Raw genomic sequence first — 56,564 nt, 5'->3', positions numbered from 1 at the left:
GGGCAGATCAGCTTGACCCAGGAACCCTTAGTCAATCGGCGCACACGTTTCTCACGTGTGAATCGCTACTCATGCCTGCATTCTCACTCGTCAACCGTCCACAACTCGCTTACGCGGCTGCTTCACCCGGCAGACGACGCTCCCCTACCCATCACGATCCCCGTTGGGGGTACATATCGCAATGACACGACTTCGGCGGTACGCTTGAGCCCCGCTACATTGTCGGCGCGGAATCACTAGACCAGTGAGCTATTACGCACTCTTTCAAGGGTGGCTGCTTCTAAGCCAACCTCCTGGTTGTCTGTGCGACTCCACATCCTTTCCCACTTAGCGTACGCTTAGGGGCCTTAGTCGATGCTCTGGGCTGTTTCCCTCTCGACCATGGAGCTTATCCCCCACAGTCTCACTGCCGCGCTCTCACTTACCGGCATTCGGAGTTTGGCTAAGGTCAGTAACCCGGTAGGGCCCATCGCCTATCCAGTGCTCTACCTCCGGCAAGAAACACACGACGCTGCACCTAAATGCATTTCGGGGAGAACCAGCTATCACGGAGTTTGATTGGCCTTTCACCCCTAACCACAGGTCATCCCCCAGGTTTTCAACCCTGGTGGGTTCGGTCCTCCACGAAGTCTTACCTCCGCTTCAACCTGCCCATGGCTAGATCACTCCGCTTCGGGTCTTGAGCGTGCTACTGAAACGCCCTGTTCGGACTCGCTTTCGCTACGGCTTCCCCACCCGGGTTAACCTCGCAACACACCGCAAACTCGCAGGCTCATTCTTCAAAAGGCACGCAGTCACGACGCAAGGACAAGTCCTTGCGCGACGCTCCCACGGCTTGTAGGCACACGGTTTCAGGTACTATTTCACTCCGCTCCCGCGGTACTTTTCACCATTCCCTCACGGTACTATCCGCTATCGGTCACCAGGGAATATTTAGGCTTAGCGGGTGGTCCCGCCAGATTCACACGGGATTTCTCGGGCCCCGTGCTACTTGGGTGTCTCTCAAACGAGCCGCTGACGTTTCGACTACGGGGGTCTTACCCTCTACGCCGGACCTTTCGCATGTCCTTCGCCTACATCAACGGTTTCTGACTCGTCTCATGGCCGGCAGACCATGAAAGAGAGATCCCACAACCCCGAATGCGCAACCCCTGCCGGGTCTCACACGCATACGGTTTGGCCTCATCCGGTTTCGCTCGCCACTACTCCCGGAATCACGGTTGTTTTCTCTTCCTGCGGGTACTGAGATGTTTCACTTCCCCGCGTTCCCTCCACTTGCCCTATGTGTTCAGGCAAGGGTGACAGCCCATGACGACTGCCGGGTTTCCCCATTCGGACACCCCCGGATCAAAGCCTGGTTGACGACTCCCCGGGGCCTATCGTGGCCTCCCACGTCCTTCATCGGTTCCTGGTGCCAAGGCATCCACCGTGCGCCCTTAAAAACTTGGCCACAGATGCTCGCGTCCACTGTGCAGTTCTCAAACAACGACCAACCACCCATCACCCCCGGAACAAACCCGGAGTGCACTGGGGCCGGCACTGAAGGCGACCACACGGCCGTACCCTCAGACACCCAACAGCGTGCCCGACACAGCCAGTTGCCCAGATCAGCGTTCCACGCCCCGAAGGGGCAGTACTAGCGCCTGGTCCATCCTGGACCGTGCCGAGTAGTCAACGTTCCACCCATGAGCAACCAGTGCGAGACGTTCGCTCGCATGCTGGCCTCTGGACTGCCGAGGCAGCCTAGAAGTGCTCCTTAGAAAGGAGGTGATCCAGCCGCACCTTCCGGTACGGCTACCTTGTTACGACTTCGTCCCAATCGCCAGTCCCACCTTCGACAGCTCCCTCCCACAAGGGGTTGGGCCACCGGCTTCGGGTGTTACCGACTTTCGTGACGTGACGGGCGGTGTGTACAAGGCCCGGGAACGTATTCACCGCAGCAATGCTGATCTGCGATTACTAGCGACTCCGACTTCATGGGGTCGAGTTGCAGACCCCAATCCGAACTGAGACCGGCTTTTTGAGATTCGCTCCACCTCGCGGTATCGCAGCTCATTGTACCGGCCATTGTAGCACGTGTGCAGCCCAAGACATAAGGGGCATGATGACTTGACGTCGTCCCCACCTTCCTCCGAGTTGACCCCGGCGGTCTCCCGTGAGTCCCCAGCACCACAAGGGCCTGCTGGCAACACGGGACAAGGGTTGCGCTCGTTGCGGGACTTAACCCAACATCTCACGACACGAGCTGACGACAGCCATGCACCACCTGTACACCGACCACAAGGGGGGCACCATCTCTGATGCTTTCCGGTGTATGTCAAGCCTTGGTAAGGTTCTTCGCGTTGCGTCGAATTAAGCCACATGCTCCGCCGCTTGTGCGGGCCCCCGTCAATTCCTTTGAGTTTTAGCCTTGCGGCCGTACTCCCCAGGCGGGGCACTTAATGCGTTAGCTGCGGCACGGACGACGTGGAATGTCGCCCACACCTAGTGCCCACCGTTTACGGCGTGGACTACCAGGGTATCTAATCCTGTTCGCTCCCCACGCTTTCGCTCCTCAGCGTCAGTATCGGCCCAGAGATCCGCCTTCGCCACCGGTGTTCCTCCTGATATCTGCGCATTTCACCGCTACACCAGGAATTCCGATCTCCCCTACCGAACTCTAGCCTGCCCGTATCGACTGCAGACCCGGGGTTAAGCCCCGGGCTTTCACAACCGACGTGACAAGCCGCCTACGAGCTCTTTACGCCCAATAATTCCGGACAACGCTCGCGCCCTACGTATTACCGCGGCTGCTGGCACGTAGTTAGCCGGCGCTTCTTCTGCAGGTACCGTCACTTTCGCTTCTTCCCTGCTGAAAGAGGTTTACAACCCGAAGGCCGTCATCCCTCACGCGGCGTCGCTGCATCAGGCTTTCGCCCATTGTGCAATATTCCCCACTGCTGCCTCCCGTAGGAGTCTGGGCCGTGTCTCAGTCCCAGTGTGGCCGGTCGCCCTCTCAGGCCGGCTACCCGTCGTCGCCTTGGTGAGCCATTACCTCACCAACAAGCTGATAGGCCGCGGGCTCATCCTGCACCGCCGGAGCTTTCGAACCGCTTGGATGCCCAAGCGGGTCAGTATCCGGTATTAGACCCCGTTTCCAGGGCTTGTCCCAGAGTGCAGGGCAGATTGCCCACGTGTTACTCACCCGTTCGCCACTAATCCCCTCCCGAAGGAGGTTCATCGTTCGACTTGCATGTGTTAAGCACGCCGCCAGCGTTCGTCCTGAGCCAGGATCAAACTCTCCGTGAATGTTTACCCGTGATCGGGTGCACACATCACGAGAGCGGAACATCGGGAGGAATAGTCCCGACGTTCACAGCGTCCTCGCTGTGTTTTTTCAAAGGAACCTCGACCATCCGAAACCGGATGGACGGGGTATCAACATATCTGGCGTTGACTTTTGGCACGCTGTTGAGTTCTCAAGGAACGGACGCTTCCTTTGTACTCACCCTCTCGGGCTTTCCTCCGGGCGCTTCCCTTCGGTCTTGCGTTTCCGACTCTATCAGATCGTTTTCTCGACCTGACCCCCAGTCAGCGGGGTCTGTCTTTCCGGCCGTTGCGGGCCGTTCCGACGAGTGAGACTTTAGCGGATTCCTGGCTCCCGACCTAATCGGGGTCCTGCTCCCTTTCGGGTGCGGATTCCTCATTCCGCGAATACGCACGACAATGAAGCGCCGGCAGACAGACTGCTGACGTCGATCAGTAGTGGTACTTGCGGAGTGGCTGTCCGGGGCCGACCGGAGTCGGTGCTCACGTCGGACAACTCGGAGAACAGTACGGATCCCCCAGGTGCGTGTCAACTCGCTGCGGCCCCCACCCCCGGGGGCGTAGTCTCGTGGGCATGACGACGCGTACGCACAGCCAGTTCTGGTGGGCCGCCTGACGGCGGTCGTCCTGCGTATGCACCCAACGGCCGCCGCCTCGGCGGCCGTTTTGCTTTCTCCCTCCGGAGCTCGAGGGGCGGCCGCCCGGGCGGCGGTCCCGACGCTCGACAGGAGTAGGGAGAAGAGATGACTCGGGTCTTCAGCGGTATCAAGCCGACCGGACATCTGACGCTGGGGAACTACCTCGGAGCCATGCGGCGGTGGGCCACGGTCGACCAGTACCGGGCGGACGCGCTGTTCTGCATCGTCGACCTGCACGCCCTGACCGTGGACCACGAGCCGGCGCGGGTGCGCCGGCTGAGCAGGCAGGCGGCCACGCTGCTGCTGGCGTCCGGGCTGGATCCGGAGCGGTGCACGGTGTTCGTGCAGAGCCATGTGGACGAGCATGCCCGGCTGTCGTACCTGCTGGAGTGCGTGGCCACGGACGGCGAGATGCGCCGGATGATCCAGTACAAGGAGAAGGCGGCGCGTGAACAGCGGCGGGGCGGAAGCGTGCGGCTGTCGCTGCTGACGTATCCGGTGCTGATGGCGGCCGACATCCTGGCGTACGGGACGGACGAGGTGCCGGTCGGGAACGACCAGACGCAGCACGTGGAACTGGCGCGGGATCTCGCGGTGCGGTTCAACCAGCGGTACGGGCACACGTTCGTCGTGCCGCGGGCCACCAGTCCGGCGGTGGCGGCGCGCGTGATGAACCTCCAGGACCCCGCCTCGAAGATGGGCAAGAGCGACGACACCGGGCCGGGGATCGTCTATCTCCTGGACGAGCCGGACGTGGTGCGGAAGAAGGTCATGCGCGCCGTGACCGACAGCGGCAGCGAGGTCGTCTACGACCGGGAGTCGCGGCCGGGGCTCGCGAATCTGCTGGAGATCCTGGCGGCCTGCACCGGTGGGGAGCCCGCGGAGCTGGCGGGGTCCTACTACGGCTACGGGGCGCTGAAGAGAGACACCGCGGACGCGGTGATCGAGGTGCTTCGGCCGTTGCGGAAGCGGCACCAGGAGCTGTGCGCCGACCCCGCCCATCTGGAGGACGTGCTGCGGGAGGGGGCCGAGCGGGCGCGCGGGATGGCGCGGCCGACGGTGGACGCCGCGTACCGGGCGATCGGGCTGCTGCCGGCCTCCGAGGTGGTGCCGTTGAACGCGGCCCGGTAGGCGCGGGGGCCGGCGGCGAGGCGCGATGCGAAGTGCCTGCGCATCGTGACCTCGCTGCCGAAACCTGAGCGGCGGGCGACCTCGGGCATGGCGAGATCGGTGCGTTCGAGGAGGCGCCGGCCGGTGGCGATGCGCCGGCCGAGGAGCCGGCGCAGTGGGGTGGCGCCGGTCGCGGCCTGCCCCGTGATCAGCCGTTGTTGCCGGAGGCGAGCTCGCGGCTGCGGTCGCGGGCGGCCTCCAGGGCGGCGATGAGGGCCGCGCGGACGCCGTGGTTCTCCAGCTCGCGGATGGCGTTGATGGTGGTGCCGGCGGGGGAGGTGACGTTCTCCCGCAGCTTCACGGGGTGCTCGCCGCTGTCGCGGAGCATCGTCGCGGCGCCGATCGCGGACTGCACGATCAGGTCGTGCGCCTTGTCGCGGGGGAGACCGAGCAGGATGCCGGCGTCCGTCATCGCCTCGACCAGGTAGAAGAAGTAGGCCGGGCCGGAGCCGGAGAGCGCCGTGCAGGCGTCCTGCTGGGACTCGGGGACACGGAGGGTCTTGCCGACGGCGCCGAAGATCTCCTCGGCGTGGGCGAGGTGGTCCGCGGTGGCGTGGCGGCCGGCGGAGATGACCGACATGGCCTCGTCCACGAGGGCGGGGGTGTTGGTCATGACGCGGACGACCGGGGTGCCTGCTGCGAAGCGCTCCTCGAAGTACGCCGTGGGGATGCCCGCCGCACCGCTGATGACCAGGCGGTCGGCGGGGACGTGCGGAGCGAGCTCGTCGAGGAGGGTGCCCATGTCCTGCGGCTTGACCGTGAGGATCAGGGTGTCGGCGGTCTTGGCGGCTTCCTGGTTGGTGACCGGGGTGACGCCGTGACGCGCGCGGAGGTCGTCGGCGCGCTCCTGTCGGCGGGCGGTGACCAGGAGATCGGCGGGGGACCAGCCGGCGCGGATCATTCCGCTGAGCAGGGCTTCGCCGATCTTGCCGGTGCCGAGGACTGCGACTTTCTGGGTCATGGCTGGGGGTGCCCTCCGGGGGTGGGTCGTCCTGGGGGTGATTGTCCCATCCGGAGGGTGGTGGGAGCTGGGTTGTCCGGTGGGCGGACGGGTCGGTGGGGGTGCGGGGGGGGTGGTTCTTCCCCGCCGCCCCTTCCCTTCCCGCCCCCGCGGCTGCGCCCCGGACCCCCTTCGGCCCTTCGGGCCTCGTCCTCGAGCGCCGGACGGGCTGGGTCATGCGCTCCGGCGCTTCAAGGTGGCCGCGCCCAGGGTGAGGACCAGGAGGGCGACGGCCGCGACGATCGTGATGTCGCGGAGGAACGCGGCAGTGAGGTCGGCGTGGTGGAGGACCTCGTTCATGCCGTCGACGGCGTAGGACATGGGGAGGACGTCGGAGACCGCCTCCAGAACCGGGTGCATGGCGTCGCGCGGGGTGAAGAGGCCGCACAGCAGCAGCTGCGGGAAGATCACCGCCGGCATGAACTGCACCGCCTGGAACTCGGAGGCCGCGAACGCCGACACGAACAGGCCAAGGGCGGTGCCGAGGAGAGCGTCGAGCAGCGCGACGAGGAGCAGCAGCCAGGGGCTGCCGACGACGTCGAGGTCCAGGAACCACACCGCGAGTCCGGTGGCGAGGGCGGACTGGACGACCGCGACGGCGCCGAAGGCGAGGGCGTAGCCGGCGATGAGGTCGCCCTTGCCGAGGGGCATGGCGAGCAGGCGTTCCAGGGTGCCTGAGGTGCGTTCGCGCAGGGTGGCGATCGACGTGACCAGGAACATCGTGATCAGCGGGAAGATGCCGAGCAGCGAGGCGCCGATGGTGTCGAAGGTGCGGGCGCTGCCGTCGAAGACGTAGCGGAGCAGGAAGAGCATCACGCACGGGACGAGGATCATCAGCGCGATGGTGCGCGGGTCGTGGCGGAGCTGGCGCAGGACCCGGGCGGCGGTGGCGGTGGTGCGCGGCAGGCTGAGGGCGCTCGTGGCGGTCATCGGGTGGACTCCTTGGTGCGGGCGGCCGCGGCGGCCTCGTCGACCAGGCGGAGGAACGCGGTCTCGACGGTGTCGGCGCCTGTGCGGGTACGCAGGGCCTCGGGGGTGCCGTCGGCGAGGACCTCGCCCGCGCGCATGAGGAGCAGCTGGTGGCAGCGCTCGGCCTCGTCCATCACATGGGAGGAGACGAGGAGGGTGGCGCCGCGCTCGGCGGCGAGGTCGTGGAAGAGCTGCCAGAGGTCGCGGCGGAGTACGGGGTCCAGGCCGACGGTGGGTTCGTCGAGGACCAGCAGCTCGGGCGCGCCGAGGAGGGCGACGGCGAGGGAGACGCGGCTGCGCTGGCCGCCGGAGAGGGTGCCGGCGAGGGCGTCGGCGTGGCCGGTGAGGTCGACGTCGGCGATGGCCCGGGTGACGTTGTCGTGGCGGCGGTCGGCGGCGGCCCGGCCCGGGTCGAGGATCGCGGCGAAGTAGTCGAGGTTCTGGCGGACGGTCAGGTCGTCGTAGACGGACGGGGCCTGGGTGACGTAGCCGATGCGGGTGCGCAGGGAGGGGTGGCCGGCGGGGCGGCCGAGGACGTCGAGGGTGCCGGTGACCTTGGCCTGGGTGCCGACGACGGCCCGCATGAGCGTGGACTTGCCGCAGCCGGAGGGGCCGAGGAGGCCGGTGATGCGGCCGCGGGGGACGGTGAAGCCGAGGCCGCGCAGCACGGTGCGGGAACCTCGGACGACGGTGAGGTCCTGGGCGTGGACGGCCGGCTCCTCCGGGGGCCGGGAGGAGTAATTCATCATGTGATGAATACTCCTCCCGGCGGCACGGACGCGTCAAGCCGCCGGCGGCCGGGAGGCCAGCAGGAGGACGACGTCGTACGTCTCCTCGACGATCCCGTCCGGGAAGACTTCGAGGACGTGGCGGCGCTCCTCGGCGAGGAAGGCGGCGGTGCTGTCGGGGCTCTGGACGAGGAAGAAGGAGTGGCTGCCGATGTTCGCCAGGTGGGCGTCGACGGGAATGCGGCGGCTCCAGCGGACGGTGCGGCGCGTGAAGTCCAGCCGGCCGGAGGGGTCGGCTGCCGCGGCACCGATGTCGTTCTTCTCGCGGGAGAAGTCCCGCCCGAGGTGCCGGCCGGCCCGGACGGACGCCTCGGCGATCCACGGGACGTCGTGGGCGCTGGTGTTCCACCACAGCGCGAGGGCGCCGCCCGGGCGCAGTACGCGCAGGGCCTCAGGGACGGAGCGGACGGGGTCGGTCCAGTGCCAGGACTGGGCGTAGGCGATCAGGTCGGCGCTGTGGGCCGCGAGAGGGAGGGCGTTGCCGTCGCCGCGGACGAGCGGTGTGCCGGGGAGGCGGCGGCGGAACTCTGCCGCCATGCCCTCGCCGGGCTCGACGGCGACGACGTGCGCGCCGCGCTCGAGCAGGCGGGCGGTGGCCGTCCCGGTGCCGGCGCCGACGTCCGCGACCCGGGATCCCGCGAGCGGGCGGCCGGTGAGCTCCTCGATCGCGTCGAACAGGGCGGGCGGATAGGTGGGGCGGTGGTCCGCGTACTGCGCGGCGACCGCGTTGAAGGAGTGGGCTCGGGCGGTGTGGGTGACCTGGTCGGCCCTCGATGTCGTCATACGGCCATGGTCGCCGCGGGGCGGGGTGGGAGGGCGCGGGTTTTGGCGGAGTCGGGCCGGCGGCCCGGTCAGGCGTCGCGGCGGCGCTTGCGTGCGGGGTTGCCGGAACGGCGGGTGACGCGGCGGTCGTACTCCTCGCGGGCCTGCTCGTACTCGGCGCGGTGCAGCTTCTCGCCGGGGGCCTCGGTGAGGGAGCGGAAGAAGTAGGCGAGGAGCGAGCCGACGAAGCCGATGGCCATCAGTCCGCGCAGGGACGACTGGCGGTCGGGGTCGGGGCGGGTGGAGAAGGAGGACCAGGTGTGGCCGAAGGCGAGGGCGCTGCAGACCGCGAACATCACGACGACGAGCAACGAGACGAAGCCGCCGACGGCGGCGATCTGGAGCCCCTGGTAGGCGAACCGCAGCACGAAGCAGGCGGCGGCCGCGGCGGCCAGCGACCCCACGGCGACACCGAGCCGGCGGGCGGCGTACCCACGGGAGTGGTCGACCCAGGCCGTCCCGAAGAAACGGAGAGGTTCGGGCCGGGGGCCGGCGGGGGTGGCCGGGACGCCGTTCGTGCGGTTCTCTTCTGCGCTCACGGGTCGATTGTGACTCCTCCCCCGTGCGACCGCGGAACCTCCCCCGCCACCACCCCGTCGAGTGGCGGCGGAGGCGTCCCGCACGCCGCGCCTCACGGCCGGCCTGATCCAGACGAAAGGCCCTAGCAGCGGCGGGCGACGTACCCGTCACTGCCGGTGCGGACGTAGGCGTCGGAGACGTACTGGCCGTTGCCGATGTTGTCCCAGATGTTCGAGGTGCCGTAGGGACCCGTCACCCAGGTGCCCGGCGTCTGGCAGTTGATCCGGACACGGGCGCCCTCGGCCAGGACATCGACGACCGCGTAGCCGGTGCCGGGACCACTGCGGACGTTCAGCCGGTAGCCGGGGGCCACCGGATACGACGTCGCGAGCGCGGACGCCGTGGCCGTCGCCGCCACCGCGTCCTCGGCGTCCGTGACGGCTCTGCTCTGCTCGACAGACATGGAAAAACCTCCCCCGTTGCGCCCCACGACTGTCATGGGGCCACGTTGATTCCCCTGATGTCGCCCATGAAACACCACCTCAGTATTCGCACAGGCGGACGGGCACGCCGCAGCCGTCCCGCACACACCATCGACTAGGCTCCGAGCGGTCGCGCGCGCGAACGAGAAGCACGGGGGTGGTTCCATGACGCCGCAGCGGAACAGCGGGACGGATGCGGAAGCGGAACTTCCTGAATACGCCGGGCACTTCCGTCTGGAGTCCTGTCTGGGTTCCGGCGGCATGGGCGTCGTGCATCTGGCCCGCAGCCCCTCCGGCATGCGCGTCGCGGTGAAGGTCGTCCACGCCCGTTACGCCATGGACCCCGAGTTCAGAGGGCGCTTCCGACAGGAGGTGGCCGCCGCGCGACGCGTGAGCGGAGCCTTCACGGCGCCCGTCGTCGACGCCGACCCCGACGCCGGGCGCCCGTGGATGGCCACCCTCTACATCCCTGGTCCGACGCTGTCCGAACAGGTGAACCGGAACGGGCCCATGGATCCGGACCAGTCGCGTCGCCTGATGGCGGGCCTCGCCGAGGCGCTGCGGGACATCCACCGGGTCGGCGTCGTGCACCGGGACCTCAAGCCGAGCAACGTGCTGCTCGCCGACGACGGCCCCAAGGTCATCGACTTCGGCATCTCCCGGCCCCGGGACAGCGAACTGCGCACCGAGACGGGCAAGTTGATCGGCACACCGCCGTTCATGGCGCCCGAACAGTTCCGCAGCCCCCGTGACGTGGGCCCCGCCGCCGACATGTTCGCGCTCGGGTCGCTGGTGGTGCACGCGACGACGGGGCGCGGTCCCTTCGACTCCGACAGCCCCTACGTCGTCGCCTACCAGGTCGTCCACGACGAGCCGGACCTGACGGGCGTTCCGGCGTCCCTCGCGCCGCTGGTGCGGCGGTGTCTGGCCAAGGAGCCCGCCGACCGGCCCACGCCCGACGAACTCATGAGGGAACTGCGCTCGGTATCGGCGAAGTACGACACGCAGGTCTTCCTGCCGGCGCAGCGGACGCCGGACGCCAAGGAGTCGTCCGAGGCGCGGAAGGCGTCCGTCGGATCCCGGACGTCCGGCGCACGGGACGAAGCCGTCGGCGAAGTCCCGCCGGACGCACCCGCGAAGCGGTTCCCACGGCGCCCGGGCCGACGGACGGCCTTGGTCGCCGGAGTGCTGTGCGTCGCCGTGCTCGGCGGGCTCGCCGCGCTCCAGGCGTTCGACGACGCGCAACCGCCGCGTCGGACCGCCGCGGCGCAGGGCACGCCGGCCGGCCCGGCCGTGTGGGAGACGGTGCCCGCCTCGGAGGACAGTGGCGTGCCTCAGTGCACGCACGGGGCCGGGAAGCTGCTGTGCGCGGTGCCCGGTCTGGTGTTCGCCCTGGATCCGGCCGACGGCCGCACCCTGTGGCGGCACGATGTCGCCCCCGGGCCGACGCGCGGCGAACCGCCCGTCCTGTCCGCCGGCCTGCTCCACCCCTCCCTGGACCGGATCGGCGACCTGGAGGCACTCGACCCCGCGACCGGCGAGCCGGTGTGGCAGCAGGACGACACGCCCGCCTACGAGGGAATTCGGGCGGTGGGCGACACGCTGCTGCTGACCGGCTCCGACGGCATGGTCACGGGGGTGGACAGCGCCTCGGGCGAGACCAGGTGGTCCCGCCGGATCCCCGGCCAGGCCGTGCCCTACTTCACCTCGTTCGACGGTGAGAAGAACCCCGCGGCGTATGCGGCGACCACCTCCGACGACGGGAGCACGACCCGCGTCACAGCGGTGGACCCGGCGACGGGGGACGTGCGGTGGGACGCCGAGTTCGAGGGGACGCTGACGCCGGCGGGAATCGCCGACGGTCAGATGTTCCTCCTCGCCGACGGAGGCATTCACGGGGACACCGCAGCCGTGGTCCGGTACAGGCCCGACACCGGTGGGAATCAGCGGGTCACGCTGCCCGTCCCGGTAGCGGACGCGGAGGCCGGTGTGCGGGGCGACACCGTGTACCTCATGGGAGCGGGCGGCTCGCTCGTCGCCGTCGACATGGCCGCCGGCGTACAGCGGTGGCGGCTGGAGACGGGGATCAGCTGGGGCTCGGTGCCCGCCTCGGACGGACGGCACGTGTTTGTCTCCGCGCCCGACGGACGGCTGCTCGGCGTCGACGCCCGCACGGGCAAGCTCCTGGGGCAGACCCGGCCGCGGCTCGGGCCCGCGTCCGACCGGATCCCCGGGACACTGGCCGCGCCCGTCCTCGCAGGGGACCGCGTAGTCGCGGGCGCCCCCGACGGCACCGTCTTCGCCGTCGACGCGAACGACCCCGCCGCCTGGTGACGGGGGGCGGGGCCGTACGCGGGCCTCAGCCCAGCTTCGTCACGTCCCGCACCGCGCCCTTGTCCGCGCTCGTCGCCATCGCCGCGTAGGCCCGCAGTGCCGCGGAGACCTTGCGGTCGCGGTTCCTCGGGGCGTAGCGGCCGGCGAGGGCCTCCTCGCGGCGGGACAGTTCCGCGTCGTCGACCAGCAGCTCGACGGAGCGGTTCGGGATGTCGATGCGGATGCGGTCGCCGTCCTCGACCAGGGCGATCGTGCCGCCGGAGGCCGCCTCCGGGGAGGCGTGGCCGATGGACAGTCCTGAGGTGCCGCCGGAGAAGCGGCCGTCGGTGATGAGGGCGCAGGCCTTACCGAGGCCGCGGCTCTTCAGGTACGACGTCGGGTAGAGCATCTCCTGCATGCCGGGGCCGCCCTTGGGACCCTCGTAGCGGATGACGACGACGTCACCCTCCTTCACCTGCTGGGTGAGGATCTTCTGCACGGCCTCCTCCTGCGACTCGCAGACGACCGCCGGGCCCTCGAAGGTCCAGATGGACTCGTCGACGCCGGCCGTCTTGACCACGCAGCCGTCGACGGCGAGGTTGCCGCGGAGCACCGCGAGGCCGCCGTCCTTGGAGTAGGCGTGCTCGGCGGAGCGGATGCAGCCGCCCTCGGCGTCCTCGTCGAGGGCGTCCCAGCGCTCGGACTGGGAGAACGCCTCGGCGGAGCGCTTGCAGCCGGGGGCCGCGTGCCACATCTCGACCGCCTCCGGGGAGGGGGAGCCGGCGCGGATGTCCCACGTCTTCAGCCAGTCCGCGAGGGACGGGCTGTGGACGGCGTGGACGTCCTCGTTGAGCAGGCCCGCGCGGTGCAGTTCGCCGAGCAGGGCGGGGATGCCACCCGCGCGGTGGACGTCCTCCATGTAGTACGTGCGGTCCTTGGCGACGTTCGGGGCGACCTTCGCCAGGCACGGCACGCGGCGGGAGAGGGCGTCGATCTCGGTGAGGCCGAACGGCACCTCCGCCTCCTGGGCGGCGGCCAGCAGGTGCAGGATCGTGTTCGTGGAGCCGCCCATGGCGATGTCCAGCGCCATCGCGTTCTCGAACGCCTGGAACGTGGCGATGTTGCGCGGCAGAACCGTCTCGTCGTCCTGCTCGTAGTACCGGCGGGTGAGGTCCATGACCGTCTCGGCCGCGCGGACGTACAGGTCCTTGCGGGCGGTGTGGGTGGCGAGGACCGAGCCGTTGCCGGGGAGGGAGAGGCCGATCGCCTCGGTGAGGCAGTTCATCGAGTTGGCGGTGAACATGCCGGAACAGGAACCGCAGGTGGGGCAGGCGTTCTCCTCGATGCGGAGCACGTCCGCGTCGGACACCTTGTCGTTGGCGGCCTCGACCATCGCGTCGATCAGGTCCAGCGTGCGGACCGTGCCGTCGACCAGGGTGGCCCGGCCGGCCTCCATCGGGCCGCCGGAGACGAACACCGTCGGGATGTTCAGCCGCAGCGCGGCGTTCAGCATGCCCGGGGTGATCTTGTCGCAGTTGGAGATGCAGATCAGGGCGTCCGCGCAGTGCGCCTCGACCATGTACTCCACGCTGTCCGCGATCAGGTCGCGGGAGGGCAGCGAGTAGAGCATGCCGCCGTGGCCCATCGCGATGCCGTCGTCGACGGCGATGGTGTTGAACTCGCGCGGGATGCCGCCGGCCGCGACGACCGCCTCGCTGACGATCCGGCCGACCGGCGCGAGGTGCGTGTGACCGGGGACGAACTCGGTGAAGCTGTTGGCGACGGCGACGATCGGCTTCCGGCCGATGTCCGCACCGGGTACACCGGAGGCGCGCATAAGGGCGCGGGCGCCCGCCATGTTGCGGCCGTGGGTGACTGTGCGGGACCTCAGCTCGGGCATCGTCGCTCGCTCCTTCAGACCTTCGGGGAGTCTCCGCCAGAGAGTTCTGACTGCGTCGAGCGTACGCCGGTCATCCAGAGGGCGGGACAAGGTGTCCGAAATACGGGACGCGTGTCTCAGAGGTCCGGCGCTCAGGGCCCGGTGAGGTGGCCCTGCACGACGGGGGCGACCCTCCGGACGATGTCCTCCGGGTCGGCCGAGGCGAGCGGTTCGATCCGGATCACGTACCGGATCATCGCGATGCCGACGAGCTGGGCGGCGGCCAGCTCGGCCCGCAGTTCCGCGTCGGGGCGGCCGAGCTGTCCGGCGATCCGGCGCAGCAGCTGGCTGGCGACGAGGCGGCGGAAGACGGCGGCCGCGGTGTCGTTGTTGACGGCGGAGCGGACGATCGCGAGGAGCGGGGTGCGGGTGACCGGGTTCTCCCACAAGCCGATGATCACGCGGGTCATCCGCTCGCCCACCTCGTCGAGCGGCCCTTCGAGCAACGCGTCCCGCTCGGCGAGGGCCGGCCCGAAGGCGACCTCGACGGCCGCCTCGAAGACCCGCTCCTTGGTGCCGAAGTAGTGGTGCACGAGGGCGGAGTCGACCCCGGCGGCCTTGGCGATGCCCCGCACGGACGTCTTCTCGTACCCGCGTGCGGAGAACTCCTCGCGGGCCGCGTCGAGGATGCGGTCACGGGTGCCGGCCGACTCGGCGGCCGGGGGCCGCCCGCGGCGCCGGGGGGTGCCGGTCCCGTCCGGGGAGGCGGCGGGGCCGTCGCTCGCGGTGACGCCGTTCATCGCCGCGGGACCCGGAGGGAGGAGGGGGTGGACAGGGAGGACGCCGAGGCGAGGTGGAGGCGGGTGAAGGCGAGGGCCTCCGCCAGGTCGGCCTCTCGTTCGGCGCTGGACATGGCGCGCCGGGTGTTGACCTCGATCACGACATGCCCGTCGAAGCCGCTGCGCGCCAGGCCCTCCAGGACCTCGGCGCACGGCTGGTCGCCGCGGCCGGGCACCAGGTGCTCGTCCTTGGCGGAGCCACGGCCGTCGGCCAGGTGCACGTGCCCCAGCCGGTCGCCCATGCGCTCGACCATGTGCAGGGTGTCCGTGCGGGAGGTGGAGGCGTGGCTCAGGTCGATCGTGAAGTGGCGGTAGTCCTCCTTGGTCACGTCCCAGTCGGGGGCGTAGGCCAGCATCTCGCGGTCCCGGTAGCGCCAGGGGTACATGTTCTCCACGGCGAAGCGCACGTCGGTCTCGTTCGCCATGCGCCAGATGCCGTCGACGAAGTCGCGGGCGTACTGCCGCTGCCAGCGGAAGGGCGGGTGGACGACGACCGTCGACGCGCCGAGCTTCTCGGCGGCGGCCCGGGCCCGCTGGAGCTTGGTCCAGGGGTCGGTGGACCACACGCGCTGCGTGATCAGCAGACAGGGCGCGTGGACGGCGAGGACGGGGATGCGGTGGTAGTCGCTGAGCCTGCGGAGGGCCTCGATGTCCTGGCTGACGGGGTCCGTCCAGACCATCACCTCGACGCCGTCGTACCCGAGGCGCGCGGCGATCTCGAAGGCCGTCGCCGTCGACTCCGGGTAGACGGAGGCCGTCGACAGCGCGACCTTCGCATCCGGGATGCGGACTACGTCCCTTGCTTCTGCCACGAGCCTCAGGTTACGGGGTGGGGTGGGGGCGGTGCGGGGTACCGCTTGGCCGTTGTGGTGTTTGCCATAGCGGGCGGAGGCGCCTTCGGGGTGGGACCCCTCGGGGGTCAGGCTGGGCCCATGTGGTCGAGGCGGCGCAGTATGACGCCCTCCCGCAGCGCCCAGGGACAGATCTCCAGGCGCTCCACGCCGAAGAGGTCCATCGCGCCCTCGGCGACCATCGCGCCGGCGAGCAGCTGGCCCGCGCGGGCCTCGGACACGCCCGGCAGTTCGGCGCGCTCGGCGGCGGTCATCCCGGCCAGCCGCGGCACCCACGCCTCCAGCGACTCGCGCTTCAGCTCCCGCTGGACGTACAGGCCCTCGGCGGAGCCGGGAGCGCCGGCGAGCCGGGCGAGCTGCTTGAAGGTCTTGGAGGTGGCCACCACGTGGTCCGGGGCTCCGAACCGGCTGAAGTCGCCGACCGAGCGCGCTATCTCCGTGCGCACGTGGCGGCGCAGCGTGCGGACGTCCTCGGCCTCGGGCGGGTCGCCGGGCAGCCAGCCGGCGGTGAGGCGGCCCGCGCCGAGCGGCAGCGACACCGCCGCGTCCGGCTCCTCGTCCATGCCGTAGGCGATCTCCAGGGAGCCGCCGCCGATGTCGATGACGAGCAGCTTTCCCGAGGACCATCCGAACCAGCGGCGGGCGGCGAGGAAGGTGAGCTTCGCCTCCTCCGCGCCGCTGAGCACCTGCAGTTCGACGCTGGTCTCGGCGCGGACGCGGCCGAGGACGTCGTCGGCGTTGCGGGCGTCGCGGACCGCGGAGGTCGCGAACGGCAGCAGCTCCTCCACGCCCTTGTCCTCGGCGGCCTGGAGCGCCTCGTGCACGACCGACACCAGCCGGTCGATGCCGTCGGGGCCGATCGACCCGTCGTCGCCGAGGAGCTGGGCGAGGCGCAGTTCGACCTTGTGCGAGTGCGCGGGCAGCGGCCGCGCGCCGGGGTGGGCGTCGACCACCAGCAGGTGCACCGTGTTCGAACCCACGTCGAGGACACCGAGTCTCATGTACGAAACGCTACTGCCCGCAGCGCGCCGTGATGCCCGCTTCTCGACGGCCGGACCGGTGCCGGGGCGGGCGCGCGGCGGCTTACCCTGGACAGGTGCCAAAGACGAAAAAGGCGAAGGACCAGAAGACGGACAAAACGGCCAGGAAGGAAAAGCGGACCGGGCCGGCCGTTGATCCTTCGCGGGTGCCGACCCCGCCGCAGGCGCCGCATCCGGCGCCTCCCGGCGACGAGCAGGGCCTCGACTTCGCCCGCGCCTGGGTGGAATTTCCTGATCCGGCGGACGACGAGCAGGTCTTCCGCTGCGATCTGACATGGCTCACCTCGCGGTGGAACTGCATCTTCGGCAGCGGCTGCCAGGGCATCCAGGCGGGCCGCGCGGACGACGGGTGCTGCACCTTGGGTGCCCACTTCTCCGACGAGGACGACGAGAAGCGCGTCGCCGCGCATGTGGCGCGTCTCACACCGGACATCTGGCAGCACCACGCGGAAGGCACCCGCAACGGGTGGATCTCCGAGGACGAGGACGGCGAGCGGCAGACTCGCCCCTTCCAGGGCTCGTGCATCTTCCAGAACCGCCCCGGGTTCGAGGGCGGCATGGGCTGCTCGCTGCACATCCTCGCCCTCAAGGAGGGCCGCGAGCCGCTGGAGACCAAGCCGGACGTCTGCTGGCAGCTCCCGGTCCGCCGCACGTACGACTGGATCGACCGGCCCGACGACACGCGCGTGCTGCAGGTGTCGATCGGCGAGTACGACCGGCGCGGCTGGGGTCCCGGCGGCCACGACCTGCACTGGTGGTGCACGTCGGCGACCTCGGCGCACGGCGCGGGCGAGCCGGTGTACGTCTCCTACCGCGCGGAGCTGATCGAGCTGATGGGCAAGGCGGGGTACGACCGCCTGGCCGAGCTGTGCGAGGAGCGGCTGGCGTCGCAGCTGCCGCTGCTGGCGCCGCATCCGGCGGACCCGTCCTGACGGGCCGCTCCCGGCGTCACCGGCGCCCGTCCCCCGCGTGAGGGGGCGGGCGCCTTTTCACGGCCCCCGCTGCTACGACATGCCCGGGTCCGGGGTGCCCGGGTCGGCGGGCGTGGAGACGCTCGGCTCCGGGGGCTCGGGATCCCGGGCCGCTCCCGGCGTCACCGGCGCCCGTCCCCCGCGTGAGGGGAGCGGGCGCCTTTTCACGGCTCCGGCTGCTACGACATGCCCGGGTCCGGGGTGCCCGGGTCGGCGGGCGTGGAGACGCTCGGCTCCGGGGGCTCGGGATCCGAGGGCGACGGCCCGGTGGGGGGCGGATCGGTCGGGGCGGGGTCGTCCGTCGAGGGCTCCGGGTCCGGGTCCGAGGAGGACGGCGGGCCGGTGGGCGCGGGGTCCGAAGGTGACGGCGTCGTGGGGTCCGGGTGTGAGGGCGACGGGGGCGGGCCGCTCGGGGCGCCCGGGGCCGACGGGGAGCCGGTGACCGGGCCGGCCGGGGCGGGGCCGTACCCCTCGATGGACACCACCGAGCCCGCCGGGGAGATCGCCACCGTGGCCCGCCAGTGACCGGACGGCTCGCGCAGCTGGTCGACGAAGACCCGGATCGTGACCGACTCGCCCGGGGCGAGCGTGCCCGACGAACGGTTCAGGTAGAGCCAGGAGGCGCCGGTGGACGCGGACCAGCGGACCGGTCCTTCGCCGCGCGCGGTCAGGGTGATCAGCGTGGTGTCGCCGCTGTGGGCGGCCGTCACGCCGAGCACGGCGGCGCCCTTGTGCCCCGCGCCGGCGACCTCGACGACCTCCACGGACACGTCCGGCGCGCCGGTGGCGCCGAAGCGGGTGGTGGGGCGGGGCTCGGCGTTGCCGGCGTTCTCGTAGCCGGCGCCGCCCTCGCCGTCGAACTCCACGGTGCCGTCCTCGCGCGCCGAGGACGGGCCGCCGCCCACGCCCTCGCCCACCGGGGTGCCCCGGTAGGCGGCCCACAACGCCAGCACGGGCGCGGCGACGACCGTGGCGACGACGGTCGTCGTGACGGCACGCGAGCGCAGCCGGTCCCGGCGGGCGACCCGGTCCTTGGGATCCATGGGGAAGCCGCGCCGGTCGAAGCGGGGCGCGGCGCCACGCGCGCGGGGGTGGTGCGCGAGGGCGGTGTGCAGGGCGGCGGTCGGCGCCGGCACGAGCGGCAGGGTGTCCGGGGTGACGCTGGTGCCGGGCCACCGGCCCGGGACGGCCCGCTCGGCGGTACGGCGGCAGCGCGGGCAGTCGTCGACATGGCGGACGAGTTCGCGGCGCAGCGTGGTGCCGAGCACCATCCCCTGGTCGCCGGTGAGGTGCGCCACGCCCGGGCAGGCGCCGGAATCCACGACGGCGAGGGCCGCACGGGTGCGCTCCACCTCGCAGGCCGCGGTGGCGAGCAGTTCGCGGGCCGCCGCCGGGGCCATGCCGAGCACGGAGGCGACCTCGTGGGCGGCGAGACGGTGCCGGACGGCGAGTTCGAGCGCCTCGCGCTGCTCCGGGCTGGTCCCGGCGGCCTCCGGCCAGGCCAGCGCGGCCAGTTCACGGCGGCGCCGCTCCTGCTCCTCGGGGGTCACGGCGGAGGCGTCCTGGTGTCCCGCGGAGGCGCGCTTCCTGCCGGAGCGGCCGCCGGCGTGGGAGGTCTGGCGTCGCTGCCTGGCCTCGGACAGCTTGCGCAGACACGCCCAGCGGGCGAGGGCGTACAGCCAGGCGCGGAGGCTGCCGAGTTCGTCCGGGACATGCCGGTCGCGGCGCTCCGCGAGGTGGAGCGCGTCGGCCAGGGCGGCGGTCGCCGCGTCGTGGTCGCACAGGACGGACAGGCAGTAGGTGAACAGGCCGTCCAGATGCGGCTCGTAGCGGGCGGCCGGCCGCCGGGCCGGCGTGCGCGCGGCCGCTCGGTCGCGCGTTTCCCGGTGCGTCCGGTGGGTTCCGTTCGTACGGGTGGACGTACGGGTCGAGGTGTCCGGGCCGCTGCTCGTCATTCGGCGACCGTAGGGGCCGGGGGACGACGTCTTCCGGTGCCGTGCGCACTTTTAATCCGTACGGGTGAAACGATCCCTCAATCCGGGGACAGGAACCTTTCCCCGCCGTGTGAGCGGCCACGACGCGTGACGCGCTCCGCTTGCAGGACGCGGCGCCTCCCGCGCCCTGGGCCCATGCCCCGCGCCCGGTCGGCGGCGCGCCGCTCCCTGCCCGCGCAGCCCCGGACGGACAGCGGCCACGTGGCCGACGGGGCCTTTCGGCGGCCACGGCGCCCCCGGCCCACAACCGGGTCGGCCGCCTGCCGGCCGCCGCACCGCCGGCCGTGGCGCGCCGGACGCCCACACCGCGCCGCCTGGTCTCAGGGCGCCGGCCGGGCGCCGGGTGCCCGGCCCCGTGGGTGACGGACGGGGCGATTCCGTTCCGCGCCGTGCGGCACCGGAAGCGCCGGCCGCGCCGGGTGCGCGCACCTCCGCGTGCGGGACGGCGCAGGCCCCCGAAGGGGTGGGGGCGGGCCCGGTGTCAGAGGGGGCCGTTACCTTTTGGGCATGGCTGCCCGTACCAAGACCTCCAAGGACCGTCCGTCCTACCGCTGCACCGAGTGCGGATGGCAGACGGCCAAGTGGCTCGGGCGGTGTCCCGAGTGCCAGGCCTGGGGGACGGTCGAGGAGTACGGTGCGGCGCCCGCCGTGCGGACCACCGCGCCGGGCCGGGTCACCACGTCCGCGCTGCCCATCGGGCAGGTCGACGGGAAGCAGGCCACCGCCCGCTCCACCGGCGTGCCCGAGCTGGACCGGGTGCTCGGCGGCGGGCTGGTGCCCGGCGCCGTGGTGCTGGTCGCGGGCGAGCCGGGGGTCGGCAAGTCCACGCTGCTGCTGGACGTCGCCGCCAAGTCCGCGAGCGACGAGCACCGCACGCTGTACGTCACCGGTGAGGAGTCGGCGAGCCAGGTCCGCCTGCGCGCCGACCGCATCCACGCCATCGACGACCACCTCTATCTCGCCGCCGAGACGGATCTGTCCGCCGTGCTCGGCCACTTGGACGCGGTGAAGCCGTCGCTGCTGATCCTGGACTCGGTGCAGACGGTGGCCTCCCCCGAGATCGACGGCGCGCCGGGCGGCATGGCCCAGGTGCGCGAGGTGGCGGGCGCGCTGATCCGCGCCTCCAAGGAGCGCGGGATGTCCACGCTCCTCGTGGGACACGTCACCAAGGACGGCGCCATCGCGGGCCCCCGCCTCCTGGAGCACCTCGTGGACGTGGTGCTGCACTTCGAGGGCGACCGGCACGCCCGCCTGCGTCTGGTCCGCGGCGTCAAGAACCGCTACGGCACGACCGACGAGGTCGGCTGCTTCGAACTGCACGACGAGGGCATCACGGGCCTCGCGGACCCGAGCGGACTTTTCCTGACCCGTCGTGACGAACCGGTCCCCGGCACCTGTCTGACCGTCACCCTGGAGGGCCGCCGCCCGCTGGTCGCCGAGGTGCAGGCGCTCACCGTGGACTCGCAGATCCCCTCCCCCCGCCGCACCACCTCCGGCCTGGAGACCTCCCGCGTCTCGATGATGCTGGCCGTGCTGGAACAGCGCGGCCGGATCAGCGCCTTGGGCAAAAGGGACATCTACTCCGCGACGGTCGGCGGTGTGAAGCTCTCCGAGCCGGCCGCGGACCTGGCCGTCGCGCTCGCCCTGGCGTCGGCCGCGAGCGACACCCCGCTGCCGAAGAACCTCGTCGCGATCGGCGAGGTGGGCCTCGCGGGCGAGGTGAGACGCGTCACGGGCGTGCAGCGCAGGCTCGCCGAGGCGCACCGCCTCGGCTTCACGCACGCCCTGGTGCCGGGCGATCCGGGCAAGGTCCCTGCGGGCATGAAGGTACGGGAAGTGGCGGACATAGGGGACGCGCTGCGGGTCCTTCCCCGCTCCCGTCGGCGAGAGGCCCCACAGGAGCCGGAGGACCGCCGGTAGACTTTGCCCAGGTCTCGCCCGTCCGTACGAAGCGTGAGGGCGCCCAGAACCTGCGACCGGAGGAGTGCAGTGGCAGCCAACGACCGGGCAGCAGCTCCCGGAAAGTCCGGTGGGAGTGCCGGTTCCGATGGCCTGATGCGCGCCTCGCTGAGCGCCGTGGCACCCGGTACCGCCCTGCGTGACGGCCTGGAGCGCGTGCTCCGCGGCAACACGGGCGGGCTCATCGTGCTCGGCTCGGACAAGACCGTCGAGGCGCTGTGCAGCGGCGGCTTCGTGCTGGACGTGGAGTTCACCGCCACCCGGCTGCGCGAGCTGTGCAAGCTGGACGGCGGCATCGTGCTGTCCTCGGACCTCTCGAAGATCCTGCGGGCCGGTGTGCAGCTGGTCCCGGACCCGACGATCCCCACGGAGGAGACCGGCACCCGGCACCGCACCGCCGACCGCGTCTCCAAGCAGGTCGGTTTCCCTGTGGTCTCCGTCTCCCAGTCGATGCGGCTGATCGCCCTGTACGTCGACGGGCAGCGCCGCGTCCTGGAGGACTCGGCGGCGATCCTGTCCCGTGCCAACCAGGCGCTGGCCACCCTGGAGCGGTACAAGCTCCGCCTCGACGAGGTCGCGGGCACGCTGTCCGCGCTGGAGATCGAGGACCTGGTGACGGTCCGGGACGTCTCCGCGGTCGCGCAGCGCCTGGAGATGGTGCGCCGCATCGCCACCGAAATCGCCGAATACGTGGTCGAACTGGGCACCGACGGTCGTCTTCTCGCCCTCCAGCTCGACGAGTTGATCGCGGGCGTGGAGCCCGAGCGCGAACTGGTCGTTCGGGACTACGTCCCCGAGCCGACCGCGAAGCGCTCCCGCACGGTCGACGAGGCGCTGCACGAGCTGGACGCCCTGACGCACGCGGAGCTGCTGGAGCTGCCGACGGTGGCGCGGGCGCTGGGGTACACCGGCTCCCCGGAGACCCTGGACTCGGCGGTGTCGCCGCGCGGATTCCGCCTGCTGGCGAAGGTGCCGCGCCTGCCCGGCGCGATCATCGACCGCCTGGTGGAGCACTTCGGCGGCCTGCAGAAGCTGCTCGCCGCGAGCGTGGACGACCTCCAGACGGTGGACGGCGTGGGCGAGGCCCGAGCCCGCAGCGTCCGCGAGGGCCTCTCCCGCCTGGCGGAAAGCAGCATCCTCGAACGCTACGTGTAGCAAAGCGCCCCGAAGAGGCACGGGGAGCTGCGCGACCAGCCCCCACCGGCCCGCCCGAAAAGGGGCGCGGGGAACTGCGCGAACAACCCCCACCGGCCCGCCCAAAAAGGGGCGCGGGGAACTGCGCGAACAACCCCCACCGGCCCGCAGATGAACGCGAATCGCGGACCGCAGGTCCTAGTCGGCCTTCAGCACGAACGAAGTCCGCACCTTCTCGAACCCAGACGCCTTCGCCTCGACCAGATACGTCCCCGGCGTCGCCGCCCCCGCCTTCGGCGTCGCACACGACGCCGCACTCGGCTTGCGGTCCCACTTCACGGTGTACGTGATGCTGTCCCCCGCCGGCACCCGGAAGGCCAAACTCCGCGCCCCCTTCGGGCAGTCGTCCGACGCCCAGAACGTGTCGTCGTCCGTCGCCTGCGACACCGTCAGAACCGTCCGCTCAGGACCAAGGTCGATCTTGCAGTCCGCCCCCGACGTGTTCCGCGCCGTGAGCAGGAACGTCGGCGTCTCCCCCGGCCCGTACGTGTTCCGCTCGCTCCGCAGATAGAAACGGACCGCGTTCGCCGAGCAGTTGGGCAGTCCGGACCCGGTTCCGGCCGGCAGCGCGTCCCCCGCTGAGACCCCCGCCGACGTGCCGCCCTCGGAACCGCCGCCGGCGCTGCCGCCCGCACCGCCGCCCGATCCGTCCGCGCCCCCGGCACCCGCGGAGTCCGCGGGGTCGGAGTCGCCGCCCTCGTCGTCGGAGCCGGACGAACCGCCCGAGTCGCCGGAGCCGTCGCCGGATCCCTCCGTCCCGCCGTCGCCCGTCTCGTCGCGTCCGCCCGGCGCCTGACTGATCGCGGGGCCCGAACCGGACGGTCCCGGGGTGATGGAGGGCGCGGGATTCTTGCCGTTGGCCCCGTTGTCCGAGCCGTTGCCGTTCCCGCCCGCGGAGACCACGACCCAGGTGATCAACAGCGCCAACAGGGCGAGCACGGACAGCAGTACGGCCCTCCGACGCCAGTAGATGGAGGAGGGAAGCGGCCCGACCGGATTGCGCAGAGATCCCACGGCGCAAACTGTACGAGAGATCCGAGCGTTCGCTTGTCCCACCCGCCGCTCAGCGCGCAACTTTTCCGGATCATCATCCCGGTAACCGGCCGCCCACCCCTGTCTTTCGTCAGGTGCGGCACCCGACGATCGCTCGATGTGACCGTTTCGGTCGTTCCCTTACGGTCGGTGACCATGGACTTCGTCGACAGCGGGCTCTACCGCGACATCACCGACCACGCGCACGACGCCCCGGCGTGGCTGCGGCACACGGCCGAGATCGGGACGGAAGCCGGACTCCTCGTGTTCGTCGCGCTGTTCGCCCTCGGCTGGTGGCGCGCACGGCGCTCCGGCACCCGCGCGTTCGCGATCGCGGTCCTTGCACCCCTGGCCACGGCTGTGGCGTACGTCTGCAGCGAGCTCCTCAAGTCCGTGGTGACTCAGGAGCGTCCGTGCCGTGCGGTGGCCGGCGCCGCCCCCTCGCTGGCGGAGTGCCCGCCGTACGGCGACTGGTCCTTCCCGAGCAACCACGCCACCATCGCCGGCGCCTCCGCCGCCACCCTCGTCCTGGTGCGCCGCACCCTTGTCCGGCTGACCGTCCCGCTGGCTCTTCTCGCCGCGTTCTCACGGGTGTTCGTGGGTGTGCACTATCCGCACGACGTGGCCGCGGGCCTGCTTCTGGGCGCCGCCGTCGCGCTGACCGTCGTCGCCCTCGCCACACGACCCGCGACCCGGGTCGCGGGAGCCGTACGCGGCTCGACCGCTCCCCTCGCGCGGTGGCTCACCGGCCCGGGCCCGCGGCCCACCGCCGACCGCCCCCACGCGTCGCAGCTCCGGAACTGACCGTCCGTCACCGGTCCACCAGCCCCGCCTCGTACGCGACGATCGCCGCCTGTACGCGATTGCGCACGCCGAGCCGGTCCAGGACCGCGCTCACGTACGCCTTCACCGTGCCCTCGACGAGGTGCAGCCGGGCGGCGATCTCCGGGTTGGACAGACCGGCTCCGACCAGACCGAGCACCTCCCGTTCGCGCGGGCTGAGCGCCTCGGCGCGGGCTCGCGCCTCCGCCTCACGGGCGAGCCGCCCGCCTCCGTCGGCCCCGCCGAGCCCTTCGATCACGTACCGGGCGACCTTGGGCGACAGGAAGGCGGCACCACCCGCCACCGCCCTCACGCCCGCGAGGAGTTCGTACGGATCGCCGGACTTCAGCAGGAAGCCGGTGGCGCCGCCGGCCAAGGCCCGTGCCACATAGGTGCGTTCGGAGAACGTGGTGAGGACGGCGACGGCCGTGCCGGGGACGGTGCGGACGATCTCCTCGGCCGCCGCGAGGCCGTCGAGGCGGGGCATGCGGACGTCGAGCAGGGCCACGTCGGGCCGGTGCGCGCGGGCCAGTTCGACGGCCTCGTGCCCGTCCCCCGCCTCGGCGACGACCTCCGCCTCGCCTCCACTGTCCAGGATGGCGCGCACCCCGGCCCGCACCATCGCCTCGTCGTCGGCCAGCAGGACCCGGATCATCGCGTGAACTCCTCGTGGGTGGCGCTCCGTCGGCCGCCCGCGCGCGGGACGACGTCCTTGGCGACCAGGCGGCCCTCGTCGTCGAAGCAGAGCCGGTAGTGGTCGACGGAGACGAACAGTTCGCCGCTCGCGCGGTAGTAGCGGCAGTCGGCACCCTCGGGCGGGGCGGGGGCGCGGTCGGACGGCGGGTCCTGGATCTGCCGGTCGGGCAGGGCGAGGGAGGTGAGCGGAGCGCCGGTGCGGAGGGCGGCGTAAGCGGCGGGTTCGAGGACCGCGTGCGTCTCGGTGTACGCGTACCAGCCGGCCGCCGCCGCGACCAGGGCCACGCCCGCGCCCGCGGCGGCCCCCAGCGCGGCCGCCACCCTGCGGCGGGCGCGGGTGAAGGGCGCGGAGGGCGCACGGGACGGCGCCGACGGCCTGCCCGCCCGCTCGGGGACGTGGGCCCACACCCGGTACCCGCCCCCGTGCGGGCCCGCCTCGAAGGTTCCGCCGACGGCCGTGACGGCCGCGCGCAGCCCGAGCAGCCCCGTGCCGCCGCCGGAGTGCGCGGAACCCGGCTCCGTGGCGGGTCCGTTGGTGACGGTGACGGTCGCTCCGGGGCCGCCGGTCAGCTCCACGACGACGGGAGCGCCCGGTGCGTGCCGAGCCGCGTTGGTCAGCGCCTCCCGGGTCACGCGGTGCAGCAGCCGCTCGGCCACCCCGCCCGGCTCCGGCGGCCGTCCGCCGGCCGAGCAGCGCACCGGCAGCCCGGAGCCGGCGGCGCGGGCGACGAGCTGTCCGACGGTCTCCCCGGCGGGGGCGAGCGGAAGCGGCTCGTCGTCGTCCTCGCGCAGCACGCCGATGATGCGGTGCAGCCGGTCCGTGGCGTCCGCGGCCGCCGCGCGCAGGCCGGCCACCGCCACTCGGTGGCGTTCGGGCAGGTCGGGCGCGACCTGAAGGCCCCCGGCCCGCAGCGCGAGCAGGCTCAGCTCGTGGCCGAGGGAGTCGTGCATGTCCTGCGCGATCCGCGCCCGCTCACGCAGTCGCGCCCGCTCCTCTGCGAGCCGCTGCTCCTCCTCCAGCCGGGCCGCCCGCAGCCAGCCCGCGGCGGTCAGCTCACGGCTCTGCCGCCAGTAGCGGCCGCCCAGCCAGGGCAGCACGCACCCGAAGACAAGGGTGCCGGTCATCACCAGCCACGGCGGGACCGGGTCGCCCCCGCCGAGCGCGATCCGCACGGTGCCGGCGGAGGCCACGGCGGCGAAGCCCAGGGCGGCGGGGCCGGTGCGCTCCGCCCGCAGCCCGAGCAGCAGGGCGAACACGGCGAGCGCGGGGCCGTAGGAGAGGCCGAACAGCGCGGGCGCGTCGGCCAGGCACAGCGCGGCCGTCAGGGCGAACGCGGCGAGGGGACGGCGGCGGGCGAGAGCGGTGGCTGCGGCGAGCACACCCGCCCCGGCCGCCTGCTGCCACACGGGGCGCGGCTCGCTCAGCCCGAGCCGGACGGCGCACAGCCCCGGGACGACGAGCCCCGCCCAGAGCAGGCAGCGCCCGGCGAGCGCGGCGGTACGGGCACGGTCCATGCGCCCGACGCTACAAGCGGCCGTCGGCCCGCCGCCCCTGCCGATCGTCAGGTCCCCCGTCACCCTCCGGGAGGGAACGGCACGCGTTCCCTCCCGCCGGGACGCTCGCGCCCTCCTCCCCCGTGCGGCCGCACGCACCTGGCCCCGCTCGGGGAACGAGGGGCCTCACCCCGTGGCGCTCGGCCGTCCACGCGGCCCGGCGTGGCAGGATCGACACGTCATGACTGCTCCCACGAAGCCCCCGTACGGCACCGCCGCCGATTCCGTGTCCGAGCGCGCTCCCGGTGAGCCGCTGCACTCCCCCGTCATCGACTGGTTCGACGAGCACGCCCGGGACCTTCCGTGGCGGCGCCCGGAGGCCGGCGCTTGGGGGGTGATGGTCAGTGAGTTCATGCTGCAGCAGACCCCGGTCAACCGGGTGCTGCCCGTCTACGAGCAGTGGTTGGCCCGGTGGCCGCGCCCCGCCGACCTCGCCGCCGAGGCGCCCGGCGAGGCCGTCCGCGCCTGGGGCCGGCTCGGCTACCCGCGCCGCGCCCTGCGGCTGCACGGAGCCGCCGTGGCCATAACGGAACGGCACGGCGGCGACGTGCCGTCCGACCACGCCCAGCTGCTGGCGCTGCCCGGCATCGGCGAGTACACCGCCGCGGCCGTGGCGTCGTTCGCCTACGGACAGCGGCACGCGGTGCTGGACACCAACGTCCGCCGGGTGTTCGCCCGCGCGGTCAGCGGCACGCAGTACCCGCCGAACGCCACCACCGCCGCCGAGCGCCGGCTCGCCCGCGCGCTGCTGCCGGAGGACGCGGCCACGGCCGCCCGGTGGGCCGCCGCCTCCATGGAGCTGGGCGCCCTCGTGTGCACGGCGAAGAACGAGGCGTGCCACCGCTGCCCGATCGCCGGGCAGTGCGCCTGGCGGCTGGCGGGCAAGCCCGCGCACGACGGGCCGCCGCGCCGCGGGCAGACGTACGCGGGCACCGACCGCCAGGTGCGCGGCCGGCTCCTCGCGGTGCTGCGGGAGGCGCACGGGCCGGTGCCGCAGGCGGCGCTGGACCGGGTGTGGCACGAGCCGGTGCAGCGGGCCCGCGCCCTGGACGGGCTGGTGTCGGACGGCCTGGTGGAGCCGATGCCGGGCGGTCTGTACCGGCTGCCGCTGAGCTGACCCGGGTCCCCGCCCGTCACACGGTTCACGCCCGTCGCATCGCGCATGACGGGCGTACCGCCCCATACCCGTACCGAACGCCTCTCCGCTTCGTCCCGTTCGTCCCTCCGTTACACAACCGACGGACACCCGAGGGCTGCTCGCAGGGTGCTCCGCACAGTGCCGTGACAACGCCTCCGTAGTTTCGGTCGCGTGCTCGACCGGAGCACACGAGACGGAACACGAGCGGTACGGCCGGCCCGCGGGGGCGGCCGGAACGGGGACCGGAAGGCGGTACACCATGGCGCAGGGCGAGGTGCTCGAGTTCGAGGAGTACGTCCGCACCCGGCAGGACGCGCTGCTGCGCAGCGCCCGGCGCCTGGTCCCGGATCCCGTCGAGGCGCAGGACCTGCTGCAGACCGCGCTGGTGCGCACGTACGGCCGCTGGGAGACCATCGAGGACAAGCGGCTGGCCGACGCCTATCTGCGCCGCGTCATGATCAACACGCGGACGGAGTGGTGGCGGGCGCGCAAGCTGGAGGAGGTGCCCACCGAGCAGCTCCCCGAGTCGCGCGTGGAGGACGCCACCGAGCAGTACGCGGACCGCGCCCTGCTGATGGACGTGCTGAAGGTCCTCGCCCCGAAGCAACGCACTGTCGTGGTGCTGCGACACTGGGAGCAGATGTCCACGGACGAGACGGCCGCCGCACTCGGCATGTCGGCCGGAACGGTCAAGAGCACGCTGCACCGGGCGCTGGCCCGGCTCCGGGAGGAGCTGGAGTCCCGCGAGTCGGACGCACGCGCGCTGGAGCGTGAGGAGCGGGAGCGTTGCGCGGCCTGACCGGCGCGGGGCCCGAACGGGCCCGGTCCACCGCCCGGACGGCGAGTACGGCGACGGCCGTGCTCGCCGCCGTTGTGCTGTTCGGGACCGGATGCGGCGCGGGCGGCACCGGCGCCCGCGACGAGGGCCCGGCGCGGGTGGACGGCGGGTCCGGCCCGGCCACCCCCGCCACCGCGTCCTCACCGACACCCGACCGGGTGGACGCGGTGCGGCTGATCAAGGGGGACCCGGCCGTGTCGGCCGAGGTGAAGCGGGAACTGAAGCCCTGCGTCGCCGACGAGTACCCGGTGGACGTCAGCTACGGCAACCTCACGGGCGAGGCCCGCGACGACGTCGTCGTCAACGTGCTGACCTGCGGTGACGCGGTCGGTATCGGCGCGTACGTGTACCGGCACCAGGGCGACGGCTACGTCAACGTGTTCAGCGCGGAGGAGCCGCCGGTCTACGCCGAGATCGACCGCGGGGAGCTGGTGGTGACCAAGCAGGTCTACGACCGCGGCGACCCGGTGTCGAGCCCGTCCGGCGAGGTCGTGATCACGTACCGCTGGCTCTCGGGCCGGTTCGACGAGAAGTACCGCACGCACAACGAGTACGGGCCGGTCGCCGGGCCGGCGCCGACACCGGCGCCGGAAGGCTGAGACACGGCTCACCGCGGGAACCGCCGGCGGGCCCTTGCACGATGAAGGGGGTGAACCCGTCGCGCGGCCGGTGCGTCCCGTGGGGTGAGCCACAGACACGAGGACCGGGCGGGTGCGGGGGCACACCCGGTCCGGGACCACACGAGAACTGAGAGCGACGGGATGGCAGACCAGACCCATGTCCTGTTCGTCGAGGACGACGACGTCATCCGTGAGGCCACCCAGCTCACGCTGGAGCGGGACGGCTTCGCGGTCACCGCGAAGCCCGACGGGCTGTCGGGTCTGGAGGCGTTCCGCTCCGACCGGCCGGACATCGCGCTCCTCGACGTCATGGTGCCCGGCCTGGACGGCGTCAGCCTGTGCCGGCGGATACGGGACGAGTCGACCGTCCCGGTGATCATGCTGTCGGCGCGGGCCGACGCCATCGACGTGGTGCTGGGCCTGGAGGCGGGCGCCGACGACTACGTGACCAAGCCGTTCGACGGCGCGGTCCTGGTCGCCCGGATCCGCGCGGTGCTGCGTCGCTTCGAGCGGGCGGGCGGCGCGGGCGCCGGGCAGGACGACGCGGACGGCGGGCCCGTGCTGGCCTTCGGCGAGCTGGAGATCGACACCGAGGGCATGGAGGTGCGCAAGGCCGGGCAGCCGGTCGCGCTCACCCCGACCGAGATGCGGCTGCTGCTGGAGTTCTCCGCGGCGCCGGGCACCGTCCTGAGCCGCGACAAGCTGCTGGAGCGGGTGTGGGAGTACGGCTGGGGCGGTGACACCCGGGTGGTCGACGTCCATGTGCAGCGGCTCCGCGCGAAGATCGGCCAGGACCGGATCGAGACGGTCCGCGGCTTCGGCTACAAGCTGAAGGCCTGAGCGTGCGGATGCGGGGACACCTCCGGCGCCTGGTGACGGCGTTCGTACGGCAGGCCGGCATCGGCGCCGGCCTGAGATGGAAGCTCAGCGCGGCCATCGCGCTGGTCGGCGCGCTGGTGGCGGTCGCGCTCAGCCTGGTCGTGCACAACGCGGCCCGGGTGTCGATGCTGGACAACGCGCGCGACCTGGCCGACGAGCGCATCATGATCGCCCAGCGGAACTACGAACTGTCCGGGCGGCTGAACTTCCCCAACACCAAGATCGACGACCCTCAGCTGCCGGCGGAGCTGCGCGCCAAGGTCGAGGAGGGCCGCCGCGCCACCTACGTCGCCGACCGGGGCGGCGCGCCGGACATCTGGGCGGCCGTGCCTTTGAAGAACGGGCACGTGATGTCGCTGCACTCCGGCTTCACCGACCGCAGCTCGGACATCCTCAAGGACCTCGACCAGGCCCTGTGGATCGGCTCCCTCGCGACCGTGCTCGGCGGCTGCGCGCTCGGCGTGCTCATCGGCGGGCACCTGTCCCGGCGGCTGCGCAAGGCGGCCACGGCGGCCAACCGGGTCGCGGGGGGCGAGACGGGCGTACGGGTGCGGGACGCCATCGGCGGGGTGGTGCGGGACGAGACCGACGACCTGGCCAGCGCGGTCGACGCCATGGCGGACGCGCTGCGGCAGCGGCTGGAGGCCGAGCGCCGGGTGACCGCCGACATCGCCCACGAGCTGCGCACCCCGGTGACCGGCCTGCTCACCGCGGCGGAGCTGCTGCCGCCGGGCCGGCCCACGGAGCTGGTGCAGGACCGGGCGCGGGCGATGCGCACCCTCGTCGAGGACGTCCTGGAGGTCGCCCGGCTCGACAGCGCCTCCGAACGGGCCGAGCTGCAGGACATCCTGCTCGGCGAGTTCGTCGCCCGCCGGGTCGCGGCGAAGGACCCGGACGTGGTCGTGCGGGTGATGCACGAGTCGGAGGTCACCACCGACCCGCGGCGGCTGGAGCGGGTGCTGTTCAACCTGCTCGCCAACGCGGCGCGGCACGGGGCTCCGCCCGTCGAGGTCACCGTGGAGGGGCGGGTCGTCCGGGTCCGCGACCACGGGCCGGGCTTCCCGGAGGACCTGCTCGCCGAGGGGCCGAGCCGCTTCCGCACCGGCAGCGCGGACCGGGCGGGCCGGGGTCACGGCCTGGGCCTGACCATCGCGGCCGGTCAGGCCCGCGTCCTGGGCGCCCGCCTGACCTTCCGCAACGTGCGCCCGCCGGGCGCCCCGCCCGACACGCCCCCCGAGGGCGCCGCGGCCGTCCTGTGGCTCCCGGAACACGCCCCGACGAACACGGGGAGCTATCCGGTGCTGGGGCAGTGAGAAGGGGCTTCCGGGGCGCCCGGGAAACCCCGTGACGGCGCGAGGGCGCCCCGGAAGTTGCCCGCGTCTCAGACCGTCTCAGGCGCCGCCACGGGAGCGTCCTCCCGCTGGGGACCCGCGCCCTTCAGCGGCACCTCCCTGACGAAGACCGCCGCCGCCAGCGACAGCACGGCGACGACCGCGCCCAGCAGGAACGCCCCGTGCGTGCCGGAGGAGACCGCGTGCTGGTACGCCTCGCGGGCGGCCTCCGGCAGCTTCGCCAGGCTCGCCGCGTCGAGCTGGGCGGACTGCTCGGTCACCTTGGAGCCCAGTGCGCCCGCCCGCTCCGCCATGACGTCCTGGACACGGTGGTTGAACAGCGCGCCCATGACCGCGACACCGAACGACGAGCCGAGGGTGCGGAACAGGGTGGTGGTGGAGGACGCCACGCCCATGTCCTTCAACTCCACGCTGTTCTGGGCGACCAGCATGGTGATCTGCATCAGACAGCCCATGCCGAGGCCGACCACGGCCATGAAGACGCCGGAGGTGAGGCGGGAGGTGCCGGTGTCCATCGTCGACAGCAGGTACAGGCCGACGATCAGCAGCGCGCTGCCGACCACCGGGAAGACCTTGTAGCGGCCGGTGTTCGTGGTCACCCGGCCCGCGACCATCGAGGTGACCAGCATCGCGCCGAGCATCGGCAGGAGCAGCAGACCGGAGTTGGTCGCCGAGGCGCCCTGCACGGACTGCTGGTACAGCGGCAGGAAGAGCGTCGCGCCGAACATCACGAAGCCCACGATGAAGCCGATGACGGACATCAGCGTGAAGTTGCGGCTGCGGAAGATGTGCAGCGGCACCACCGGCTCGGCGGCCCGGGTCTGCCAGAACACGAAGCCGACCAGGGACGCGACGCCGAGGGCGGTCAGCTCCATGATCCGCGTGGAGGTCCAGGCGTACTCGGTGCCGCCCCAGGTGGTGACCAGCACGATCGCCGTGATGCCGACGGTCAGCAGCGCGACGCCGAGGTAGTCGATGCCCGCCTGTGACCGCTTCCTCGGCAGGTGCAGCACCGCGCCGATCGCGGCAAGGGCGATCACGCCGAGCGGCAGGTTGATGTAGAAGGCCCAGCGCCAGCCCCAGTTGTCGGTGATGGTGCCGCCGACGAGCGGCCCGCCGATCATCGCGAGGGCCATCACGGCGGCCATCATGCCCTGGTACTTGCCGCGCTCCCGGGGCGGGATCAGGTCGCCGATGATCGCCATGACGCCGACCATCAGACCGCCCGCGCCGAGGCCCTGCACCGCGCGGAAGGCGATGAGCTGCCCCATGTCCTGCGCCATGCCGCTGAGCGCGGAGCCGATCAGGAAGATCACGATGGAGGTGATGAACGCGCCCTTGCGGCCGTACATGTCGCCGACCTTGCCCCACACCGGGGTGGAGGCCGCGGTGGCCAGCGTGTACGCCGTGACCACCCAGGAGAGGTGCTCCAGGCCTCCCAGTTCGCCCACGATCGTCGGCATCGCCGTGCCGATGATCATGTTGTCGAGCATCGCGAGCATCATCGCGATCATGAGGGCGAGCAGCACCACCCGCACGCTCCGCGGCTGCTTCACGCCGTCCGACGGTGCGGCCCCCGCCGCCACTGTGTCCGCCATGGATCCCACTCCCCCGGCCACCCTCGGTGGCCCGTCTTTACTTACTTGCCGCCCGGCTAGTTGACTTCGACGCGAAGCTACTCGCGCAACTAGCCGGGCGTCAAGTAAGTTTTCGTCAAGAGGGTCCGAGGGGAAAGATGGGCGGCACCATGGACGGCACCAAGCAGCGGCGCCGCGGGAACACCCGCCAGCGCATCCAGGAAGTGGCGCTCGGACTCTTCGCCGAGCAGGGCTACGAGAAGACCTCGCTGCGCGAGATCGCCGAGCGGCTGGACGTCACCAAGGCGGCGCTCTACTACCACTTCAGGACCAAGGAAGAGATCCTCGTATCCATCTTCGAGGATCTCTCCCGGCCGATCGAGGATCTGATCGAGTGGGGACGCCGGCAGCCGCACTCACTGGAGACCAAACAGGAGATCATCCGCCGCTACAGCGCGGCGCTGATGGAGGCCGCCCCGCTCTTCCGCTTCATGCAGGAGAACCAGGCGACGATTCGCGAGCTGAGCATCGGCGACATGTTCAAGACGAAGATGCTCGGACTGCGGGACATCCTCATCGACCCCGACGCCGACCTGGTCGACCAGGTGCGCTGCGTCAGCGCCCTTTTCACGCTGCACGCCGGGATGCATGTCCTCCAGGAAGTCGAAAGCGACCCCGGGAAGCGGCGGGAAGCCGTTCTCGAGGTCGCCGTCGATCTGGTCACCCAGGCCCACCGGCACACGGCGGGCGACTAGGCGGTCGCTTCGGTCCGCTCCCCGCGGATCAGACCGTCACGCCGTGGTTGCGCAGGAACTTCGCCGGGTCGACGGCGGAGCCGTAGTTCGGGGTGGTGCGGATCTCGAAGTGCAGGTGGGGGCCGCTGGAGTTGCCGGTGTTGCCGGACGAGGCGATCTTCTGGCCGGTCTTGACGACCTGGCCGACCTTCACGTTCACGGACGACAGGTGGGCGTACTGGGAGTACGTCTTGTTGCCGTGCTTGATCACGATGGCGTTGCCGTACGCGGGGCCGTCACCGGCGCCGTTGCCGCCGGCCTTCACGACCGTGCCGCCGTGGGCGGCCATCACCGGGGTGCCGGTCGGGACCGCGTAGTCCTGGCCGGAGTGCTTGTGCGCCCACATGCCGCCGTTCTGCGCGAAGCTCGCCGACAGCTTGTAGGACTTCACCGGGTCGATCCAGGAGGCGGCCTTCTTCTTGGCCGCGGCCTTCGCCGCCTTCTTGGCCTGCGCGGCCTTGGCGGCAGCGGCCTTCTTCGCCTCGGCGGCCTTCTGCGCCTTGTCGGCCTGCGCCTGGACGGCCTTCGCCTGCGCCTCGGCGGCCTTGGACTGGGCGGCCGCCTGCGCCTGTACGGCGCCGGCCGCACCGGAGGCGGCCGTGTTGTCGACGGCGGCCGCGACCCCGACTCCCAGGACGACCGAGGTGCCCAGGCCGGCGGCCAGGACGGCCGCACGGGTACGGGTGGCGGACGTGCGGGGGAAACGGGACGTGACGCGCTCGAACATCGAAACCTCATGGGGGAGGGGGCAGAGGGAAACCACCGGCTCACGGGACCCGTGGCGTGGTGGCCATTCAGTGGTAACCCTTTCGCCCGAAACGCCGCAAAGGTGTGATCTACGACGGAAATTCGTAGATACCGACCGAGATATGCGGCCCCTGAGATGCGCCTCACAGGGGCCGAAAGCCCCATTTCAAGCCGATCGCTCGCGTTTTCGCCCTGAATGTCCGATACGGTTTCGGTGTCCCGCTACTATTCCGGGCCGTACGTGACGTAGGTCCTGTGCGGCACATCACCGGCGGAGTGAAAAAGCGGGTGCAGAAATGTGGCGCAGGCCTCTGGTGACCTACCGTCCGGTAACCCTACGGTTCACCTCGCGTCACCCTCGCACACGAGCATGCACACGACATGTTGGCAGCGTCACGGACGTGAGAGGACCCCCACGACATGAGAAGCCGACGCTCCTGGTTGCGTCGCGTATCGGTGACCGCCGTCTCCGCGACCGCCCTGGTGGCCCTTGCCGTACCCGCCGAGGCCACACCCTCCGCAGCGGCACCCACGACGGCCACCGCCGCCCTCCCGGCCACCGCCCCCGCCCTCGCGGCGGACGTCGACTACGACACCTGGCAGCGCGACTGCCGTGCCGTCATGGACCAGGCCCTGCCCTATGTGAAGCAGCGCATCGCCGACGCCCGGCCGGGCGAGAAGCAGGCGATCGTCCTCGACATCGACAACACCGCGCTGGAGACCGACTTCGGCTTCAGCTTCCCGCAGCCCGCCAACAAGCCGGTCCTGGAGGTCGCCCGGTACGCCGAGGAGCGCGGCGTCACCCTGTTCTTCGTCACCGCCCGCCCCGGCATCATCTACGCGCCCACCGAGTGGAACCTCGACCACGTCGGCTACGAGTCCTCCGGCCTGTACGTCCGCAGCCTCATCGACCTCTTCCGGAACGTCGCCGAGTACAAGACCGCGCAGCGCGTCGACATCGAGCGCAAGGGCTACACGATCATCGCCAACATCGGCAACAGCGCCACCGACCTCTCCGGCGGCCACGCCGAGCGCACCTTCAAGCTCCCGGACTACGGCGGCCAGCTCTCCTGACCGCCCGCGGAAACAGCCAAGGGGCCGGCACCCTCGCGGGTGCCGGCCCCTTTCACAGGCCGTGAGGCAGGGCGCTTACGCGTCCTTGCTCAGGTTCGGACCGGCGCCGCCGGCCGCCTGCTCGATCGGCGGGACGTCGGGCAGGGCCGACTTCTCCTCGCCGCGGAAGGTGAAGGTCTGGTTCTCGCCCTCGCCCTCGGTGTCCACGACCACGATGTGACCGGGACGCAGCTCGCCGAAGAGGATCTTCTCCGACAGCGAGTCCTCGATCTCCCGCTGGATGGTCCGGCGCAGCGGCCGGGCGCCCAGGACGGGGTCGTAGCCCTTCTTGGACAGCAGCTCCTTGGCGGACTGGGAGAGCTCGATGCCCATGTCCCGGTCCTTCAGACGCTCGTCCACCTTGTCGATCATCAGGTCGACGATCCGCAGGATGTCGCCCTGGGTCAGCTGCGGGAAGACCACCACGTCGTCGACGCGGTTGAGGAACTCGGGCCGGAAGTGCTGCTTGAGCTCGTCCGAGACCTTGTTCTTCATGCGCTCGTAGTTGGTCTTCGTGTCGCCCGCGGCGGCGAAGCCCAGGTTGAAGCCCTTGGAGATGTCCCGGGTGCCGAGGTTGGTCGTCATGATGATGACCGTGTTCTTGAAGTCCACGACCCGGCCCTGGGAGTCGGTCAGGCGACCGTCCTCCAGGATCTGCAGCAGCGAGTTGAAGATGTCCGGGTGGGCCTTCTCGACCTCGTCGAAGAGGACGACCGAGAACGGCTTGCGGCGCACCTTCTCCGTCAGCTGGCCACCCTCCTCGTAGCCCACGTAGCCGGGGGGCGAACCGAAGAGACGCGACACCGTGTGCTTCTCGCTGAACTCCGACATGTCGAGGGAGATCAGCGCGTCCTCGTCGCCGAAGAGGAACTCCGCGAGCGCCCTGGACAGCTCCGTCTTACCGACACCGGACGGACCGGCGAAGATGAACGAGCCGCCCGGACGCTTCGGGTCCTTCAGACCGGCGCGCGTACGGCGGATCGCCTTGGACAGCGCCTTGACGGCGTCGTCCTGGCCGATGACCCGCTTGTGCAGCTCCTCCTCCATGCGGAGCAGGCGGCTGGACTCCTCCTCGGTCAGCTTGAAGACCGGGATGCCGGTGGCGGTCGCGAGGACCTCGGCGATCAGCTCGCCGTCGACCTCGGCGACGACGTCCATGTCGCCGGCCTTCCACTCCTTCTCCCGCTTCGCCTTGGCGGCCAGGAGCTGCTTCTCCTTGTCGCGCAGCGAGGCGGCCTTCTCGAAGTCCTGCGAGTCGATCGCGGACTCCTTGTCGCGGCGGACGCCTGCGATCTTCTCGTCGAACTCGCGCAGGTCCGGCGGCGCGGTCATCCGGCGGATGCGCATCCGGGAACCGGCCTCGTCGATCAGGTCGATCGCCTTGTCCGGCAGGAAGCGGTCCGAGATGTAGCGGTCGGCCAGGGTGGCGGCCTGGACCAGCGCCTCGTCCGTGATGGAGACGCGGTGGTGCGCCTCGTAGCGGTCGCGCAGGCCCTTGAGGATCTCGATCGTGTGCGGCAGGGACGGCTCGGCGACCTGGATGGGCTGGAAGCGGCGCTCGAGGGCCGCGTCCTTCTCCAGGTGCTTGCGGTACTCGTCCAGCGTGGTCGCACCGATGGTCTGCAGCTCGCCGCGGGCCAGCATCGGCTTGAGGATGCTCGCCGCGTCGATCGCGCCCTCGGCGGCGCCCGCGCCGACCAGCGTGTGCAGCTCGTCGATGAACAGGATGATGTCGCCGCGGGTGCGGATCTCCTTGAGCACCTTCTTCAGGCGCTCCTCGAAGTCACCGCGGTAGCGGGAGCCGGCCACCAGGGCGCCGAGGTCCAGGGTGTAGAGGTGCTTGTCCTTGAGGGTCTCGGGCACCTCGCCCTTGACGATGGCCTGGGCGAGGCCCTCGACGACGGCGGTCTTGCCGACGCCGGGCTCACCGATCAGCACCGGGTTGTTCTTGGTACGGCGGGACAGCACCTGCATGACCCGCTCGATCTCCTTCTCGCGCCCGATGACCGGGTCGAGCTTGGACTCACGAGCGGCCTGGGTGAGGTTCCGGCCGAACTGGTCGAGGACCAGGGACGTGGAGGGCGTGCCCTCCGCAGGACCGCCGGCGGTGGCGGTCTCCTTGCCCTGGTAACCGGAGAGCAGCTGGATCACCTGCTGCCGCACGCGGTTCAGATCAGCGCCCAGCTTGACCAGGACCTGGGCGGCGACGCCCTCGCCCTCACGGATCAGGCCGAGCAGGATGTGCTCCGTGCCGATGTAGTTGTGGCCCAGCTGAAGGGCCTCGCGGAGCGACAGCTCCAGGACCTTCTTGGCACGGGGGGTGAAGGGGATGTGACCCGACGGGGCCTGCTGGCCCTGCCCGATGATCTCCTCCACCTGCTGGCGGACCGCCTCGAGCGAAATCCCGAGGCTCTCAAGGGCCTTGGCGGCGACACCCTCACCCTCGTGGATCAGGCCCAGGAGGATGTGCTCGGTGCCGATGTAGTTGTGGTTGAGCATCCGGGCTTCTTCCTGAGCCAGGACGACAACCCGCCGCGCGCGGTCGGTGAACCTCTCGAACATCGTTAATCGCTCCTCAGAGCGGTCAGGCAGTGGGGGGAACTTCCCCTCCCTGTCCTTCCGCAGCTTAGTCCCGCAAGCGGGGACCGCTCATTCCAACTGCCGACACCGTCGATGGCCTCCTGACCCCGCTCACGCCGACATCTGCTCCAACCCGATGGTGCGAGACGATGTTCCCGCAGGCCAGGCAGTTACCCCCTTCGCCAGTACGCCCGTGGCGAACGGGAGCCTTCCCGCCCTGCGTGTCGCCCCCTCCCACTAGGGATGTCTTACCCGCTGCGACTGACTGTCCATGCCGAGTGCACGGGTTCCCTCCGCTACGGGCGAACAACCTTGCGCCCTGCTTCACCCCCGCGCGCCCTCATGTTCGACACCGTGCGCGCACGTCCAGACACCCAGCGTAACTCCGAGGGTCGTCGTGCGTTGCCCCGGGCATGGCCGGTCTCCGCTCCGCCGCCCTCCCGTCGCCCCGCCGGCCGGACCTGTCCGCCCGCGAGGTGGGCGAGAGGCGTCACGGCGACCGGACGCGCTCCTGGTACGAGAACGTCCTGGGATGGCCCACGGTGCCCGGTGTTCCGCCGCGGCTGACGGTGGGCGTGCGCTTCGACGTCCTGGACGTGCCCGCGGAGGCGGGCCGTGCGGCGCTGGAGCGGCTGGGCCCGGCCGCGGAGGGTTTCCCGGTCGCCGTCCAAGGGGGCCGGATGCGGCTGCTGATCGCGGCGGGGGGCGCCGACGAGGTGCCGGGCCTGCTGGAGTGGCTGGAGTGGGGCGGGCTGGGTCTCGACCTGCGGGCGCTCGGCGGGGGCCTCATGGACGCCCCCGCCCCGTGGACCGCCGGGGCCGGGCCGGACGCACCGCGTGGACACCGGGCCGCGGGGCGTCCCGGAGACGGGCGCGCGGGCAGTCCGCAGGGGGCCGCCGTCTGGCTGCGGCCCCCCGAGCCGGGTCGCGAGACGGTGGCCTCGCTGCCGACGCTGCCGGCGATGGGCACGAGGAGCCCGCGAGGGGTCGGTGACGGCCCCCCGGACCTCGTGCGTCTGGTCAGCACCGTGGCGACGCAGATCCACCGCGTACGCCTGCGGTGCTCCGGTACGGGCGCCGCCGTGCGGGGTGTGGGTCAGCCGTTGGCGCTCTCGTAGGCCTCGCGGATGGACGCGGGGACGCGGCCGCGGTCGTTCACCTCGTAGCCGTTCTCCTTGGCCCAGGCGCGGATGGCCGCGGTGTCCTGGCTGCCGCCCGAGGAGGAACGCGCCTTTCCGCGCCCGCCGGAAGCGCGGCCCCCGGTACGACGACCGCCCTTCACGTAAGGCTCGAGAAGGCCGCGGAGCTTCTCCGCGTTGGCGGTGGTGAGATCGATCTCGTAGGTCTTGCCGTCCAACGCGAACGTCACGGTCTCGTCCGCCTCGCCGCCGTCGAGGTCGTCGACAAGAAGGACCTGAACCTTCTGTGCCACCGGATTTCCTTTCATCGATAACTTGAGGGCCGGGGTGAGCCGGCGTCCGCCGTATCGCCGCCCCTTGTTATATGCAGTACTGCAGTACCTCGGAAAGCAAACCGCTTTTGCCGTAAAAACACAAACCCCCGGCAGAGGACAGACGGCCGCGCACACCCCGGAAACATGCGCGTTTCGGACATAGGGCACCCGCATAGGAGCCCTGACGCGGATCACAGATGCAGAAGCATCCGGCTGTTGCCCAGGGTGTTCGGTTTCACGCGTTCGAGACCCAGGAACTCCGCGACACCCTCGTCATAGGAGCGCAGCAACTCCGCGTACACATCGCGGTCGACGGGCGTCTCGCCGATCTCCACGAAGCCGTGCTTGCCGAAGAAGTCCACTTCGAAGGTCAGACAGAAAACGCGTCGAACACCGAGCCAGCGGGCCGTCTGCAGCAACTTCTCCAGCAGGCGGTGGCCCACGCCCGCGCCCTTCAGGCCCGGCTTCACGGCGAGAGTGCGCACCTCCGCGAGGTCTTCCCACATCACGTGCAGGGCGCCGCAGCCGACGACCTCCGCGTTGTCGTCCCGTTCCGCGACCCAGAACTCCTGGATGTCCTCGTAAAGCGTCACCGTGGCTTTGTCGAGCAGGATGCCCCGGCGGACGTAGTCGTCCAGGAGGCGGCGTACAGCCGGAACATCGCTGGTGCGCGCCCGTCGCACGGTGAGGGCATTTGCGGTGACTTCGGGGCTGTCTGCTGACATGGACGGACGCTATCGCCCGCCGGGCTCGTCACGAGAGGCGGGGTTCTCGCCGGCGGGAGTGCCGGCGTCGCCGTCGTCGGTTTCAGGGGTTTCAGGGAGCTGGACGATCCGCATGGCGTCCTGGAGAGCCCGCCGCTGTTCCTCGCTCATCATGCCGAAGAACGCGACGAGAGCCGCGGCGGCGTTGTCGCTCCGTGACCACGCCTCGTTCATGAGGGCGGCGGCGTAGGCGGCGCGAGTGGAGACGGCCTCATATCGATAGGCGCGCCCTTCGGACTCGCGGCGCACCCAGCCCTTCTGATGGAGATTGTCCATAACGGTCATCACCGTGGTGTACGCGATGGACCGTTCCTTCTGGAGATCTTCCAGGACTTCCCGAACGGTCACCGGGCGGTTCCACTTCCAGACCCGCGTCATGACCGCGTCTTCGAGTTCTCCCAATGGGCGAGGCACAACTCAGAACAATAGTGGGAGATCCCGGCAATGGCGTGCCGGACGTGCGTGATACCTGGCGAACCACGACAAAAGGGGCGTACGACGGCGGGTCGTACGCCCCTGAGGGGCCGGGGTGGCCCCGGTCAGGCGTCGGTCTTGGCGGCGGGCGAGCCTTCCGCCCGGGCGAGGGCCGCGTCGACGGCGGCGTCCTCCTTGGTCTTGTTGGCGCCGCCCTGCGTCTTCACGATGACGCGGATCACGCCGATGAAGAAGACGGCCATGACGACCGGGGGCAGGAGCGCGGAGACGTAGTCCATGCGTCCAGAGTAGCCAGGCGGGCGGGTCAGCCGGCGGCCAGGTGCCGGTCCGGCGGCGGCGTGGCGGGTTTGCGCCGGGGGAAGACCTCGCCGGGCGTGGGCACGGGCCGCCGGGTCGGACGGGGGGTGCCGGGGGCGGGCGCGGGGCTGGGGTTCGGCGCGGGGTGCGGAGCCGAGGGCCGCTTCTCGGGCTTCTTCTGCGGCTCCCCGCGCTCCTGCTCCTGGCCCGCGGAGGCCAGCCCCCCGGGCAGGGCGGTCAGACGGACGCGTTCGCAGTGCCGCAGGAGGGTGGCGGCGGTGGGGTTGCCGCGCAGGGCGCGCAGGGCGGCCAGATCGTCCGGCTGGGGCCGGTAGCCGGCGCCCAGCGCCTCCTCGAGGAGCGCGAGGTAGCCGACGGCGGTACCGGGGAGGGCGGCGCGGTAGCGGCTGAGGTCGGCCACCAGAAAGGCGCGCAGCCGGGCGCTCTCGCGCGTCGCCTCGTCGAGGGACGCGGCGAGGCGCAGGCAGTCCTGGACGTCGTCGGCCGTGGCCGGGCTGGGGTGCAGGGCGAGGGCGAGGGCGCGGCGGAGCACACGCAGCTCCTCCGCACCGAACGCCAGGCCGCCGCGGGATCCGTAGGGCGTGGGCATGCTGCGACGATACGCGCTAATCAGACAAATCCACCCAAAGATCGTCAGTGTGGCGCGTCCACCACCCGGGTGGGCGGGGGTGTGGGGCACCTCCGCACCGCCGCAGAGGTCGCGCCCCGGGCACGAGGGCCGCCCCAGGGGCACGACTGCCCGCAGCCACGGCGTCCCCCAGGGGGGCGCGGGGAACTGCGCGCCCAGCCACCGACGACCCGCACCCGGCGCTGCAAAGGTGCCGCTGCGCCCACCCGTGCCGCCCCAGGGGCACGACTGCCCGCAGCCGCGGCGTCCCCCAGGGGGGCGCGGGGAACTGCGCGACCGGCCACCGACGCCCCGCAGCTGCGGGAGCTGCCCGCCCGGCAGCTGCGCTCGCTACATCCGGGACACGTTGCGTTCGTAGACCAGGCGGAGGCCGATCAGGGTCAGCCAGGGTTCGTGTTCGTCGATGACCGTCGCCTCGCCCAGGACCATCGGGGCGAGGCCGCCCGTGGCGATGACCGTGACGTCGTCCGGGTCGTCGGCCAGTTCCCGCGCCATGCGGTTGACCACGCCGTCGACCTGGCCGGCGAAGCCGTAGACGATGCCGGACTGCATCGCCGCGACCGTGTTCTTGCCGATCACGGTGCGGGGCCGGGCCACCTCGATCTTGCGGAGCTGGGCGGCCTTGACGCCGAGCGCCTCGACCGAGATCTCGATGCCGGGCGCGATGACCCCGCCGACGTACTCCCCGCGCGCGGAGACCGCGTCGAACGTCGTCGCCGTGCCGAAGTCGACGACGATCGCCGGGCCGCCGTACAGCTCGTTGGCGGCCACCGCGTTGATGATGCGGTCGGCTCCGACCTCCTTGGGGTTGTCGAACTGGATCGGCACGCCCGTCTTCACGCCCGGCTCCACGAGGACCGCGGGCACGTCACCGTAGTAGCGGCGGGTGACCTCGCGCAGTTCGTGCAGCACGGACGGGACGGTCGCGCAGATGGCGATGCCGTCGATGCCGTCGCCCAGCTCCTCGCCCAGCAGCGGGTGCATGCCCATCAGGCCCTGGAGGAGCACGGCCAGCTCGTCCGCCGTGCGCCGCGCGTCCGTGGAGATGCGCCAGTGCTCGACGATCTCGTCGCCGTCGAACAGACCGAGAACGGTGTGCGTGTTGCCCACGTCGATGGTCAGCAGCATGGCCGGTCCTACTCCGCGGCGCGCAGGTCGAGGCCGATGTCGAGAATCGGCGAGGAGTGGGTGAGGGCGCCCACGGCGAGGTAGTCGACGCCCGTGTCGGCGTACGCCTTCGCGCCTGCCAGGGTGAGACGTCCGGACGCCTCCAGCGCCGCGCGGCCGTCGACGAGGGACACCGCCTCCTCGCACTCGCCGGGCGTGAAGTTGTCCAGCAGGATCAGGTCGGCGCCCGCGTCCAGCACCTCGCGGAGCTGGTGCAGGGTGTCGACCTCGACCTCGATCGGGACGTCCGGGAAGCGGTCGCGGACGGCCTCGAAGGCCTGCGCGACGCCGCCCGCGGCCACCACGTGGTTGTCCTTGACCAGCGCCGCGTCCGACAGGGACATGCGGTGGTTGACGCCGCCTCCGCAGCGCACGGCGAACTTCTCCAGGCTGCGCAGCCCCGGCGTGGTCTTGCGGGTGTCGCGCACCTTCGCCCTGGTGCCCTCCAGCGCGTCCGCCCACGCGCGCGTGGCGGTGGCGATGCCGGAGAGCCGGCACAGCAGGTTCAGCGCGCTGCGCTCGGCGGTGAGGATGTCGCGGGTGCGGGTGGTGACGGACAGCAGCACCTGGCCGGCCTCGACCCGGTCGCCGTCCTCCACGTGCCGCTCGACCTCGAACTCATCGGTGCAGACGATCGACATGACCGCCTCGGCGACCCGGAGACCGGCCACCGTGCCCGCCTCGCGGGCGGTGAAGTCGGCGGTGGCGACGGCGTCCTCGGGGATGGTCGCGACCGTGGTCACGTCCACGCCGTGCGCCAGGTCCTCCTGGAGGGCCACGTTGGCGATGTCCTCGACCTCGACGGGGTCGAGCCCCGCGTCGGCCAGGAGCTGGGCGAGCGCGGGGTCGAGCCCGCACTCCAGGTACGTGTCCTCCTCGCCTGCGCCGCAGGCGCAGCCGTCGCCACAGCCGCCGGAGGAGACGAGGGGAAGGTCGGGGGTGGTCACTGCTGTCACTGCTCCTGGGCCTGAGGGAGGGTCGGGGGGAAGTCTGTGGTCTCGGTGGTGCGCACCGCCAGCGATCGGTCGGGATTCAGCCGTACGACGATGTGACGGCGCCACGCCGTGTCGTCGCGCTCGGGCCGGTCCTCGCGCCAGTGGCAGCCGCGGGTCTCCTCGCGCAGCCGCGCCGCCGCCACGAGCACGCGGGCGACGCACAGCAGGTTGGTGGCCTCCCACGTGTCGACGCCGGGCTCGGCGGTCTTGCCGTTCTCGTCGAGGGCGTCGCGCGCGTCGGTGTGCAGCCGGTGCAGACTGTCGGCGGCCTCGGCGAGGGACGCCTCGGAGCGCAGCACGCCCGCTCCGCGGGTCATGGTCCGCTGGACGGCGAAGCGCGCCTCGGACGGGAGCAGCGGGTGCGCGGGGCGCTCCGCCGTGGGCAGCGGCTGCGGCACGCGCGCGCGGAGGCCGGTGGCGGCGATGTCGGCGGCGATGCGCTCGGCGTAGACGAGGCCCTCGAGGAGCGAGTTGGACGCGAGCCGGTTGGCGCCGTGCACGCCGGTGCAGGCGACCTCCCCGCACGCGTAGAGGCCAGGCACCGTGGTGCGGCCGTGGGAGTCGGTGCGGACGCCGCCGGAGGCGTAGTGGGCGGCCGGGGCGACCGGGACGGGCTGGGTGACGGGGTCGATCCCGTGGGCGCGGCAGGCGGCCAGGATGGTCGGGAACCGGTTCTCCCACATCTCGGCGCCGAAGTGACGGGCGTCGAGGTACATGTGCTCGGCGTCGTGGTCCAGCATGCGGCGCACGATGCCCTTGGCGACGACGTCGCGGGGCGCCAGCTCCGCCAGCTCGTGCTGCCCGAGCATGAAGCGCACGCCGTCGGCGTCCACCAGGTGGGCGCCCTCGCCTCGCACCGCCTCGGAGACCAGCGGCTGCTGCCCCTCCGCGTCCGGGCCGAGGAACAGCACCGTGGGGTGGAACTGGACGAACTCCAGGTCGCTCACCTCGGCGCCCGCGCGCAACGCGAGGGCGACGCCGTCGCCGGTGGATACGGCCGGGTTGGTGGTCGCGGAGAACACCTGGCCCATGCCGCCGGTGGCGAGTACCACGGCGGGCGCGTGGACCGCGCCCACGCCGTCGTGCCGGCCCTCGCCCATGACGTGCAGGGTGACGCCGGCGGTGCGGCCCTCGGCGTCGGTGAGCAGGTCGAGCACGAGCGCGTTCTCGATGGTGCGCATCCCCCGTGCGCGGACCGCCTCGACCAGGGCGCGGGAGATCTCCGCGCCGGTGGCGTCCCCGCCCGCGTGGGCGATGCGGCGCCGGTGGTGGCCGCCCTCACGGGTGAGTTCCAGACCGCCGTCGCCGGCCTTGTCGAACTGCGCGCCGGTCGCGATGAGCCGCCGTACGGCGTCGGGGCCCTCGGTGACCAGGATGCGCACCGCCTCCTCGTCGCACAGGCCCGCGCCGGCGACCAGGGTGTCGTCGAGGTGCTGCTCGGGGGTGTCGCCCTCGCCGAGTGCCGCGGCGATGCCGCCCTGCGCCCACCGGGTGGAGCCGTCGTCGAGGCGGGCCTTGGTGACGACCACGGTCGTCAGCCCCGCGGCCTCGCAGCGGAGGGCGGCGGTGAGGCCCGCGACCCCGGAGCCGACGACCACGACGTCCGCGTCGATGGACCACCCGGGCGCGGGCGCGTACAGGCGGGGCCGAGCGTGAAGCGCTCCCGCCCGGGGGTCGTGGGCGACGGGCGGGCGTATGCCTGTGCTGGTCACGAGGCGTCTCCGAACGTTCCGAAGGTCAGGGGGATGTTGTCGATCAGCCGGGTGGCGCCCACCCGCGCGGCGACCGCGAGGACGGCCTCGCCGGTGAAGTCGTCGCCGATGTCGGTGAAGTCCGACGGGTCGACCAGCGCCAGGTAGTCCGGCGTCAGCGGCGGATCCAGGCGGGCGGCCTCGTCCAGCACCAGGCGGGCGGCGGCGCGGATCGCGGCGGGCCCGCCGGCGGTGGTGGCCACGGCGTGCGCGTCGGCCGCGGCGCGGGACTCGCCGATCGCGCTGAGCGCCTCGGCACGCGCCCGCGAGGCGGGCACCTCGCGGGCGCGTGCGCGCAGCGCCTCCTGTGCGGCGTGCCGGTCACGGCCCGCGAACAGGGCCTGCGACAGGGCGAGCGCGGTGCGCCGCTCGGCGGGCGACAGGTAGCGGTTGCGGCTGGACAGGGCGAGCCCGTCCTCCTCACGGACGGTGGGGACTCCGACGATCTCCACGCCGAAGTTCAGGTCGCGCACCATGCGCCGGATCAGGGCGAGCTGCTGGGCGTCCTTCTGCCCGTAGAGGGCGACGTCGGGGCGGGTGAGGTGCAGCAGCTTCGCCACGACGGTGAGCATGCCGTCGAAGTGGCCGGGGCGGGCGGCGCCCTCCAGCCGCTCGCCCATGGGGCCGGCGCTGATCCTCACCTGGGGTTCGCCGCCGGGGTACACCTCGTCGACGGACGGGGCGAACACGGCGTCCGCGCCGGACGTCCCGGCCAGCTCGACATCGGCGTCCAGGGTGCGCGGGTAGCGGTCCAGGTCCTCGCCCGCGCCGAACTGGAGCGGGTTGACGAAAACGGTGACGACGACCTCGCCCTCGGGCCCGGCGATCTTCCGGGCGGTGCGGATCAGCGTGGCGTGGCCCTCGTGCAACGCGCCCATGGTCATCACGACGGCACGGCGGCCGGTACGCACGCGGGCGTGCAGGTCGGCGGCGGTGCGCAGCAGGGTGGCGGTCATCGGGCGGCTCCGTTCCGGGACGCGCGCGGGAGCGTACGGGTGAGGTGGGTGTGGGGGGCGCGGGCGGTGCCGCTCATGTCGTGTCCCCCGGGGTGTCTCCGGTGCCGCCGGCCGCGTCGGACGGTCCCGCGAGCACCCCGAGGAGGGGCTCGGCGAGCTCCGGCTTCAGCAGCCCGTGGGCGAGGGCGCGGTCGGCGGTGGCGCGGGCCATGGCCAGGTACCCGGCGACGGTCCCGGGAGCGTGCTCGCGCAGCTCGGCGACGTGCGCCGCGACCGTGCCGGCGTCACCCCGGGCGACCGGTCCGGTGAGGGCCGCGTCGCCGGAGCGCAGGGCGTTGTCGAGGGCGGCGCCGAGCAGCGGGCCGAGCATCCGGTCGGGGGCGCCGACGCCCGCGGTGCGCAGCAGCTCCAGGGACTGGGCCACCAGGGTGACCAGGTGGTTGGCGCCCAGGGCGAGGGCCGCGTGGTAGAGCGGGCGGTTCTCCTCGGCGATCCACTCGGGCTCGCCGCCCATCTCGATGACCAGCGCCTCGGCGGCCAGCCGCAGCTCGTCGGGCGCGGTGACGCCGAAGGAGCAGCCGGCGAGCCGCTGCACGTCCACGGGGGTGCCGGTGAACGTCATCGCCGGGTGCAGGGCGAGCGGCAGCGCGCCCGCGCGCAGGGCGGGGTCGAGGACCTTCGCGCCGTATCGCCCCGAGGTGTGCACGAGGAGCTGGCCGGGGCGCACGGCGCCGGTCTCGGCGAGTCCGGCGACCAGCTCGGGCAGGGCGTCGTCGGGGACGGTCAGCAGCACCAGCTCGGACCGCTCCAGCACCTCGGCGGGCGGCACCACCGGCACGTCCGGCAGCATCTCCTCGGCGCGTCTGCGGGAGGCGTCGGAGACGGCGGAGACGGCCACCGGGCGGTGCCCGGCCAGTTGGAGGGACGCGGCGAGGGCGGGGCCCACGCGTCCGGCGCCGACGACGCCGACGGTGAGCCGCGCGGGGCGGTCCCGGGGATCGGGCTGTGGGGTTGTGTTCACGCGACGGCGGCCTTCCCGTTCCAGTCCGCTCGGGGTACCGGACGATTTCTCGTCATGTTAACGCGATCGGTTCCGGCGGCCACCGGTTGTCCACAGGCTGTGGGTTTCCGTGGACGCTTCCGCCCTCGCGAACGGACCGCGTCCGCCCCCGCCCTCGTACGGAATTGGGGGTGACCGCTCGGCGAGGGCCGGGCATGATCGCGGGCATGACTGAGACGGCGGACCACGACGGCACCGGACCGACGACGGAGGAGGCCGCCGCGCCGTCGCCGCGTGAACGACGCATCGCGGCCTGGCGCAACGCCCCGCGCGTGCTGGCGCGCCTCGGCTTCCTCGCCCCGCTCAAGGAGCGGCTGAGGCTGCTGGAGTCGGCGGGCGACGTCCACGACCTCGACGAGACCTCCGACATCTACGGCAACGGAGTCGTGGAAGCCCTGGAGCGGCGGGTGGCGGAGCTGCTCGGCACGGAGGCCGCGGCCTTCTTCCCGACCGGCACGATGGCGCAGCAGGTGGCCCTGCGCTGCTGGGCGGGGCGCACCGGCGACCCGGCGGTGGCGCTGCACCCGATGAGCCACCCGGAGGTGTACGAGCGGAACGCGTTCAGCCAGGTCAGCGGCCTGCGCCCGGTGCACTTCGCGAACGAGCCGCGGCTGCCCACCGCCGAGGAGGTCCGCGACTTCGCGGAGCCCTTCGGGGCACTGATGCTGGAACTCCCCCTGAGGGACGCCGGGTTCGTGCTGCCCACCTGGGACGAGCTGACCGAGGTGGTGGAGGCCGCGCGGGGACGCGACGCGGTCGTGCACTTCGACGGGGCGCGGCTGTGGGAGTGCACCGAGCACTTCGGGAAGTCCCTGGAGGAGATCGCGGGCCTCGCGGACAGCGTCTACGTGTCCTTCTACAAGTCCCTCGACGCCTTCGGCGGCGCGGCCCTCGCCGGGCCCGCCTCGCTGATCGAGGAGACGAGGACCTGGCGGCACCGGTACGGCGGCGCGGTGTTCCAGCAGTTCCCGACCGCCCTGTCCGCGCTGATCGGACTCGACCGGGAGCTGCCTCGCCTGCCGGAGTACGTCCGCCACGCGCGCGTGGTGGCCGCCGCGCTGCGCGTGGGCCTGGAGGCAGGGGGGCTGCCCTGGTTCCGGGTGCACCCCGAGGTGCCGCACACCCACGACTTCCAGGTGTGGCTGCCGTACGGGACGGAGGTCGTGGCGGAGACGGCGATCCGGGCGGGCGAGGAGACCGGGACGATGCTGTTCGCGAACCACTGGGACCCGAAGGGGCCCGGCCTGACCGCCACCGAGGTCTACGTCCGGGCCGCCGCCCTGGAGTGGACGGCCGGCGACGTCCGCGAGGCGGCCACGGACTTCGCCCGCCGCCTGACCGGCGCGCGGCCCTCACCGCGTCGCCCCGATTGACGGCCGCCGTCAATCGGGGCCCCGGTGTCGGTGGCCGGGTGCACCATGTGGGCATGGGCGTGCACATCGACATCACCGGGCTGCGGCCGGAGCGGATCGCCGTCGTGATCTCACCGCTGGCCGAGCTGGGCATGGCGCTGCACGCGCTGTCCGAGCCGGCCCACCACCCCGGCCTCCAGGCCTGGGTGACGGCGGTGACCGCACGGCTGGACCCGCATCTCGCGGACCGCATGTGCGAGGCGGACTTCCTGTGGCGGACGACGTTCTCCGACCTGTTCTTGGCCTGCGCCGGCATCCCGGGCCGCGCGGCGCTGCCCGGCGGCACGCTCGCCGAGGAGCTGGACCTCCTGGACAAGCTGTCGGACGAGCAGTTCGTGGACGGCGCCCTGGAGTTCACCTGCGCGCTCCCCTACGACGTGCCGGGGCGCGGCCCGCTCACCGACGAGGGGCTGCGCCGCCGTTCGCTGGAGCTGGCCGCCGCGCGCGGGCCGCGGCAACTGCTGTTCACGGAGCGGCTGCTGGCCGACCCGCCGCGTACCCGGGCGTGGCTGCGGCAGTTCCTCCAGGACTGCGACGAGGCGTTCTTCGCGGAGGCGTGGTCCCGGCTGCGGCACCAGCTCGCCGCGGACGCCCGCCTCAAGACGGACCTGCTGCGGCGCAAGGGGCTGGGTGAGGCGCTGACGTCGGTGTCGTCCGCCGTGACACTGGACGAGGCGGCGGGCCGGATCACCGTCGACAAGCTGGGCGACGGCCGCACCGCGGCCGGTGACGGCGGGCTGCTGCTGATTCCCACCAGCCTCGGCTGGCCGCATCTGATGGTCCTGCACCGGCACGGCTGGCAGCCCGTGCTGCACTACCCGGTGGGCTCCCCCGAGCTGGCCGCCCCGCCGACGGTCGGGCAGCTCGCCCTGCGGATGACCGCGCTGTCCCACCCGGTGCGGATGCGCATGTGCCGCAACCTCGCCCGCAGCGCGTACACCACCAGCGAGCTGGCGCAGGTGCACGGCATGACCGCGCCGGAGATATCCCGGCACCTGGGCGTGCTGAAGAAGGCGGGCCTGATCACCACCCGCCGCCGCGGCCGGTACGTCCTGCACCAGCTGGACGTGACGGTCGTGGCCCGCCTGGGCAGCGACTTCCTGGAGGGCATCCTGCGGTGAGCTCCCGCACGCTCCCGGCGTTCAGCCGAGGCGGATGTGCCGCAGCCCCACGCCCGCCTGGCGGAGCCGGGTGCGCAGCCGGCCCTCGTGGTTGGGACGCAGGGTGAGGCCGGCGAGGACGGCGATCCGGTCGGCCGTCTTCGGCACGGTGCTGTGGTCGGTCCACAGGTGCTCGGCGAACTCCGGCCCGGCGAGCCGCTCCAGGCAGTGGTCGAGCCGCTCGACCGCCCAGCTCTCCCGGCGCAGGCCGCCGCCGATCAGATGCCCGAGCCCGCGCTCCTTGAGCCGCCGCAGCACCGTCTCCCGCTCGGCGAGCAGCGTGAAGTGCCGTACGTCGTGGCCCAGTTCGCGCAGCCGACCCACGGTCTCGGAGAAGTGGCCGGGGTCGGTGACGGTCATCGGCGCGATCACCACGCCCTCGCGCCGGGTCAGGGTGAGGTCGAGGACCTCCACGACGCCCTGCCGCCAGGCCGCCAAGTCCTGGAAGTCGCCGCGCAGTCCGGGCGGCAGCATGCGGTGGAGGCCGTAGCCGGGCTGCTCGGGGTCGCATACGACGCTGCCGGGAAGGCGGCGGCGTATCTCGTGTGCGGTCTGTGTCTTGCCGCCCCCGAAGGGGCCGTTGATCCACAGGAACATGCGCGGCACCCTACCGGGAGCCGGGGCGCCGCTCAGCCGTGTCCGCCGGCCCGCACCAGACCCGTCTCGTAGGCGAGGACCACCACCTGCACCCGGTCGCGCAGCCCCAGCTTGGTGAGGATCCGGCCCACGTGCGTCTTCACGGTCGCCTCGGACAGCACCAGCCGGGACGCGATCTCCCCGTTGGACAGGCCCTGCGCGACCAGCACCATGACCTCGCGCTCGCGCTCGGTGAGCCGCTCCAGCTCCTTGTGCTCGGGCTGCTTGCCGCTGCTGGGCAGCATCGGCGCGAACCGGTCGAGGAGCCGGCGGGTGGTGGAGGGGGCCACCACGGCGTCACCGCTGTGCACGGCGCGGATCGCGGTGAGCAGTTCACCGGGCGGCACGTCCTTGAGCATGAAGCCGGACGCGCCCGCCTTCAGCCCGGAGAAGGCGTACTCGTCGAGGTCGAAGGTGGTCAGGATGAGCACCTTCGGCGGCTCGGCGTCCGCGCAGATCCGGCGGGTGGCCTCCACCCCGTCCAGCTTCGGCATGCGGACGTCCATGAGCACCACGTCGACGGAGGTGGTCCGCAGCACCTCCAGGGCCTCCACGCCGTTGCCCGCCTCCGCGACGACCTCCATGTCCGGCTGGGCGGCTAGCACCATCCGGAAACCGGTGCGCAGCAGCACCTGGTCGTCGACGAGCATCACGCGGATCGTCATCGGGGCCTCTTCCGTTCGGTCGTCTCGGTCGTCGGGTGCCGCAGGGGGCGTGACAGGTGTCAACAGGGGGCGTACGTGTGGGTCAATGCGCCGGTTTGAGCGGCAGCAGCGCGCTGATGCGGAATCCTCCGCCCGGCCGCGGTCCCGCGTCCAGGGTTCCGCCCACCATGCCGACCCGCTCGCGCATGCCGATCAGGCCGTGTCCCTGGCCGTCGAAGCCGCCCTCCTCGTACAGCTCGTGCGGGGCGCCCTTGCCGTCGTCCTCCACCAGCAGGCCGAGCCCGTCGTCGAAGTAGACCAGGCGGACGCTGGCGCCCGCGTTGGGGCCGCCGTGCTTGCGGGTGTTGGTCAGCGCCTCCTGCACGATCCGGTACGCGGTCAGCTCCACGCCCCGGGGCAGTTCGCGCGAGGTGCCCTCGACCTTGAAGTCCACGGGCAGTCCGGACTCCCGGCACTGCTCGACGAGGTCCTCGATCTGCTGGAGCCCCGGCTGCGGCACGTACTCCCCGGCCTCCTGGTGCTCGCCGGTGCGCAGCACGCCCAGCAGGCGGCGCATCTCGGCGAGGGCCTGGCGGCCGGTGCCGGAGATGGTCTCCAGGGCCTTCTTGGCCTGGTCGGGCGCCGTGTCGAGGACGTAGGCCGCGCCGTCGGCCTGCACCACCATCACCGACACGTTGTGCGCGACGACGTCGTGCAGCTCACGGGCTATCCGGGCACGCTCGGCGGCGACCGCGACCTTGGCCTGCGCCTCGCGCTCCTTCTCCAGCCGGGCGGCCCGCTCCTCCAGCTGCGCGAAGTAGGCGCGGCGGGTGCGTATGGAATCGCCGAGCACCCAGGCGAGGGCGAAGGGCACGGCCAGGATGACCGACAGGGCGACGTTCCCGGCCGTGCCCGCCTCCTGGCTGGGCCAGCGCAGCTGCGCGAGCGGGGCGGCGCACAGACCGGCGGTCAGCGCCACGCGGGAGGCCCAGCGGGCGCCCACGGCCGCGACCGTGTAGACGATCACCAGCAGGGCGAAGTCGGCGGGCGCCGTGGGCACGTCGAGGATCAGCTGGCCGAGACCCACGACCAGGGCGAGGAGCAGCATCCGCTCCGGCATCCGGCGGCGCAGCGCCACCACCACGGACAGCAGGAACATCACCGGCACGGTCAGAGCGGGCAGCTCGGTGCCCCGGCCCTCCTCCACGGTCGCTCCGCCGAGCACCGAGATCCCGAACAGGATCACGGCCCAGAAGCCGTCGACCCACGTCGGGTGCCTGCGGAGGAAGTCATAGAGGCGCTGCACGTAACCCAGCGTAGGGAAGCAAAATGCGTGCAGGGGTCAACCGGAGGGTCGATCCCCGCCCGCCATGTGTACTCCCCAAGGTGGAGGCCCGTCCGGTCCGCGCACGTAGCCTGGCCCGGTGAGGACGGCGACGGCGGACGCGGGGAAGCGGTGACGGCGGGGGCCCAGGGGGCGGCGGAGGACGGTTTCCGTGGCTGGCGGGAGGCGGCCCGGGAGGCCCTGTACGGCCCGGACGGCTTCTACCGCCGGCCCGGCGCGGGCCCGGCCGGCCACTTCCGGACCTCCGTGCACGCCTCCCCGCTGTACGCGCGCGCCGTGGCGCGGCTGCTGTGCCGGGTCGACGAGGCGCTGGGCGGCCCGCCCGCGCTGGACTTCGTGGACATGGCGGCCGGACGGGGCGAACTGGTCACCGGCGTCCTGGGGGCGCTCCCCGCGGACGTGTCGGCCCGGGTGCGTCCGTACGCCGTCGAGCTGGCCGCGCGCCCCCCGGGCCTGGACGACCGGATCGTGTGGCGGGACGAGCCCCCGGAGGGCGTCACGGGGCTGCTGTTCGCCAACGAGTGGCTGGACAACGTGCCGGTGGACGTCGCCGAGGCGGACGCGTCCGGCACTCCCCGGTACGTGCTGGTGCGGGCGGACGGCGCCGAGCGGCTCGGGCATCCGGTCGCCGGCCCCGACGCGGACTGGCTGGAGCGGTGGTGGCCACTGCCTCCCGAGGAGGGCCTGCGCGCGGAGATCGGGCTCCCCCGGGACCGGGCCTGGACGGCGGCCGTCGGCACGCTCACACGCGGCGCCGCCGTCGCCGTGGACTACGCGCACACCGCCGGCGCGCGCCCGCCGTTCGGGACGCTGACCGCGTTCCGGGAGGGCCGGGAGACGGCGCCGGTGCCGGACGGCTCCCGCGACCTCACGGCGCACGTCGCGCTGGACGCGTGCGCCGCCGCCCCCGCCCTGCCGGGCGCGCGCCTGCTGACCCAGCGGGACGCCCTGCGCGCCCTGGGCGTCACGGGCGGACGCCCCCCGCTGTCCCTGGCGAACAGCGACCCGGCCGGCTACGTCCGCGCCCTCGCCGCGGCCGGGGAGGCCGCGGAGCTGACCGCGCAGGGCGGCCTCGGTGACTTCGGGTGGCTGGTACAGCCGGTGGGCGTCGGGGACGTCCTCACCGGCTGAGGGCTACTTGTCGATGTCGCCGACGACGAAGAACATCGACCCCAGGATCGCCACCATGTCGGCGACGAGCGTGTCCGGCAGCAGCTCGGTGAGGACCTGGATGTTGTTGTACGACGCCGAGCGCAGCTTCAGCCGGTACGGCGTCTTCTCACCCTTGCTGACCAGGTAGTAGCCGTTGATGCCGAGCGGGTTCTCGGTCCACGCGTACGTGTGGCCCTCGGGCGCCTTGAGCACCTTGGGGAGCCGCTGGTTGACCGGGCCGGGCGGCAGCTCCCCCAGCCGGTCGAGGCAGGCGTCGGCGAGGTCCAGGGAGTTGTGCGTCTGCTCCAGCAGGCACTCGAAGCGGGCGAGGCAGTCGCCCTCCTCGCGGGTGACCACCTTCAGGACGTCGCCCAGCTCGCCGTAGGCCAGGTACGGCTCGTCGCGGCGCAGGTCGAAGTCGACGCCCGAGGCGCGCCCGATCGGCCCGCTCACCCCGTACGCGTGCACCGCCTGTGCGGACAACGCCCCGACACCCCGGGTGCGGCCGCGGAAGATCTCGTTGCCGAGCACCAGGTCGTCGATACGGTCCATGCGCGAACGCACGTCGGCGACCGCGGCACGCGCGCGTCCCGTCCAGCCGGCCGGGAGGTCCTCCTTGAGACCGCCGACGCGGTTGAACATGTAGTGCATCCGCCCGCCGGAGACCTCCTCCATGACGTGCTGGAGCTTCTCACGCTCGGTGAAGGCGTAGAAGATCGGCGTGATGCCGCCCAGCTCCAGCGGGTAGGAGCCGAGGAACATCAGGTGGTTGAGCACCCGGTTCAGCTCGGCGAGCAGCGTGCGCAGCCACACCGCGCGCTCGGGGACCTCCATGCCGAGCATCCGCTCCACGGCGAGGACCACGCCCAGCTCGTTGGAGAACGCCGACAGCCAGTCGTGCCGGTTGGCCAGCATGACGATCTGCCGGTAGTCGCGGGCCTCGAACAGCTTCTCCGCGCCCCGGTGCATGTAGCCGATCACGGGCTCCGCGTGGACGATCCGCTCGCCGTCCAGCACCAGCTTCAGCCGCAGCACGCCGTGCGTGGACGGGTGCTGCGGACCGATGTTGAGCACCATGTCGGTGCTCTCCGCCGCGCCGCCGATTCCGACCATGGTCTCCGTCGTAGGAGTCATGGACACAGTCTGTCGTACGTACGCTGGCCCCATGGAGACGGGGAGCCCGCACGACACGGGAACAGCGGACGCGCCGGGGACGCCCACGCCGGCGACGGCGGACGTACCGGCGACGGACGCGGACGCGGAGCCGGGCGCCGGCACGGAGCCGGACGCCGGCACGGAGCCCGTCTGGCACGCGCTGCCGCCCGGGCTGCTGACGATGCGGCGACTGCTGCTGGTGGTGTGGCTGGGGCTGCTGACCCTGGCCACGGCGCTGGTGCCGGGCCTGCTGGCCGGGCCCGCCTGGGGCGCCTTCGCGGTGCTGCCCCTGGCCCTGCTGCTGTGGGGCTGGGTGATGCTGGAGCGCAACTGGCGCTCCTGGCGGTATGCCGAGCGCGCCGACGACCTGCTGATCAGCCGCGGTGTCCTCTGGCACGAGGAGACGGTCGTGCCGTACGGGCGGATGCAGCTCGTGGAGGTCACCTCCGGGCCCGTCGAGCGGCACTTCGGGCTGGCCAGCGTGCAGCTGCACACCGCCGCCGCGGCCACCGACGCGACCATCCCCGGGCTCGACCCGGACGAGGCGGAACGGCTGCGCGACCGGCTCACCGAGCTGGGCGAGGCCCGGTCGGCGGGGCTGTGACCGCGCCCGGCGTCCAGGAGGACGTGACCGGCCGGCCGCCCGTCGTCGAGCGGCGGCTGCACCCCGTCACACCGCTGCGGCGGGCGTGGGCGCCGGTGGCCGTCCTGATGGGCTGGGCCGTGCACGACCCCGACGGCGCGCAGCGCCAGCTCACCCGGCTGACCACGACCACGCTGCTGCTCGGACTCGGCGTGCTCATCCCGGCCGCCGCCCTCTACGGCTTCCTGAGCTGGTGGTTCACCCACTTCGCGGTGACCGACAGCGAGCTGCGGGTGCGCACCGGGCTGCTGTTCCGGCGCACCGCGCACATCCGGCTCGAGCGGATCCAGGCCATCGACGTGACCCAGCCGCTGCTGGCGCGCGTCGCGGGCGTGGCGAAGCTGAAACTCGACGTCATAGGCGCCGACAAGAAGGACGAGCTGGCCTTCCTCGGGGCCGGCGAGGCGCGGGCGC

Annotated in this window: 50 protein-coding genes, 2 rRNA genes and 1 pseudogene (2 of these 53 cut by a window edge); 19 read left to right on the top strand and 34 right to left on the bottom strand. The window is 72.1% G+C overall.

The features are described 5' to 3' along the window. Positions 1-1,450: ribosomal RNA gene (locus MTR79_RS01880) — 23S ribosomal RNA — on the bottom strand (it extends 1,673 nt beyond the left edge of the window). Between the two features lie 310 nt (positions 1,451-1,760). Then, positions 1,761-3,288: ribosomal RNA gene (locus MTR79_RS01875) — 16S ribosomal RNA — on the bottom strand. The 16S and 23S rRNA genes sit together here, the layout of an rRNA operon. Positions 3,289-4,049: 761 nt before the next feature. On the opposite strand from MTR79_RS01875, the gene trpS reads away from it, so the two are divergent. Further along, on the top strand, positions 4,050-5,075 hold the full coding sequence (trpS, locus tag MTR79_RS01870) for a tryptophan--tRNA ligase (RefSeq protein WP_244788900.1): 1,026 nt from the start codon (positions 4,050-4,052) through the stop codon (positions 5,073-5,075). Here the strand turns inward: trpS and MTR79_RS01865 are convergent. The 7 genes and pseudogenes from MTR79_RS01865 to MTR79_RS01835 all read right to left on the bottom strand — a co-directional run. Continuing rightward, positions 5,018-5,251: pseudogene (locus MTR79_RS01865) on the bottom strand (helix-turn-helix domain-containing protein); the annotation flags it as partial. The gene trpS and the pseudogene MTR79_RS01865 overlap by 58 nt on opposite strands. Before the next feature lie 11 nt (positions 5,252-5,262). Continuing rightward, a complete protein-coding gene (gene proC, locus MTR79_RS01860) occupies positions 5,263-6,075 on the bottom strand; it encodes a pyrroline-5-carboxylate reductase (protein WP_048459574.1) in 813 nt (270 codons plus the stop codon). 213 nt (positions 6,076-6,288) lie between these two features. Next, complete coding sequence (locus MTR79_RS01855) at positions 6,289-7,044, bottom strand: ABC transporter permease (protein WP_048459573.1); 756 nt, start codon at positions 7,042-7,044, stop codon at positions 6,289-6,291. Continuing rightward, on the bottom strand, positions 7,041-7,832 hold the full coding sequence (locus tag MTR79_RS01850) for an ABC transporter ATP-binding protein (protein ID WP_048459572.1): 792 nt from the start codon (positions 7,830-7,832) through the stop codon (positions 7,041-7,043). Before MTR79_RS01850 ends, MTR79_RS01855 begins: the two co-directional genes overlap by 4 nt. Positions 7,833-7,865: 33 nt before the next feature. Further along, the gene (locus MTR79_RS01845) at positions 7,866-8,654 is read right to left on the bottom strand and encodes a class I SAM-dependent methyltransferase (RefSeq protein ID WP_086705366.1); all 789 of its coding nucleotides are present in this window, start codon (positions 8,652-8,654) and stop codon (positions 7,866-7,868) included. Between the two features lie 68 nt (positions 8,655-8,722). Next, entirely contained in the window at positions 8,723-9,232 is a 510-nt protein-coding gene (locus tag MTR79_RS01840; RefSeq protein ID WP_189366791.1) for an EamA/RhaT family transporter, read from the bottom strand. Positions 9,233-9,354: 122 nt separating this feature from the next. After that, positions 9,355-9,675: an SH3 domain-containing protein gene (locus MTR79_RS01835; RefSeq protein ID WP_102641129.1), complete on the bottom strand. Its 321-nt coding sequence runs from the start codon at positions 9,673-9,675 to the stop codon at positions 9,355-9,357. Positions 9,676-9,859: 184 nt separating this feature from the next. On the opposite strand from MTR79_RS01835, the gene MTR79_RS01830 reads away from it, so the two are divergent. Further along, positions 9,860-12,028, top strand: coding sequence for a serine/threonine-protein kinase (locus MTR79_RS01830; RefSeq protein WP_244788898.1), 2,169 nt, complete (start codon positions 9,860-9,862; stop codon positions 12,026-12,028). A gap of 25 nt (positions 12,029-12,053) precedes the next feature. Here MTR79_RS01830 and ilvD read toward each other — a convergent pair whose 3' ends face one another. The 4 genes from ilvD to MTR79_RS01810 form a co-directional block, all read right to left on the bottom strand. Then, on the bottom strand, positions 12,054-13,907 hold the full coding sequence (gene ilvD / locus MTR79_RS01825) for a dihydroxy-acid dehydratase (protein ID WP_189366793.1): 1,854 nt from the start codon (positions 13,905-13,907) through the stop codon (positions 12,054-12,056). Between the two features lie 131 nt (positions 13,908-14,038). After that, positions 14,039-14,686: a TetR family transcriptional regulator gene (locus MTR79_RS01820; RefSeq protein ID WP_048459566.1), complete on the bottom strand. Its 648-nt coding sequence runs from the start codon at positions 14,684-14,686 to the stop codon at positions 14,039-14,041. Beyond that, positions 14,683-15,537: a sugar phosphate isomerase/epimerase gene (locus tag MTR79_RS01815; protein WP_048459565.1), complete on the bottom strand. Its 855-nt coding sequence runs from the start codon at positions 15,535-15,537 to the stop codon at positions 14,683-14,685. The genes MTR79_RS01820 and MTR79_RS01815 overlap by 4 nt, the downstream gene beginning before the upstream one ends. 107 nt (positions 15,538-15,644) lie before the next feature. Further along, the gene (locus tag MTR79_RS01810; RefSeq protein ID WP_244788896.1) at positions 15,645-16,577 is read right to left on the bottom strand and encodes a Ppx/GppA phosphatase family protein; all 933 of its coding nucleotides are present in this window, start codon (positions 16,575-16,577) and stop codon (positions 15,645-15,647) included. A 95-nt stretch (positions 16,578-16,672) separates the two neighbouring features. Between MTR79_RS01810 and MTR79_RS01805 the strand changes: the two genes are divergently transcribed. After that, a complete protein-coding gene (locus MTR79_RS01805) occupies positions 16,673-17,548 on the top strand; it encodes a hypothetical protein (protein ID WP_189366794.1) in 876 nt (291 codons plus the stop codon). Between the two features lie 218 nt (positions 17,549-17,766). On the opposite strand, the gene MTR79_RS01800 is transcribed toward MTR79_RS01805, so the two are convergent. Further along, positions 17,767-19,542: a hypothetical protein gene (locus MTR79_RS01800; protein WP_189463242.1), complete on the bottom strand. Its 1,776-nt coding sequence runs from the start codon at positions 19,540-19,542 to the stop codon at positions 17,767-17,769. A 546-nt stretch (positions 19,543-20,088) separates the two neighbouring features. Here MTR79_RS01800 and radA point away from each other — a divergent pair. Continuing rightward, the gene (gene radA, locus MTR79_RS01795; RefSeq protein WP_048459561.1) at positions 20,089-21,501 is read left to right on the top strand and encodes a DNA repair protein RadA; all 1,413 of its coding nucleotides are present in this window, start codon (positions 20,089-20,091) and stop codon (positions 21,499-21,501) included. A 69-nt stretch (positions 21,502-21,570) separates the two neighbouring features. Beyond that, positions 21,571-22,695 (top strand): DNA integrity scanning diadenylate cyclase DisA, encoded by a 1,125-nt coding sequence (gene disA / locus MTR79_RS01790; protein ID WP_031020135.1) that lies wholly within the window; start codon positions 21,571-21,573, stop codon positions 22,693-22,695. Positions 22,696-22,872: 177 nt separating this feature from the next. Here disA and MTR79_RS01785 read toward each other — a convergent pair whose 3' ends face one another. Further along, positions 22,873-23,748, bottom strand: a complete 876-nt coding sequence (locus MTR79_RS01785) for a hypothetical protein (RefSeq protein WP_244788894.1) — start codon at positions 23,746-23,748, stop codon at positions 22,873-22,875. A 174-nt stretch (positions 23,749-23,922) separates the two neighbouring features. On the opposite strand from MTR79_RS01785, the gene MTR79_RS01780 reads away from it, so the two are divergent. Continuing rightward, positions 23,923-24,570 (top strand): phosphatase PAP2 family protein, encoded by a 648-nt coding sequence (locus tag MTR79_RS01780; protein WP_244788892.1) that lies wholly within the window; start codon positions 23,923-23,925, stop codon positions 24,568-24,570. Between the two features lie 7 nt (positions 24,571-24,577). Here the strand turns inward: MTR79_RS01780 and MTR79_RS01775 are convergent, their stop codons facing one another. Both MTR79_RS01775 and MTR79_RS01770 read right to left on the bottom strand, forming a co-directional pair. Then, positions 24,578-25,243: a response regulator transcription factor gene (locus MTR79_RS01775; protein ID WP_175448744.1), complete on the bottom strand. Its 666-nt coding sequence runs from the start codon at positions 25,241-25,243 to the stop codon at positions 24,578-24,580. Then, positions 25,240-26,799: a sensor histidine kinase gene (locus MTR79_RS01770; RefSeq protein WP_244788890.1), complete on the bottom strand. Its 1,560-nt coding sequence runs from the start codon at positions 26,797-26,799 to the stop codon at positions 25,240-25,242. The genes MTR79_RS01775 and MTR79_RS01770 overlap by 4 nt, the downstream gene beginning before the upstream one ends. Before the next feature lie 220 nt (positions 26,800-27,019). Between MTR79_RS01770 and MTR79_RS01765 the strand changes: the two genes are divergently transcribed. From MTR79_RS01765 to cseC, 5 genes are all read left to right on the top strand, one after another. After that, a complete protein-coding gene (locus MTR79_RS01765; protein ID WP_086700063.1) occupies positions 27,020-27,955 on the top strand; it encodes an A/G-specific adenine glycosylase in 936 nt (311 codons plus the stop codon). A 280-nt stretch (positions 27,956-28,235) separates the two neighbouring features. Then, on the top strand, positions 28,236-28,775 hold the full coding sequence (locus tag MTR79_RS01760; RefSeq protein WP_048459557.1) for a SigE family RNA polymerase sigma factor: 540 nt from the start codon (positions 28,236-28,238) through the stop codon (positions 28,773-28,775). Then, positions 28,763-29,413: a hypothetical protein gene (locus MTR79_RS01755; RefSeq protein WP_189366799.1), complete on the top strand. Its 651-nt coding sequence runs from the start codon at positions 28,763-28,765 to the stop codon at positions 29,411-29,413. Before MTR79_RS01760 ends, MTR79_RS01755 begins: the two co-directional genes overlap by 13 nt. A gap of 162 nt (positions 29,414-29,575) precedes the next feature. Continuing rightward, positions 29,576-30,274, top strand: a complete 699-nt coding sequence (gene cseB / locus MTR79_RS01750; RefSeq protein WP_086700064.1) for a two-component system response regulator CseB — start codon at positions 29,576-29,578, stop codon at positions 30,272-30,274. An 8-nt stretch (positions 30,275-30,282) separates the two neighbouring features. Further along, a complete protein-coding gene (cseC, locus tag MTR79_RS01745; protein WP_189366800.1) occupies positions 30,283-31,626 on the top strand; it encodes a two-component system sensor histidine kinase CseC in 1,344 nt (447 codons plus the stop codon). A gap of 68 nt (positions 31,627-31,694) precedes the next feature. On the opposite strand, the gene MTR79_RS01740 is transcribed toward cseC, so the two are convergent. Beyond that, positions 31,695-33,263 (bottom strand): MDR family MFS transporter, encoded by a 1,569-nt coding sequence (locus tag MTR79_RS01740; protein ID WP_048459554.1) that lies wholly within the window; start codon positions 33,261-33,263, stop codon positions 31,695-31,697. A gap of 137 nt (positions 33,264-33,400) precedes the next feature. Between MTR79_RS01740 and MTR79_RS01735 the strand changes: the two genes are divergently transcribed. Beyond that, complete coding sequence (locus MTR79_RS01735) at positions 33,401-33,997, top strand: TetR/AcrR family transcriptional regulator (protein WP_189366801.1); 597 nt, start codon at positions 33,401-33,403, stop codon at positions 33,995-33,997. A gap of 28 nt (positions 33,998-34,025) precedes the next feature. Here MTR79_RS01735 and MTR79_RS01730 read toward each other — a convergent pair whose 3' ends face one another. Continuing rightward, positions 34,026-34,763, bottom strand: coding sequence for a M23 family metallopeptidase (locus MTR79_RS01730; protein WP_244788888.1), 738 nt, complete (start codon positions 34,761-34,763; stop codon positions 34,026-34,028). 440 nt (positions 34,764-35,203) lie between these two features. Here MTR79_RS01730 and MTR79_RS01725 point away from each other — a divergent pair, with 440 nt between their 5' ends. Next, complete coding sequence (locus MTR79_RS01725) at positions 35,204-35,857, top strand: HAD family acid phosphatase (RefSeq protein ID WP_244788886.1); 654 nt, start codon at positions 35,204-35,206, stop codon at positions 35,855-35,857. Between the two features lie 75 nt (positions 35,858-35,932). On the opposite strand, the gene MTR79_RS01720 is transcribed toward MTR79_RS01725, so the two are convergent. After that, on the bottom strand, positions 35,933-38,458 hold the full coding sequence (locus tag MTR79_RS01720; RefSeq protein ID WP_048459551.1) for an ATP-dependent Clp protease ATP-binding subunit: 2,526 nt from the start codon (positions 38,456-38,458) through the stop codon (positions 35,933-35,935). A gap of 431 nt (positions 38,459-38,889) precedes the next feature. Between MTR79_RS01720 and MTR79_RS01715 the strand changes: the two genes are divergently transcribed. Continuing rightward, positions 38,890-39,594: an SCO3374 family protein gene (locus tag MTR79_RS01715; protein WP_244788884.1), complete on the top strand. Its 705-nt coding sequence runs from the start codon at positions 38,890-38,892 to the stop codon at positions 39,592-39,594. Here the strand turns inward: MTR79_RS01715 and MTR79_RS01710 are convergent. The 10 genes from MTR79_RS01710 to MTR79_RS01665 form a co-directional block, all read right to left on the bottom strand. After that, the gene (locus MTR79_RS01710) at positions 39,573-39,908 is read right to left on the bottom strand and encodes an Lsr2 family protein (RefSeq protein WP_048459549.1); all 336 of its coding nucleotides are present in this window, start codon (positions 39,906-39,908) and stop codon (positions 39,573-39,575) included. The two genes, MTR79_RS01715 and MTR79_RS01710, sit on opposite strands and share 22 nt — an antisense overlap. A gap of 212 nt (positions 39,909-40,120) precedes the next feature. After that, positions 40,121-40,654 carry an amino-acid N-acetyltransferase gene (locus MTR79_RS01705; protein WP_086700070.1) on the bottom strand — a complete coding sequence of 178 codons (534 nt, stop codon included), beginning with the start codon at positions 40,652-40,654 and terminating at the stop codon, positions 40,121-40,123. Positions 40,655-40,663: 9 nt separating this feature from the next. Next, the gene (locus MTR79_RS01700; protein ID WP_078895254.1) at positions 40,664-41,107 is read right to left on the bottom strand and encodes a BlaI/MecI/CopY family transcriptional regulator; all 444 of its coding nucleotides are present in this window, start codon (positions 41,105-41,107) and stop codon (positions 40,664-40,666) included. Between the two features lie 125 nt (positions 41,108-41,232). After that, entirely contained in the window at positions 41,233-41,406 is a 174-nt protein-coding gene (locus tag MTR79_RS01695; RefSeq protein ID WP_048459546.1) for a hypothetical protein, read from the bottom strand. Positions 41,407-41,432: 26 nt separating this feature from the next. Then, the gene (locus MTR79_RS01690) at positions 41,433-42,035 is read right to left on the bottom strand and encodes a hypothetical protein (protein WP_244788882.1); all 603 of its coding nucleotides are present in this window, start codon (positions 42,033-42,035) and stop codon (positions 41,433-41,435) included. A gap of 369 nt (positions 42,036-42,404) precedes the next feature. Then, complete coding sequence (locus MTR79_RS01685) at positions 42,405-43,202, bottom strand: type III pantothenate kinase (protein WP_048459544.1); 798 nt, start codon at positions 43,200-43,202, stop codon at positions 42,405-42,407. A gap of 8 nt (positions 43,203-43,210) precedes the next feature. Next, the gene (nadC, locus tag MTR79_RS01680; RefSeq protein WP_048459543.1) at positions 43,211-44,188 is read right to left on the bottom strand and encodes a carboxylating nicotinate-nucleotide diphosphorylase; all 978 of its coding nucleotides are present in this window, start codon (positions 44,186-44,188) and stop codon (positions 43,211-43,213) included. Between the two features lie 5 nt (positions 44,189-44,193). After that, positions 44,194-45,933, bottom strand: a complete 1,740-nt coding sequence (locus MTR79_RS01675) for an L-aspartate oxidase (RefSeq protein WP_244793025.1) — start codon at positions 45,931-45,933, stop codon at positions 44,194-44,196. A gap of 11 nt (positions 45,934-45,944) precedes the next feature. Beyond that, positions 45,945-46,943 (bottom strand): pantoate--beta-alanine ligase, encoded by a 999-nt coding sequence (gene panC / locus MTR79_RS01670; protein ID WP_086698628.1) that lies wholly within the window; start codon positions 46,941-46,943, stop codon positions 45,945-45,947. Between the two features lie 73 nt (positions 46,944-47,016). Beyond that, positions 47,017-47,964 carry a DUF2520 domain-containing protein gene (locus MTR79_RS01665; protein ID WP_086698629.1) on the bottom strand — a complete coding sequence of 316 codons (948 nt, stop codon included), beginning with the start codon at positions 47,962-47,964 and terminating at the stop codon, positions 47,017-47,019. A 194-nt stretch (positions 47,965-48,158) separates the two neighbouring features. On the opposite strand from MTR79_RS01665, the gene MTR79_RS01660 reads away from it, so the two are divergent. Then, on the top strand, positions 48,159-49,376 hold the full coding sequence (locus MTR79_RS01660; RefSeq protein ID WP_244793023.1) for a beta-eliminating lyase-related protein: 1,218 nt from the start codon (positions 48,159-48,161) through the stop codon (positions 49,374-49,376). Between the two features lie 53 nt (positions 49,377-49,429). After that, positions 49,430-50,536: a DUF5937 family protein gene (locus MTR79_RS01655; RefSeq protein ID WP_086698632.1), complete on the top strand. Its 1,107-nt coding sequence runs from the start codon at positions 49,430-49,432 to the stop codon at positions 50,534-50,536. Positions 50,537-50,557: 21 nt separating this feature from the next. Here the strand turns inward: MTR79_RS01655 and MTR79_RS01650 are convergent, their stop codons facing one another. The 3 genes from MTR79_RS01650 to MTR79_RS01640 all read right to left on the bottom strand — a co-directional run bounded on the left by MTR79_RS01650 (position 50,558) and on the right by MTR79_RS01640 (position 53,161). Further along, entirely contained in the window at positions 50,558-51,172 is a 615-nt protein-coding gene (locus MTR79_RS01650; RefSeq protein WP_244788880.1) for an AAA family ATPase, read from the bottom strand. A gap of 32 nt (positions 51,173-51,204) precedes the next feature. Beyond that, complete coding sequence (locus MTR79_RS01645; protein ID WP_048459537.1) at positions 51,205-51,876, bottom strand: response regulator transcription factor; 672 nt, start codon at positions 51,874-51,876, stop codon at positions 51,205-51,207. An 82-nt stretch (positions 51,877-51,958) separates the two neighbouring features. Then, positions 51,959-53,161: a sensor histidine kinase gene (locus MTR79_RS01640; RefSeq protein ID WP_086698636.1), complete on the bottom strand. Its 1,203-nt coding sequence runs from the start codon at positions 53,159-53,161 to the stop codon at positions 51,959-51,961. A gap of 150 nt (positions 53,162-53,311) precedes the next feature. Here MTR79_RS01640 and MTR79_RS01635 point away from each other — a divergent pair, with 150 nt between their 5' ends. After that, entirely contained in the window at positions 53,312-54,331 is a 1,020-nt protein-coding gene (locus MTR79_RS01635) for an SAM-dependent methyltransferase (protein WP_244788878.1), read from the top strand. A 3-nt stretch (positions 54,332-54,334) separates the two neighbouring features. Here MTR79_RS01635 and MTR79_RS01630 read toward each other — a convergent pair whose 3' ends face one another. Next, positions 54,335-55,486: an NADH-quinone oxidoreductase subunit D gene (locus MTR79_RS01630; RefSeq protein ID WP_086698639.1), complete on the bottom strand. Its 1,152-nt coding sequence runs from the start codon at positions 55,484-55,486 to the stop codon at positions 54,335-54,337. Between the two features lie 31 nt (positions 55,487-55,517). On the opposite strand from MTR79_RS01630, the gene MTR79_RS01625 reads away from it, so the two are divergent. Both MTR79_RS01625 and MTR79_RS01620 read left to right on the top strand, forming a co-directional pair. Continuing rightward, on the top strand, positions 55,518-56,111 hold the full coding sequence (locus MTR79_RS01625; protein ID WP_233226810.1) for a PH domain-containing protein: 594 nt from the start codon (positions 55,518-55,520) through the stop codon (positions 56,109-56,111). Further along, positions 56,108-56,564 carry the start of a PH domain-containing protein gene (locus MTR79_RS01620; RefSeq protein ID WP_244788876.1) on the top strand. The gene runs 878 nt beyond the window's last position, so only the first 457 of its 1,335 coding nucleotides appear in the window; it begins with the start codon at positions 56,108-56,110; the stop codon falls past the right edge of the window. The genes MTR79_RS01625 and MTR79_RS01620 overlap by 4 nt, the downstream gene beginning before the upstream one ends.

The organism is Streptomyces sp. BJ20 (assembly GCF_022869105.1).
In the GTDB taxonomy this organism is placed as follows: Bacteria; Actinomycetota; Actinomycetes; order Streptomycetales; family Streptomycetaceae; genus Streptomyces; species Streptomyces griseoincarnatus.
Note: the sequence above shows the minus strand (reverse complement) of the source record. Positions and strands in the feature narration are given on the sequence as shown.

Excerpts from the sequence above, each read along its gene's own strand:
- trpS (WP_244788900.1), top strand. The coding sequence starts at position 4,050 with ATGACTCGGGTCTTCAGCGGTATCAAGCCGACCGGACATCTGACGCTG.
- proC (WP_048459574.1), bottom strand. The coding sequence starts at position 6,075 with ATGACCCAGAAAGTCGCAGTCCTCGGCACCGGCAAGATCGGCGAAGCC.
- MTR79_RS01855 (WP_048459573.1), bottom strand. The coding sequence starts at position 7,044 with ATGACCGCCACGAGCGCCCTCAGCCTGCCGCGCACCACCGCCACCGCC.
- MTR79_RS01850 (WP_048459572.1), bottom strand. The coding sequence starts at position 7,832 with ATGATGAATTACTCCTCCCGGCCCCCGGAGGAGCCGGCCGTCCACGCC.
- MTR79_RS01845 (WP_086705366.1), bottom strand. The coding sequence starts at position 8,654 with ATGACGACATCGAGGGCCGACCAGGTCACCCACACCGCCCGAGCCCAC.
- MTR79_RS01835 (WP_102641129.1), bottom strand. The coding sequence starts at position 9,675 with ATGTCTGTCGAGCAGAGCAGAGCCGTCACGGACGCCGAGGACGCGGTG.
- MTR79_RS01830 (WP_244788898.1), top strand. The coding sequence starts at position 9,860 with ATGACGCCGCAGCGGAACAGCGGGACGGATGCGGAAGCGGAACTTCCT.
- ilvD (WP_189366793.1), bottom strand. The coding sequence starts at position 13,907 with ATGCCCGAGCTGAGGTCCCGCACAGTCACCCACGGCCGCAACATGGCG.
- MTR79_RS01820 (WP_048459566.1), bottom strand. The coding sequence starts at position 14,686 with ATGAACGGCGTCACCGCGAGCGACGGCCCCGCCGCCTCCCCGGACGGG.
- MTR79_RS01810 (WP_244788896.1), bottom strand. The coding sequence starts at position 16,577 with ATGAGACTCGGTGTCCTCGACGTGGGTTCGAACACGGTGCACCTGCTG.
- MTR79_RS01800 (WP_189463242.1), bottom strand. The coding sequence starts at position 19,542 with ATGACGAGCAGCGGCCCGGACACCTCGACCCGTACGTCCACCCGTACG.
- radA (WP_048459561.1), top strand. The coding sequence starts at position 20,089 with ATGGCTGCCCGTACCAAGACCTCCAAGGACCGTCCGTCCTACCGCTGC.
- MTR79_RS01780 (WP_244788892.1), top strand. The coding sequence starts at position 23,923 with ATGGACTTCGTCGACAGCGGGCTCTACCGCGACATCACCGACCACGCG.
- MTR79_RS01775 (WP_175448744.1), bottom strand. The coding sequence starts at position 25,243 with ATGATCCGGGTCCTGCTGGCCGACGACGAGGCGATGGTGCGGGCCGGG.
- MTR79_RS01770 (WP_244788890.1), bottom strand. The coding sequence starts at position 26,799 with ATGGACCGTGCCCGTACCGCCGCGCTCGCCGGGCGCTGCCTGCTCTGG.
- MTR79_RS01765 (WP_086700063.1), top strand. The coding sequence starts at position 27,020 with ATGACTGCTCCCACGAAGCCCCCGTACGGCACCGCCGCCGATTCCGTG.
- MTR79_RS01760 (WP_048459557.1), top strand. The coding sequence starts at position 28,236 with ATGGCGCAGGGCGAGGTGCTCGAGTTCGAGGAGTACGTCCGCACCCGG.
- cseB (WP_086700064.1), top strand. The coding sequence starts at position 29,576 with ATGGCAGACCAGACCCATGTCCTGTTCGTCGAGGACGACGACGTCATC.
- cseC (WP_189366800.1), top strand. The coding sequence starts at position 30,283 with ATGCGGGGACACCTCCGGCGCCTGGTGACGGCGTTCGTACGGCAGGCC.
- MTR79_RS01740 (WP_048459554.1), bottom strand. The coding sequence starts at position 33,263 with ATGGCGGACACAGTGGCGGCGGGGGCCGCACCGTCGGACGGCGTGAAG.
- MTR79_RS01735 (WP_189366801.1), top strand. The coding sequence starts at position 33,401 with ATGGGCGGCACCATGGACGGCACCAAGCAGCGGCGCCGCGGGAACACC.
- MTR79_RS01730 (WP_244788888.1), bottom strand. The coding sequence starts at position 34,763 with ATGTTCGAGCGCGTCACGTCCCGTTTCCCCCGCACGTCCGCCACCCGT.
- MTR79_RS01725 (WP_244788886.1), top strand. The coding sequence starts at position 35,204 with ATGAGAAGCCGACGCTCCTGGTTGCGTCGCGTATCGGTGACCGCCGTC.
- MTR79_RS01720 (WP_048459551.1), bottom strand. The coding sequence starts at position 38,458 with ATGTTCGAGAGGTTCACCGACCGCGCGCGGCGGGTTGTCGTCCTGGCT.
- MTR79_RS01715 (WP_244788884.1), top strand. The coding sequence starts at position 38,890 with ATGGCCGGTCTCCGCTCCGCCGCCCTCCCGTCGCCCCGCCGGCCGGAC.
- MTR79_RS01705 (WP_086700070.1), bottom strand. The coding sequence starts at position 40,654 with ATGTCAGCAGACAGCCCCGAAGTCACCGCAAATGCCCTCACCGTGCGA.
- MTR79_RS01695 (WP_048459546.1), bottom strand. The coding sequence starts at position 41,406 with ATGGACTACGTCTCCGCGCTCCTGCCCCCGGTCGTCATGGCCGTCTTC.
- MTR79_RS01690 (WP_244788882.1), bottom strand. The coding sequence starts at position 42,035 with ATGCCCACGCCCTACGGATCCCGCGGCGGCCTGGCGTTCGGTGCGGAG.
- MTR79_RS01685 (WP_048459544.1), bottom strand. The coding sequence starts at position 43,202 with ATGCTGCTGACCATCGACGTGGGCAACACGCACACCGTTCTCGGTCTG.
- panC (WP_086698628.1), bottom strand. The coding sequence starts at position 46,943 with ATGACCGCCACCCTGCTGCGCACCGCCGCCGACCTGCACGCCCGCGTG.
- MTR79_RS01660 (WP_244793023.1), top strand. The coding sequence starts at position 48,159 with ATGATCGCGGGCATGACTGAGACGGCGGACCACGACGGCACCGGACCG.
- MTR79_RS01655 (WP_086698632.1), top strand. The coding sequence starts at position 49,430 with ATGGGCGTGCACATCGACATCACCGGGCTGCGGCCGGAGCGGATCGCC.
- MTR79_RS01650 (WP_244788880.1), bottom strand. The coding sequence starts at position 51,172 with ATGTTCCTGTGGATCAACGGCCCCTTCGGGGGCGGCAAGACACAGACC.
- MTR79_RS01645 (WP_048459537.1), bottom strand. The coding sequence starts at position 51,876 with ATGACGATCCGCGTGATGCTCGTCGACGACCAGGTGCTGCTGCGCACC.
- MTR79_RS01630 (WP_086698639.1), bottom strand. The coding sequence starts at position 55,486 with ATGACTCCTACGACGGAGACCATGGTCGGAATCGGCGGCGCGGCGGAG.
- MTR79_RS01625 (WP_233226810.1), top strand. The coding sequence starts at position 55,518 with ATGGAGACGGGGAGCCCGCACGACACGGGAACAGCGGACGCGCCGGGG.